Annotated in this window: 50 protein-coding genes, 1 tRNA gene and 3 pseudogenes (2 of these 54 only partly in view); 31 read left to right on the top strand and 23 right to left on the bottom strand. The window is 63.1% G+C overall.

The features are described 5' to 3' along the window. Positions 1–706, bottom strand: the 5' end (the start) of a protein-coding gene (locus NKH43_RS01905) for a PAS domain S-box protein (RefSeq protein ID WP_352856297.1). The gene continues 3,101 nt to the left of window position 1, outside the view; 706 of the gene's 3,807 nt are visible here — the first part of the coding sequence; it begins with the start codon at positions 704–706; its stop codon lies off the left edge, out of view. A gap of 253 nt (positions 707–959) precedes the next feature. Here NKH43_RS01905 and NKH43_RS01900 point away from each other — a divergent pair, with 253 nt between their 5' ends. Together NKH43_RS01900 and NKH43_RS01895 are read left to right on the top strand one after the other, a co-directional pair. Beyond that, the gene (locus tag NKH43_RS01900; RefSeq protein ID WP_352482378.1) at positions 960–1,418 is read left to right on the top strand and encodes a phasin; all 459 of its coding nucleotides are present in this window, start codon (positions 960–962) and stop codon (positions 1,416–1,418) included. Between the two features lie 345 nt (positions 1,419–1,763). Further along, positions 1,764–1,840 (top strand) — tRNA-His (locus tag NKH43_RS01895). Positions 1,841–1,884: 44 nt separating this feature from the next. Here the strand turns inward: NKH43_RS01895 and NKH43_RS01890 are convergent. Further along, positions 1,885–2,808 carry a LysR family transcriptional regulator gene (locus NKH43_RS01890; RefSeq protein ID WP_352641486.1) on the bottom strand — a complete coding sequence of 308 codons (924 nt, stop codon included), beginning with the start codon at positions 2,806–2,808 and terminating at the stop codon, positions 1,885–1,887. A 186-nt stretch (positions 2,809–2,994) separates the two neighbouring features. On the opposite strand from NKH43_RS01890, the gene NKH43_RS01885 reads away from it, so the two are divergent. The 4 genes from NKH43_RS01885 to NKH43_RS01870 all read left to right on the top strand — a co-directional run bounded on the left by NKH43_RS01885 (position 2,995) and on the right by NKH43_RS01870 (position 5,618). Continuing rightward, positions 2,995–3,699, top strand: a complete 705-nt coding sequence (locus NKH43_RS01885) for an SDR family NAD(P)-dependent oxidoreductase (RefSeq protein ID WP_352856294.1) — start codon at positions 2,995–2,997, stop codon at positions 3,697–3,699. Between the two features lie 82 nt (positions 3,700–3,781). After that, the gene (locus NKH43_RS01880) at positions 3,782–4,510 is read left to right on the top strand and encodes an SDR family oxidoreductase (RefSeq protein WP_352856340.1); all 729 of its coding nucleotides are present in this window, start codon (positions 3,782–3,784) and stop codon (positions 4,508–4,510) included. A gap of 97 nt (positions 4,511–4,607) precedes the next feature. Beyond that, positions 4,608–4,853 (top strand): Atu4866 domain-containing protein, encoded by a 246-nt coding sequence (locus NKH43_RS01875; protein ID WP_023719385.1) that lies wholly within the window; start codon positions 4,608–4,610, stop codon positions 4,851–4,853. A gap of 510 nt (positions 4,854–5,363) precedes the next feature. Continuing rightward, positions 5,364–5,618 (top strand): DUF768 domain-containing protein, encoded by a 255-nt coding sequence (locus NKH43_RS01870; protein WP_023719384.1) that lies wholly within the window; start codon positions 5,364–5,366, stop codon positions 5,616–5,618. 61 nt (positions 5,619–5,679) lie between these two features. On the opposite strand, the pseudogene NKH43_RS01865 reads toward NKH43_RS01870, so the two are convergent. From NKH43_RS01865 to NKH43_RS01855, 3 genes and pseudogenes are all read right to left on the bottom strand, one after another. After that, positions 5,680–6,806 (bottom strand): annotated as a pseudogene (locus NKH43_RS01865) (DmpA family aminopeptidase). A gap of 7 nt (positions 6,807–6,813) precedes the next feature. Beyond that, complete coding sequence (gene xseA, locus NKH43_RS01860; RefSeq protein WP_352482369.1) at positions 6,814–8,379, bottom strand: exodeoxyribonuclease VII large subunit; 1,566 nt, start codon at positions 8,377–8,379, stop codon at positions 6,814–6,816. After that, the gene (locus NKH43_RS01855; RefSeq protein WP_352856292.1) at positions 8,376–9,674 is read right to left on the bottom strand and encodes a LysR substrate-binding domain-containing protein; all 1,299 of its coding nucleotides are present in this window, start codon (positions 9,672–9,674) and stop codon (positions 8,376–8,378) included. The genes xseA and NKH43_RS01855 overlap by 4 nt, the downstream gene beginning before the upstream one ends. Between NKH43_RS01855 and NKH43_RS01850 the strand changes: the two genes are divergently transcribed. Continuing rightward, entirely contained in the window at positions 9,558–10,916 is a 1,359-nt protein-coding gene (locus NKH43_RS01850) for an MFS transporter (RefSeq protein ID WP_502906446.1), read from the top strand. The genes NKH43_RS01855 and NKH43_RS01850 overlap by 117 nt on opposite strands. A gap of 61 nt (positions 10,917–10,977) precedes the next feature. Here NKH43_RS01850 and NKH43_RS01845 read toward each other — a convergent pair whose 3' ends face one another. Next, positions 10,978–11,934 carry a LysR substrate-binding domain-containing protein gene (locus NKH43_RS01845; RefSeq protein ID WP_023716458.1) on the bottom strand — a complete coding sequence of 319 codons (957 nt, stop codon included), beginning with the start codon at positions 11,932–11,934 and terminating at the stop codon, positions 10,978–10,980. A 178-nt stretch (positions 11,935–12,112) separates the two neighbouring features. Here NKH43_RS01845 and NKH43_RS01840 point away from each other — a divergent pair, with 178 nt between their 5' ends. Further along, positions 12,113–12,403 (top strand): DUF1127 domain-containing protein, encoded by a 291-nt coding sequence (locus NKH43_RS01840; RefSeq protein WP_352856289.1) that lies wholly within the window; start codon positions 12,113–12,115, stop codon positions 12,401–12,403. Between the two features lie 176 nt (positions 12,404–12,579). On the opposite strand, the gene NKH43_RS01835 is transcribed toward NKH43_RS01840, so the two are convergent. From NKH43_RS01835 to NKH43_RS01820, 4 genes are all read right to left on the bottom strand, one after another. Further along, positions 12,580–13,656: a DUF937 domain-containing protein gene (locus NKH43_RS01835; protein ID WP_352791183.1), complete on the bottom strand. Its 1,077-nt coding sequence runs from the start codon at positions 13,654–13,656 to the stop codon at positions 12,580–12,582. Between the two features lie 102 nt (positions 13,657–13,758). Further along, positions 13,759–15,132 (bottom strand): glutamate--cysteine ligase, encoded by a 1,374-nt coding sequence (locus NKH43_RS01830; RefSeq protein WP_352641499.1) that lies wholly within the window; start codon positions 15,130–15,132, stop codon positions 13,759–13,761. 204 nt (positions 15,133–15,336) lie between these two features. After that, positions 15,337–16,071 carry a 16S rRNA (uracil(1498)-N(3))-methyltransferase gene (locus tag NKH43_RS01825; RefSeq protein ID WP_352592621.1) on the bottom strand — a complete coding sequence of 245 codons (735 nt, stop codon included), beginning with the start codon at positions 16,069–16,071 and terminating at the stop codon, positions 15,337–15,339. A gap of 32 nt (positions 16,072–16,103) precedes the next feature. Further along, on the bottom strand, positions 16,104–16,766 hold the full coding sequence (locus tag NKH43_RS01820) for a hypothetical protein (protein ID WP_352482363.1): 663 nt from the start codon (positions 16,764–16,766) through the stop codon (positions 16,104–16,106). A 74-nt stretch (positions 16,767–16,840) separates the two neighbouring features. On the opposite strand from NKH43_RS01820, the gene NKH43_RS01815 reads away from it, so the two are divergent. Next, positions 16,841–17,539: a type 1 glutamine amidotransferase gene (locus tag NKH43_RS01815; protein WP_023716464.1), complete on the top strand. Its 699-nt coding sequence runs from the start codon at positions 16,841–16,843 to the stop codon at positions 17,537–17,539. A gap of 291 nt (positions 17,540–17,830) precedes the next feature. Next, a complete protein-coding gene (locus NKH43_RS01810) occupies positions 17,831–17,971 on the top strand; it encodes a hypothetical protein (protein ID WP_023716466.1) in 141 nt (46 codons plus the stop codon). A 28-nt stretch (positions 17,972–17,999) separates the two neighbouring features. Here the strand turns inward: NKH43_RS01810 and NKH43_RS01805 are convergent, their stop codons facing one another. Genes NKH43_RS01805 through NKH43_RS01795 form a run of 3 tightly spaced genes read right to left on the bottom strand, consistent with a single transcriptional unit; the run spans position 18,000 to position 20,804 of the window. After that, entirely contained in the window at positions 18,000–18,770 is a 771-nt protein-coding gene (locus tag NKH43_RS01805; RefSeq protein WP_023716467.1) for a metallophosphoesterase family protein, read from the bottom strand. 38 nt (positions 18,771–18,808) lie between these two features. Further along, positions 18,809–19,945, bottom strand: coding sequence for an alpha-hydroxy acid oxidase (locus tag NKH43_RS01800; protein ID WP_023716468.1), 1,137 nt, complete (start codon positions 19,943–19,945; stop codon positions 18,809–18,811). 55 nt (positions 19,946–20,000) lie between these two features. Beyond that, positions 20,001–20,804 (bottom strand): FadR/GntR family transcriptional regulator, encoded by an 804-nt coding sequence (locus NKH43_RS01795; protein ID WP_352482361.1) that lies wholly within the window; start codon positions 20,802–20,804, stop codon positions 20,001–20,003. Positions 20,805–21,168: 364 nt separating this feature from the next. Here NKH43_RS01795 and NKH43_RS01790 point away from each other — a divergent pair, with 364 nt between their 5' ends. The 5 genes and pseudogenes from NKH43_RS01790 (at position 21,169) to glcF (ending at position 27,346) form a co-directional block, all read left to right on the top strand. Then, positions 21,169–22,452, top strand: a complete 1,284-nt coding sequence (locus tag NKH43_RS01790) for a DUF3422 family protein (protein ID WP_352856339.1) — start codon at positions 21,169–21,171, stop codon at positions 22,450–22,452. Between the two features lie 138 nt (positions 22,453–22,590). Further along, positions 22,591–24,087, top strand: a complete 1,497-nt coding sequence (locus NKH43_RS01785) for an FAD-linked oxidase C-terminal domain-containing protein (protein ID WP_352856287.1) — start codon at positions 22,591–22,593, stop codon at positions 24,085–24,087. Between the two features lie 222 nt (positions 24,088–24,309). Next, complete coding sequence (locus NKH43_RS01780) at positions 24,310–25,566, top strand: FAD-binding protein (RefSeq protein WP_352856286.1); 1,257 nt, start codon at positions 24,310–24,312, stop codon at positions 25,564–25,566. Beyond that, entirely contained in the window at positions 25,563–25,946 is a 384-nt protein-coding gene (locus tag NKH43_RS01775) for a DUF4870 family protein (protein WP_352856284.1), read from the top strand. Before NKH43_RS01780 ends, NKH43_RS01775 begins: the two co-directional genes overlap by 4 nt. Before the next feature lie 68 nt (positions 25,947–26,014). Next, positions 26,015–27,346 (top strand): annotated as a pseudogene (gene glcF, locus NKH43_RS01770) (glycolate oxidase subunit GlcF). A gap of 12 nt (positions 27,347–27,358) precedes the next feature. Here the strand turns inward: glcF and NKH43_RS01765 are convergent. Together NKH43_RS01765 and NKH43_RS01760 are read right to left on the bottom strand one after the other, a co-directional pair. Continuing rightward, positions 27,359–28,279, bottom strand: coding sequence for a bifunctional 5,10-methylenetetrahydrofolate dehydrogenase/5,10-methenyltetrahydrofolate cyclohydrolase (locus NKH43_RS01765; RefSeq protein WP_352856283.1), 921 nt, complete (start codon positions 28,277–28,279; stop codon positions 27,359–27,361). A 274-nt stretch (positions 28,280–28,553) separates the two neighbouring features. Then, positions 28,554–29,288: a L,D-transpeptidase gene (locus NKH43_RS01760; RefSeq protein WP_352856282.1), complete on the bottom strand. Its 735-nt coding sequence runs from the start codon at positions 29,286–29,288 to the stop codon at positions 28,554–28,556. Between the two features lie 222 nt (positions 29,289–29,510). On the opposite strand from NKH43_RS01760, the gene NKH43_RS01755 reads away from it, so the two are divergent. Continuing rightward, entirely contained in the window at positions 29,511–30,146 is a 636-nt protein-coding gene (locus NKH43_RS01755) for a DNA-3-methyladenine glycosylase I (RefSeq protein ID WP_352856281.1), read from the top strand. Positions 30,147–30,150: 4 nt separating this feature from the next. On the opposite strand, the gene NKH43_RS01750 is transcribed toward NKH43_RS01755, so the two are convergent. Further along, the gene (locus NKH43_RS01750) at positions 30,151–30,405 is read right to left on the bottom strand and encodes a hypothetical protein (protein WP_352493854.1); all 255 of its coding nucleotides are present in this window, start codon (positions 30,403–30,405) and stop codon (positions 30,151–30,153) included. A 210-nt stretch (positions 30,406–30,615) separates the two neighbouring features. Here NKH43_RS01750 and hisS point away from each other — a divergent pair, with 210 nt between their 5' ends. From hisS to NKH43_RS01720, 6 genes are all read left to right on the top strand, one after another. Beyond that, a complete protein-coding gene (gene hisS / locus NKH43_RS01745) occupies positions 30,616–32,175 on the top strand; it encodes a histidine--tRNA ligase (protein WP_352856280.1) in 1,560 nt (519 codons plus the stop codon). A gap of 273 nt (positions 32,176–32,448) precedes the next feature. After that, positions 32,449–33,564, top strand: a complete 1,116-nt coding sequence (locus NKH43_RS01740; protein WP_352856278.1) for an ATP phosphoribosyltransferase regulatory subunit — start codon at positions 32,449–32,451, stop codon at positions 33,562–33,564. Further along, a complete protein-coding gene (gene hisG, locus NKH43_RS01735; RefSeq protein ID WP_352856276.1) occupies positions 33,561–34,262 on the top strand; it encodes an ATP phosphoribosyltransferase in 702 nt (233 codons plus the stop codon). Before NKH43_RS01740 ends, hisG begins: the two co-directional genes overlap by 4 nt. A 497-nt stretch (positions 34,263–34,759) precedes the next feature. Then, positions 34,760–36,526 carry an AMP-binding protein gene (locus tag NKH43_RS01730; RefSeq protein ID WP_352856275.1) on the top strand — a complete coding sequence of 589 codons (1,767 nt, stop codon included), beginning with the start codon at positions 34,760–34,762 and terminating at the stop codon, positions 36,524–36,526. Positions 36,527–36,733: 207 nt separating this feature from the next. After that, positions 36,734–37,594: a hypothetical protein gene (locus NKH43_RS01725; RefSeq protein ID WP_352856273.1), complete on the top strand. Its 861-nt coding sequence runs from the start codon at positions 36,734–36,736 to the stop codon at positions 37,592–37,594. An 85-nt stretch (positions 37,595–37,679) separates the two neighbouring features. Next, on the top strand, positions 37,680–38,783 hold the full coding sequence (locus NKH43_RS01720; protein WP_352856272.1) for a calcium:cation antiporter: 1,104 nt from the start codon (positions 37,680–37,682) through the stop codon (positions 38,781–38,783). 471 nt (positions 38,784–39,254) lie between these two features. Here the strand turns inward: NKH43_RS01720 and NKH43_RS01715 are convergent. Then, positions 39,255–39,723: pseudogene (locus NKH43_RS01715) on the bottom strand (methyltransferase family protein); the annotation flags it as partial. 21 nt (positions 39,724–39,744) lie between these two features. Beyond that, positions 39,745–40,638, bottom strand: a complete 894-nt coding sequence (locus tag NKH43_RS01710; protein WP_023716485.1) for an NAD(P)/FAD-dependent oxidoreductase — start codon at positions 40,636–40,638, stop codon at positions 39,745–39,747. 114 nt (positions 40,639–40,752) lie between these two features. On the opposite strand from NKH43_RS01710, the gene NKH43_RS01705 reads away from it, so the two are divergent. Both NKH43_RS01705 and NKH43_RS01700 read left to right on the top strand, forming a co-directional pair. Next, entirely contained in the window at positions 40,753–41,400 is a 648-nt protein-coding gene (locus tag NKH43_RS01705; protein WP_023716486.1) for a TetR/AcrR family transcriptional regulator, read from the top strand. Between the two features lie 321 nt (positions 41,401–41,721). Next, positions 41,722–42,324 carry a cupin gene (locus NKH43_RS01700; protein WP_352856271.1) on the top strand — a complete coding sequence of 201 codons (603 nt, stop codon included), beginning with the start codon at positions 41,722–41,724 and terminating at the stop codon, positions 42,322–42,324. A gap of 898 nt (positions 42,325–43,222) precedes the next feature. Here the strand turns inward: NKH43_RS01700 and NKH43_RS01690 are convergent. Then, positions 43,223–44,410 (bottom strand): coiled-coil domain-containing protein, encoded by a 1,188-nt coding sequence (locus NKH43_RS01690; RefSeq protein WP_352856269.1) that lies wholly within the window; start codon positions 44,408–44,410, stop codon positions 43,223–43,225. Between the two features lie 433 nt (positions 44,411–44,843). Then, positions 44,844–45,752: a hydrogen peroxide-inducible genes activator gene (locus NKH43_RS01685; RefSeq protein WP_352856267.1), complete on the bottom strand. Its 909-nt coding sequence runs from the start codon at positions 45,750–45,752 to the stop codon at positions 44,844–44,846. Between the two features lie 148 nt (positions 45,753–45,900). On the opposite strand from NKH43_RS01685, the gene katG reads away from it, so the two are divergent. Then, positions 45,901–48,099: a catalase/peroxidase HPI gene (gene katG / locus NKH43_RS01680; RefSeq protein WP_352856265.1), complete on the top strand. Its 2,199-nt coding sequence runs from the start codon at positions 45,901–45,903 to the stop codon at positions 48,097–48,099. 77 nt (positions 48,100–48,176) lie between these two features. Here katG and NKH43_RS01675 read toward each other — a convergent pair whose 3' ends face one another. Further along, positions 48,177–48,854, bottom strand: coding sequence for an MIP/aquaporin family protein (locus NKH43_RS01675; RefSeq protein ID WP_023677138.1), 678 nt, complete (start codon positions 48,852–48,854; stop codon positions 48,177–48,179). A gap of 348 nt (positions 48,855–49,202) precedes the next feature. On the opposite strand from NKH43_RS01675, the gene NKH43_RS01670 reads away from it, so the two are divergent. The 4 genes from NKH43_RS01670 to guaA all read left to right on the top strand — a co-directional run bounded on the left by NKH43_RS01670 (position 49,203) and on the right by guaA (position 53,423). Further along, complete coding sequence (locus NKH43_RS01670; protein WP_352493859.1) at positions 49,203–50,492, top strand: RsmB/NOP family class I SAM-dependent RNA methyltransferase; 1,290 nt, start codon at positions 49,203–49,205, stop codon at positions 50,490–50,492. 145 nt (positions 50,493–50,637) lie between these two features. Next, positions 50,638–51,096, top strand: coding sequence for a PaaI family thioesterase (locus tag NKH43_RS01665; protein ID WP_023716493.1), 459 nt, complete (start codon positions 50,638–50,640; stop codon positions 51,094–51,096). Between the two features lie 27 nt (positions 51,097–51,123). Then, on the top strand, positions 51,124–51,774 hold the full coding sequence (locus tag NKH43_RS01660; protein ID WP_023716494.1) for a 5'-methylthioadenosine/S-adenosylhomocysteine nucleosidase: 651 nt from the start codon (positions 51,124–51,126) through the stop codon (positions 51,772–51,774). 86 nt (positions 51,775–51,860) lie between these two features. After that, positions 51,861–53,423 carry a glutamine-hydrolyzing GMP synthase gene (gene guaA / locus NKH43_RS01655; RefSeq protein WP_352482341.1) on the top strand — a complete coding sequence of 521 codons (1,563 nt, stop codon included), beginning with the start codon at positions 51,861–51,863 and terminating at the stop codon, positions 53,421–53,423. A 262-nt stretch (positions 53,424–53,685) separates the two neighbouring features. Here guaA and NKH43_RS01650 read toward each other — a convergent pair whose 3' ends face one another. Next, on the bottom strand, positions 53,686–54,258 hold the full coding sequence (locus tag NKH43_RS01650; protein WP_352547813.1) for an NADPH-dependent F420 reductase: 573 nt from the start codon (positions 54,256–54,258) through the stop codon (positions 53,686–53,688). 407 nt (positions 54,259–54,665) lie between these two features. On the opposite strand from NKH43_RS01650, the gene NKH43_RS01645 reads away from it, so the two are divergent. Continuing rightward, entirely contained in the window at positions 54,666–54,899 is a 234-nt protein-coding gene (locus NKH43_RS01645; RefSeq protein ID WP_023716496.1) for a hypothetical protein, read from the top strand. A gap of 159 nt (positions 54,900–55,058) precedes the next feature. Here the strand turns inward: NKH43_RS01645 and NKH43_RS01640 are convergent, their stop codons facing one another. Continuing rightward, positions 55,059–56,189, bottom strand: coding sequence for an aminopeptidase (locus tag NKH43_RS01640; RefSeq protein ID WP_352856337.1), 1,131 nt, complete (start codon positions 56,187–56,189; stop codon positions 55,059–55,061). 264 nt (positions 56,190–56,453) lie between these two features. On the opposite strand from NKH43_RS01640, the gene NKH43_RS01635 reads away from it, so the two are divergent. After that, positions 56,454–56,786, top strand: the 5' portion of a protein-coding gene (locus tag NKH43_RS01635; RefSeq protein ID WP_352482339.1) for a L,D-transpeptidase. 327 nt of this gene lie beyond the right edge of the window; only the first 333 of its 660 coding nucleotides appear in the window; it begins with the start codon at positions 56,454–56,456; the stop codon falls past the right edge of the window.

The following is a 56,786-nucleotide window of genomic DNA, read 5'->3' as shown; positions in this document are numbered from 1 at the left end:
CGGGTCCCGCGACGGCGCGCTCGCCAACAGGGGCCCCGCCGTCAAGCCGGTCCTCGTCGATCACCACCAGCAGGTGCCGCTCGTCTGTCAGACGGGCAAGGCCTGCCGGATAGGAGCTGGATCCGCCCGGAACCAGGCGCTTGACGATGCGGTCGCTGTCGTTCGCCACGTCGGCGACAAGCGCGGCCAGCGTCTCAGGCCGGATGCCGAGCGACGAAAAGCCGTCCGACGCGGCGTCGATATTGCCCTTGGCATCGACAAAGGCGATGTAGTGGCCGTCTTCGGTAAAGCCGCTGATGGCGCGATCGGCGATCTCGGCCGCGCTGCGCGAGCCGGTCTGCGCCGCCGGCAACGCCAGCATGATTGCTTCCTCGCCATCGGGCATGGTCACCGCGCTGGCCCGGAAACCAACCGCGCGGCTGGTCAGCCCGGTAGCCAGGCGGACCGTGATGGCACGGTCGCGGCCGATCCGCGGAAAACCGCTGGTTGCCATGATCTGGCGCCTGGCGATCAGCGGCAATCCTGCCGAAGCGCCGATGATGGCTCCGATGTCCGGATAGCCGAATACCGCTGCGCCGGGGCCGTTGGCCCATATCACCTGCTCGAGATCTGCCGACAGAATGGCGATCGCGTCGCCGGCGGCGAACCGCAGGCGGACCGCGTCGAGCACGGCAACATCGAGGAAGGAGTAGTTTTCAGCCGGCATGCGCTTGGCGACCCTCACAGAGCGGGCAATTTGCGGTTAACGCTTTGTTAATAAAAGCCGACGGCGCGAAGGTCCACAAGTCATAGCGTGCAACCAGCGGAATCTCTAGGCGCGTGGTTAACGTCGCGAAACAAATAATCAATGGTGCGATGCAACAAACATGTTGCAATGCACAAAATTTGCCTTTATATTGCCACGATAGATGAACGAGACGGCTTTCTGTCAAAGCCGCTGCCGCTGAAAAGGATGGAAAATGTCCAGGACCAAGACCGCCGACACGATCGAAAACGTTGAATTCCCAAGCTTCGACGCTTCCAAGGCCACCGATCAGATCCGCGCCTTCGCCGAAAAGGGCGTCGAGCAGTCGAAAGAGGCCTATGCCAAGCTGAAGACCGGCGCCGAGGAGACCCAGAAGGCTCTGGAGTCGACCTACGAGACCGCCAAGACCGTTTCCAGCGACCTGTCGCTCAAGACCATCGCCGCCCTGCGCGCCAATGCCGAGGCCGGCTTCTCGCATTTCGAAGCCCTGATTGGCGCCAAGTCGCTGTCGGAAGTCGTCGAGCTGCAGACTGCGTTCCTGCGCAAGCGCGTCGAAATGACCGTTGAGCAGGCCAAGGACTTCCAGGCGGTTGCTGCCAAGGCGGCCGAGGACGTATCTAAGCCGATCAAGACCGCCTTCGAGAAGGCCGTGAAAGAAATTAAGATCGCCTAATATTTGCACACAGTTTGACGATGCATCAAAAGGTCGCATTTCGTCAGACAAATAGATGTGCGATATAGCGATTTAAGCGAATACCCGGCGGGTGGAACCTCCTCCCTCTGCTCACCGGGATAACCAGCCAGCACCTCCTCCCGCTGGCTCGTAACAGGAAAAGGCCGGCACCTCCTCCCGCCGGCCTTTTCTTTGTCCGGCGAAAAATGACGCGATGCCGGAGCGATCTTTTGCTTTGCCAAAAGCCTTGAATTAAACTCCGATAGCCCGTATGGACGCATCGCCGAACGACAGAGCGGGTCCCGGAGAATGAACGTTCCGTCTGGATATCGCTCGGGCAAGCGTGCCGTTGTAGCTCAGATGGTTAGAGCGCCGGATTGTGGATCCGGAGGTCGCTGGTTCGATCCCAGCCAACGGTACCATTCAGCTTTCAGCCAGGTTTCTGACCAATAGCGCCAAGCGATCTCTACGACCCTGGCGCGGTCACCTGCGATCCCGCCTGACGCGCACCGCGCAGGTGATCCACAAGGGCTCTCAGCTTCGGCGCGATATTCCGTCGGCTGGGAAAATAAAGATAGAAGCCCGCAAACGGCGGAAAATAGTCGTCGAGGATTGGCACAAGCTCGCCGCGGTCGATCCAGGGGCGGAATGTGTCCGCCATGCCGAACGTGATTCCGGCGCCTGCAACGGCCAGCCGGATCATCAGCCACATGTCGTTAGTGGTGATCTCGGGCGCAACCGCCACGTCGAACTCGCGCCCGTCCTCGCCAAACTCCCACCGATAGGGCGAAACTCCCGGCGCCGGCCGCCAGCCGATACAACGATGAGCCACAAGCTCGCGCGGATGGGCGGGTGCTCCGAACTTTTCGAGATAGCGCGGGGCGCAGACGGCCATCTGTCGCTGATCGCCCGATACCGGCACGGCAATCATGTCCTGCTCGATCACTTCGCCGAGCCTCACGCCCGCATCATAACCTTCGGCAACGATGTCGAATTCCTCGTCGGTGACCACGATATCCAGATGCACCTCGGGAAATCTTTCTGCAAAGGACGCCAGCAACGGCCCTGACAGAAACGTCTCCGCGATCGACGAAACCGCGATCCGCAGCCGGCCGCGTGGGCGGTCCAGAAACTCCGTGGTGGCTTCGATTGCCGCGTTCACGTCGGCGATCGCTGGTGCGACGCTCGCCAGCAGGCGCTCGCCCGCCTCGGTCAGATTTACGCTGCGTGTCGTGCGCTGCAGCAATGCGATCCCCAGGCGCTGTTCAAGCCTGAGGATGCTCTGGCTGACCGCCGAGCGCGTCACGCCCAGGCGGTCTGCCGCAGCGCGGAAATTGCGTTCCTCGGCCACTGTGGCGAAGACGGCAATTGCATTGAGATCGATGTCCATTGGTTAGTTAAACTTACCATCGAGGTTAACAGCGGGCGGGTTGTCGCGACAATGCCATGGCTCTATCTCTGTCGCAATGGCAAGAAAGGCTTGATCCTCCCGATCCAAGCCGATGCCGGATGACCAAGGAGATAACCCATGACATCACTGCCTTCCTCCTGGAACCTGGATGGAAAAGTCGCCCTCGTGACGGGCGCGGCACGCGGCATCGGCCGCTGCACGGCGGAGCTGCTGCGTGCCAGGGGTGCCCGGATCGTGGCAAGCGATCTCAGCGACACTGCACGTGAATTGGAAGCCGAGGATGTGGCAACCCTGGTCGGTGATGTCGCTGACGAGGCTCTGGCCAGACGCTCGGTCGAACTCGCGGCGAAGCGCTTCGGACGACTGGACATCGTCGTGAACAATGCCGGTCGTACGCTCAACAAACGTCTGACGGAGACCTCGGTCGACGACTATGACCGCATCCTGCAGATCAATGCGCGCGGCAGTTTTGTCACCGCCCGGGCTGCGGTGGAGTTGATGGCCGCCGGCGGTGGTGGCGCGATCGTCAACGTCTCATCGATCTCGGCGGTTGCGGCCTTCGAGACGCAGGCGGCCTATGCATCCTCCAAAGCCGCTGTCGCACAGCTGACCAAGGTGATCGCGATCGAATACGGGCGCATGGGCATTCGCTGCAACGCCGTTGCCCCTGGCGTGATCGAAACCGACATCATGGAAGGTGTGGTGGAGAATGGCCGGGAGATGCTGCGCAGCTTTGGCAACGCGCATCCGATCGGCCGGATCGGCCAGCCGCAAGAAGTTGCCGAGGCCATCGCCTTCCTAGCCTCGCCGGCGTCCAGCTTCATCACCGGGGCCCTGCTTCTGGTTGATGGCGGCTACACCGCCCAGTGACCCAAATAAGGCTGGCGCCCCGCGGGAGCTCACCCGCACGCCATCCCTTCACATCGTGAAAAGAACCAAAAGGATCATCTCGATGACCATGAACAAAGTTGTTCTGATCACCGGTGCCTCCAGCGGCATCGGTGCTGGCATCGCCCGCGAACTTGGCGCGGCAGGTGCAAAGCTGATGCTTGGCGCACGGCGCACCGACCGCCTTGAAGTCCTCGCAGCAGAAATCGAGGCAGCTGGTGGAATCGTTCGCGTACGAGCGCTCGACGTCACCAAAAGGGCGGATGTCGCAGCATTCGCCGATGCTGCGCGGGCCGAATGGGGCCAGGTCGACGTCATCGTCAACAATGCGGGCGTCATGCCGCTCTCGGCCATGGCAGCCATGAAGGTCGACGAGTGGGAGCTGATGGTGGACGTCAACATCAAAGGTGTTCTGTACGGCGTCGCGGCGGTGCTGCCGGAGATGACGGCACGCGGCTCCGGGCATATCATCAATATCGGTTCCATCGGCGCACTGGCCGTCTCGCCCACGGCTGCCGTTTATTGCGCAACGAAATACGCTGTCCGCGCGATTTCCGATGGGCTCCGCCAGGAGAGTGACGATATCCGCGTAACCTGCATTCATCCCGGTGTGGTGGAAAGCGAGCTGGCCAACACGATCACGGACGAAGCCGCTGCCGCCGCCATGAAAACCTGGCGTGCTATTGCCCTGCAACCCGATGCCATCGCCAGGGCAGTGCGCTACGCAATCGAACAGCCCGACGATGTCGATGTCAACGAGATCGTCGTGCGTCCGACGAAGGCGGCGCATTGATGCGATCCACTTTGGCCGCAATGCTTACGGGTATTGCCGTTGCTGTAGCCCCAACCGGCCTGACCCTTCCTTCAACTCCAATCCTTGCGGAGAATCAATGACGCGCCAAGATCACCCCTATGTCGGAATGTGGGTCACCGAGGATCGCCATATCAGGCACGAACTCCTGCCGAACGGCCGTTATGACGAAGCGCGCGGTGACCGCGAGAGCGCCTATCGGGGACGCTATGAAGTGCAGGGCAACCACATAGAATACTGGGACGATACGGGCTTCACCGCGGACGGTGAGTTCGTCGAAGGCGTTCTCTATCATGCCGGCATGATCCTTTATCGCCAGCGGTAGAGAGCCACCCTGAGACAAGCAATTCAGGGTTCCACAAGACGCTATTGCATGCCTTGCATGAGGCGCTCGGCAGTTTGCACCACAAGGCCGCCACACCACATATCTCCCAGCAAGCGCGGCGGAAAGAAGCAGGATCGCGGGCAGAGTCGACATTGCAAATGGTTGTCACTATATAGCGGCGGCTTTGACGGCTCGCCTTTTACGTGATGCCGGCGAGTGCGCGGTAAATGTGCTTAGCTATTGTGTTATCTATTGTGATCTAAAACGGCTTGAAAACCGAAAAAAAGCAAATAGAAACAATAGCGCGGGTCAAACGAGTTTCGTCGAGAGAATCAGTCCTCAAGAACCAGAACGTGCTCCTTGAACCCACCATTCCCTTCAGCTCTGTGGACCTCGGACAAGTTCGGCTTGCCGGGCGAAGCCGACTCGGCTCGAATGGCAGCACGCATCTTTTCGAAGATGCCGACGTTTATGATTACCAATCGGCATAGCCGCTAGGGAAACAGCAGTATGAGTGAACACGCGATCGAGTTCTTGCGCGGGTGGATTGGCGAAAAAGTCCATTGCCAGCCCTCGCCAGCCAGAATCGAGAAGCAGGCCGAGACCCTCGCGAGGGAATGTGCGGCCAAAGCTGCCGAAGCCGGCATACCCCTGGAGGATATCCAGGAAGAGGTCGGCGACATTCAGGAGCTCATTGCTTCGAGGCTCGAAGAGGCGGCCGAGGCCGATCAGGACGAGCAGAATTCCAACAAGCCTGCCGGCTGACGGATCGCCCCCGGCAAAACCTGCCGGGCGATTATTGCCTGTCTGATGCAGTTGCGCGGTCTTATCGCCGCGCAGCCTTGCCAAATCTCTCCTCGAGCCATGCTTTCGGCAACGCCGGCACGAAATTGCCGTCGCGCCCGGTCATGTCATCATTGGCGACCAGCGCGTTGAGGATGGCTTCCTCCACGCTCTGAACGACGGCGTCGAAGAACGGGTTGATGTCGGCATCCGGTATGTAGCCGGCGCTGACCAGCTTGCCGGCGGCGCCGCGCGCCGCATCGGCATTGGCCGTGCTGACGGCGAGAAAAATATCGCCGGATGAATTGTATCCATAGCCGCCGGTCAGCGCGACGCCGAGCGGCACGCGTTTCGCCAGTCTTTTCAACTGATGCGGCATGAATGGCGCATCGGTGGCGACGATCGCGATGATCGAGCTCTTTTCCGCTCGCGGCGTGTTGTCCCGGATCGCCGTTCGGCGAGTTCCGCTCCGGCCCTGACGCCACGCACGACAAGGTTCCGCCGCGCACCGAAATTCGACTGGACGAAGCAGCCGATCGTGAAACGCTCTCCGTTCCAGTCGACGCTGCGCGAGGATGTGCCCGATCCCGCCTTGAAGCCAAAGGTGATCATGCCGGTGCCGCCGCCGACGCTGCCCTCTTCGATCGGCCCGCTTTCAGCCATCTCGAGCGCCGAAAATACATGCTCGAAGCTCACATGGTGGCCGTTGATGTCGTTTAGAAAGCCGTCATAAGTCTCGCCCGCTACCGGCAGTGCCCAGGCGCTGTCGAGCGATTGCGGCAGCACCTTCTGCATCCAGCGCAGCGTTGCGTCGCGGCTGACGCCGCAGGAATGCGTGTTGGTGATGGTGATGGGAAGATTGAACGCTCCGAGTTCCTCTATCAGATGCGAGCCGGTCAGTTCGCCATTGCCATTGGCGCTGAACACGCCGGCGAACGCCGGTACGGCCAGTTCGCCCCTGGGCCGTGGCAGGATCGCGGTCACGCCGGTGCGTACTGGACCCTTGCCGACAACGGGCGGCCCGTCCCCTGAGATCAGCGTGGTATAGCCGACCGTCACGCCAGGCACATCGGTGATGGCGTTGAAGCGGCCCGGCGTGCCATCGAATGGGATCGCGAAGGCGCGGGCGCGCGGTTTGCCCGAGGGCGTCGCAAGATGAGGGTCGGTCATTTCTTCCTCAGAAAAGCGAACCTTGGCCGCCCGGCGCCTTGAGCTTGGCCGCGGGCTTGGCAACCGTCTTCGGCCGCGCCGTGCCACTGATGGCGACTGCATCCGCGGTGCCGTCGGCGAACTCCAGCGAAAGCGCCATTCCCGACACCACGTCCGTCGCATGCTTGACCACCGCGCCGTCCACATCCTTGACCAGTGCGAAGCCCCGCGCCAGCACGGCCTTGTGCGAGAGCGTCGCCAGCAACCGATCGGCCTGCGTCAGTTTTCCACGCAGACGGTCCAGTCGTCTCGAAATCGCGTGGTCCTGCCGCCGCGTCAGGGCCAGCAGGGCATCGCCTTGCAGTTTCTGCCGCCTCGCGATCGGCGCCGGTGACAGTCTGGCCGCCGTGCGCGAAAACCGCGCCCGACGCTCGCGCACGATGGCAAGGAACGCCGCTTGCGCACGGGCGAGGTCGCGGCGGGTCAGCGTGCGGGCTTCGTTCATGCGCCGCGACAAGGTGGCCGGCGTCAGCCGCTGCCCCAGAAGCCTGGCCCGCTTGCGCTCGACGCTGACCGACAGCGCCCGGCCAAGCCGGCTCGTCGCCTCGTCGAAGCGCCGCCGCGGCAGCGCCAGCAACTGGTCGGGCGAGGGCAGCGCACGGGCGGCCGCGCGCGCCGCTTGCCGCTTGCGTTCGAAATTGCGCGACACCGCGGTGTTCAACCGTGCGCTGAGACCGGCAAGCGTCGCTTCGAGGTCGACCTTGACCGGCACGGCGATTTCGGCGGCGCCCGTCGGCGTCGGCGCCCGCACATCCGCGGCCAGATCGACCAGCGTCCAGTCGGTCTCGTGGCCGACCGCGGAAATCAACGGAATGGCCGAAGCGGCGACGGCCCGGGCGAGCGCTTCGTCGTTGAAGCCCCACAGATCCTCCAGGCTGCCGCCGCCGCGTGCCACGATCAACAGGTCGGGCCGCGGGATGGCGCCGTCCCATGGCAGTGCGTTGAAGCCGTTGACAGCAGCGGTCACCTCCGCTCCCGCCATTTCGCCCTGCACCCGCACCGGCCAGACGAGCACATGCAGCGGAAAGCGGTCCTTGATGCGGTGGATGATGTCGCGGATGACGGCGCCTGTCGGCGAGGTGACGACGCCGATGACGCGCGGCATGAAGGGCAGCAGGCGCTTGCGGCCGGCGTCGAACAGGCCTTCGGCCTGCAGCCGGCGCTTGCGCTCTTCCAGCAGCGCCATCAGCGCGCCGGCACCGGCCGGCTCAAGATTGTCGATGACGATCTGGTAGTTGGACTTTCCGGGATAGGTGGTCAGCCTGCCGGTGGCGATCACCTCCATGCCTTCCTCTGGACGGAATTTCAGCCGGCTCATCGTGGTCTTCCACACCACGGCGTCGAGCCGCGCGCGATCGTCCTTCAGGCAGAAATAGGCATGGCCGGAGGAATGCGGCCCGCGATAGCCGGAAATCTCGCCGCGCACCCGTACATTGCCGAAGACGTCCTCGACCGTGCGCTTCAGCGCGCCGGAAATCTCGCTCACCGTATACTCGGTGGCGTTGGTGCGTGATTCGGATGCTGTGTCGCTCATCGGCCGATTGGGGGACGGTTGTTGGCCGCCGTCAAGGCGCCTGTATCCGGCCGCGTGTCATAACGCGATCCCATCATCTCGCTACGGCCAAAAAATTCGGCAGCCAGATAATCGCTGAACGCTCGAACTGCCGGCAACAGGCTGCGCCCCGAAGGCGACAGCAAAGTGATCCCAGCTTCTCCCGCCGTCCATTGCGGCAGGATGCGTTGCAATATGCCATTGCCTGTTTCGGCCTGGCAGAAATAGGCCGGCAGCGCCACGATCCCCAGGCCCGCGATGGCAGCCTGTTTCAGTGTTCCCAGATCGTCGCTGCGCAAGCGCGCCGTGAACGGCATCAGCACAGTCTCGCCGCCGGTGTTGCGCAGATTCCAGACCGCCCCGCCGGTCGGCCCGTTCAATGCCAGGCCGCCATGGCCGGCAAGGTCCTGTGGGCTTGTCAGTATGCCTGCGCCGGCAAGATAGATGGGTGCGGCGAAAAGGTGCCAGGGCGTCGGCGCGAACCGACGCTGGATCAGGCTGGAATCGGGCAGCGGCTCGACATGGCCGCGAAGTGCAAGGTCAAACCCCTCGTCGACAAGATCCACATACCTGTTGGTCGCGTGCTGGATGATGTTTACCTTGGGAAACTTTAAAAGGAACCGGGGTAGCAATTCCGCCAGGAACGACTGCGCCATGCCGATCGAGCAGGTGAAGCGGACCGTACCGCTGGGCTCGGCCAGTCGTCGCGCCGCGGCGCCTTCGGCCGATTCCGCCTCGACCAGCATTCCCACAGCAAACTGATAGACCTCCTGGCCGATATCAGTGACGGCGAAGCTGCGGGAGGTTCGCTGGATAAGACAGACGCCCAGCTGTTTCTCGAGCTCGATGATGCGCCGGCTGATGTTGGACTTTGATCGTCCAAGCGCGTGGCTTGCGGCAGTGAAGCTCTGTTTCTCGACCACCTTCGCAAAATAATAAAGATCGTTCAGATCCAGCACAGTCGCACATCGTTGCCAATAGAGGACGATACTTCCAGTTCTATGCCATTTTGGCTGTTTCGTCCAGATACTACCTTGCCAATTGCCGCGCTGATCAGCGGGTGCTGGGCTCCATTTGGAAAAGGAATAGGCATGACCGACCAGTTGAATATGAGCCACCACTCGAGCGTGGCTGACGTATCGGCCCGACCACGGTTTAGTCTGGTTTTGACATTGCTGGCTTTTGCCCAGCTTATTATTTCGATCGACTACAATATCGTTTTTGTCGCTTTGCCCGAAATCGGCCTGGGCCTCGGCTTCTCGGCGCAGACCCTGCAATGGGTCGTGAGTGCGTATGCGGTTGCGTTTGGCGGCTTCCTCTTGCTTGGAGGCAGGGCATCCGACCTGCTTGGGCGTCGGCGAATGTTCGTTTTCGGGCTTGTCCTCTACGCAGTGTCTTCGCTGGTCGGCGGTTTCGCCACGACGCCTCAGATCCTGATTGCCGCGCGCGCCGTGCAGGGCTTGGGCGGCGCTTTTCTTTTCCCGGCCACCCTGTCGCTGGTCAACACCACCTTCAGCGAAGGTCGCGAACGCAATATCGCTTTGTCCGTATGGGCCGGCTCTGGTGCCGGGGGCATGGTTCTGGGCTCGTTGCTTGGCGGCGTGCTGACCCAGGCATTCGGCTGGGAGGCGGTGTTCTTCGTCAACGTGCCTTTGGCCGGCATCGCGATCGTGGCGGCCTTTCCGGTGATTCTAGGAGACAGCGGGTACCAGTCAGGCGGCAAGTTCGATCTGCCGGGCGCATTGACGGCGACGGTCGGTACCACCCTGCTCGTTTTCACGCTCGTCCAGGGTCCAGAGTACGGCTGGGCCTCACAGGGTATTCTGGTCAGCGCTGCCGTTGGGATCCTGTTGCTGGCGCTCTTCGTGGCCATAGAGGCGCATAGCCGCGACCCGTTGCTGCCGCTGCGGCTGCTGGCCAACCGCAACCTCAGCACCGGCGTCGTCACCACATTCCTGTTCACCGCCACGTTCGGTTCTTTGCTCTATTTCCTGTCTTTCTACTTCCAGACAGTGCAGGGCTTCGGCGTTCTGCAGACTGGTTTCGCCTTCATGGTCCCGATGTTGGCCGTCTTGTCGGGCAATGCGCTGAGCGGTCGGATGGCGACCCGTCTGGGTACACGAAACACGCTCGTCATCAGCCTTGCGATCGGCGCGATTGGTACGGCGGCCCTGGGCATGGCCATGTCGGCGGACAGCACTTATGCCGACCTGGTCCCCGGACTGATTGTCTTCAGCCTCGGCGGCGGCATCACCTTTCCAACAATGTTCGCAGCCGCAGCCAAGGGCGTTGCCGCGCATGAGCAAGGCATCGCCTCAGGCATTGCATCCACGGGTCAGCAGGTCGGTAGCGCGGTGGGGCTGGCTATCCTGGTAGCCGTTGCAAACGCCGGCACCGGCGGTTTGACAGGAGAAGCGCTGCGCGTCGCTACCGCGGAAGGTGTGCGGATGGCCGTCTATCTCGCCGCTGCCGGTACTGCGGCGATGATCCTCGTCGCACTGAATTTCCGTCGTCATTGAGGCCGAACTTGCTTCAGCTCCGCGGTGGCGGGGCCCCCATGGCGCTATGAGACACGAAACCCTACCAGCCCGGCAGGATCTGGTTTGGCTTGGTCCGCTTCATCTTCGCGAAGGCGAGGGCGGCGAAATCGAACGTGCCGGTCTCCTCGCCGAGCGGCACGGAAATATTGTCGAGGCTTTCCGAAATATGGCGGGCGAGCGCGTCGACGATCTCCGGCCGCGAGGTCTGGCCGCGCATGATGCCGATGCGGCAATCGGGCAGGGCGCCGAAACCGTCGGCCTCGCCCAGCACCCGCATGCCGGGCCGCAGCGCGCATTCCGGCAGCACCGAGATCGCCAGGCCGGAAAGCACCGCCGCGGCGATAACGGTGGCCGAGAAGCTGGTGAACAGGATGCGGTAGTCGCGGTTCTGCTGGTCGAGCACGTCGGCGGCGGCCCGCCGCCAGATGCAGTTCGGCCGGCCGAAGGCCATCGGCAGGATCGGCTGCTCATGCGTCGCATGATTGGCCGAGGTAACCCACAGCAGCGGTTCGCGCCGCACCACTTCCGATTGGCCGCGCGCGTCATTGTGCGTCACCAGCGCCAGGTCGAGATTGCCGCGCTTGATGTGTTCGACCAGTCCCGGCGTCGGTTCGCAGATAACGGTCAGTTCGACATGCGGGTTGGAACGGGCAAACCGCGCCATGATCTCGGGCAGGAAGCGATCGGCATAGTCGTCCGGCGTGCCGATGCGGATGGTGCCTTCGAGCCGGCGGTCGTCGAAGGCGGCCAGTGTTTCCTTGTTGAGATAGAGCAGCCGCCTTGCGTAGGAGAGCAGTCTGTCGCCTTCCTCGGTCAGCCGGTTGGTGCGGCCGTCTTTTTCGAACAGCGGCTTGCCGATCCGCTCTTCGAGCCGCCGCATCTGCATCGACACTGCAGACTGGGTGCGATGCACGGCTTCCGCCGCGCGGGTAAAGCTGCCGGTGTCGACAATCGAGATGAAGGTCTGCAACTGATCGAGATCGAGCGGCGCTTTCATCGGTCTAATCCATCATTGATGTTGATGCTAAAGATTAGAAACATTCGTTGGATTAATCAATCGCGCCGTGGCAAATTCCGACTGTCCACATGAAGGCATGTGAATCGAAGCCGGAACGGCCGCTGTCGCCAGCGCCCGATCGACTGGTTTCGCTTGTTCGAATGTGAAGGAGACCGACATGGCTACGTTTGATTTCGCTACCGAGACCTCGCGCATCACCTCGCGTCCGGCCGTTGCGACGCGCGTGGCCAATGCCGCTGCCAATGTTTACCGCGCCTGGAAAAACCGTCGCGCCTTTTGTCGCCTCGGCGAGATGTCGGATGCCGAGCTCGCCGACATCGGCCTGACCCGCGCCGACCTGCACGTCGCTGTCGGTGTGCCCTTTGGCCGCGATCCGACCGAGAGGCTTCGCGTCATCGCGGTCGAGCGCGCCGAAACGATCGAGGATATTGCCCGCAAGGTGGCCTGATCGCACAAATTCGCGATTTTGGTCGCATTGAACCTTTTTGAGGCACGAAGCCACCAAGTTACGCAGGCTCCCCACTCCCTGCCGGATCCCCCCGGCCAGCCTGCGCGCTGCCCGGTCCTCCCAGGACCGGGCTTTCTTTTTTGGGCGGCACTGATGATTGGATGCCGGTGTCTAGTCTACCGCCGGCCCATACCCTGCTTGAACTGGTCGAAGATCGACTCCATGCCTTTCTGGTAGTCGTCGCGCTGCTGGGCACCCGTCTCGAACATCTTGCCGAACAGGTCGTCGAACGGATTTCTCGGCCTGCCGCTCGGATTGGCCTGCGGCTGCGGCGCCTGGGGCTGCTGGGGCGCCTGACGCGCCTGCGGCTGCGGTTGTTGCGCACCACCGCCGAACATGTCCTGCAGTACTTTGCCGAGCGGATTGTCACCATAAGGGTTCTGTGTCTGCTGGGGCTGGTTCTGCGGCTGCTGCGGCTGTTGCGCGCCGCCGCCGAACATGTCCTGCAGCACCTTGCCGAGTGGATTGTCGCCATAAGGGTTCTGTGTCTGCTGCGGCTGGGTTTGCGGCTGCTGCCCGCCGCCGAACATGTCCTGCAACAGCTTGCCGAGCGGGTTGTCGCCGTAAGGGCTCTGCGTCTGTTGCGGCTGCTGTGCGCCGCCGAACATATCCTGCAGGACCTTGCCGAGCGGATTGTCCGCCGGGCCTGCAGGCTGAGGGGCCGGCGCCTGGCTGCCGCCGCCCGCCTGCCACATCATCTGCTCGATGAGCTCGCCGAGCGGATTGCCGCCGCCGGGCCCACCCCCTGCCGCATGCATCTGCCCGCCTAACTGGTTGGTGGTCTGCTTGAACAGCCCGCCCATCATCATCGAGGCAATTGCCGGCAGCATCTGCTGCAACACCCGCTGGCTGACACCGCTCGCCTGCGCGGCCTGGCTGGCGACGGCGCGTGACAGATCCTTCGAGCCGAACAAATGCCCCAGAATTCCGTTGCCTTCATCGAGGCCCTGCGGCGAGAAGGCCCGGCTTGCATCCTCGAAATATTTGGCGTGCTGGCCGCTGGCCATCGCCGTCATGAAGGAGCCGAGTCCATAAGGGTCCGCTGTGTTGCGCTTCAGCCCCTGCGAAAAGGCCGGCAGCAGCGCCGCGACCGCCGCCTGCGTCTGCTGCTGCGAAAGCCCGAACTGCTGGGCCAGCGCCTGCATGCCATTGCCGTTCTGGGCCTGTGCCAGAATATCGAACAAGGAAGGCATTGTTTTCTCCTCCGGCAAATCCTCGTTTGGAGAAGCCTAGTTCGTTTCCATCACTGATTGAAGCGAATTTGCCGGACCGTGGCTCATGCGGATAGCGAAGCGTTAATACGCGTATTCCATGAACACCGGCTCGATCGAGCCGCCCCAGCGTGTGTGGTAGGCCGACAGCATCTCTTCGGCGCTGGTCGTGCCGCGCGCGACGACCTCGTCGAGCGTGTTGAGGAACGAGGTCTCGTCATAGCCGTCGCGGTTCTTGCGGCCGCGGTTCTTCAGTCCCATGCGCGAGATGACGAGCACGTCGCGGGCGATCTCGCGCAACGTCGTGTTGCGGAAGGGCGCTGAAATGCCCTGTTCCGGCACTGCGTTGCGCATTGCCAGCACTTCGTCATAACTCCAGCTCGAAGTCAGCGCCTCGGCCGCGTCGAGCGCAGCCGCATCGTAGAGCAGCCCGACCCAGAAGGCCGGCAGCGCGCAGATGCGCCGCCACGGCCCGCCATCGGCGCCGCGCATTTCGAGAAAGCGCTTCAGCCGCACGTCCGGGAACAGCGTCGACAGATGGTTCGCCCAGTCGCCCATCGTCGGCAGCCCGTCCGGCAGTTCGTTATGGGCAGCACCTGCCATGAACTGGCGGAAGGTGATGTGCGTCATGTCATGGTACTGGCCGTCGCGGATGACGAAATACATCGGCACGTCGAGCGCCCATTCGACATAATCGGCAAAGCCGAAATCGGGCGAGAAGCAGAATTCGAGCAGGCCGGAGCGCTGGTTGTCGGTGTCGCGCCAGATCTCGCCGCGCCAGCTCTGCAGGCCGTTCGGCCGACTTTCGGTGAAGGGCGAGTTGGCAAACAGCGCCGTCGACAGTGGCTGCAATTTCAGCGACACCTGCATCTTGCGGCGCATGTCGGCTTCGCTCTCGAAGTCGAGGTTCACCTGGATGGTGCAGGTCCGGTACATCATGTCGAGGCCCTTGGTACCGACCTTGGGCATGTAGCGGGTCATGATCTCGTAGCGCGATTTCGGCATTTTCGGCGTCTCGGCCAGCGACCATTTCGGGCTGCCGCCAAGGCCGAGAAAACGAATGCCCATCGGTTCGGCGATCTCGCGTACCTGCGCCAGATGCGCATTGCCTTCGCGGCAGGTCTGGTGGATCGTCTCCAGCGGCGCGCCGGACAGCTCGAACTGGCCGCCGGGTTCCAGCGAGATCGCGCCCTGGCCGGTCGGCTCGACCAGGCCGATGATGCGGCCGGCATCCATGATCGGGTCCCAGCCGAGTTTGTCCTGCATGCCTTCGAGGATGGCGCGGATGCCGCGCTCGCCGCCATAGGGCACCGGCGCATTGCCGTCGATATAGAACGGGAATTTCTCGTGCTCGGTGCCGATCCGCCATTTGTCGCGCGGCTTGTTGCCTTCGGCCAGGTGCTCGACGAGTTCGTCGACGCTTTCTATCGGCCGGAAATCGGTAGTATCGCGCGCCATAATAGCCCTCCGCACATGACCCCGAAAATCGGCTTCGATTTTCGGAAAGGATCATGTGCCCAATCAATATGCTACAGCGTCCTTTGCGCGCCCGAAAGGACGCGCTGCGCTGCAGAGCGGCCGGACGACCGCCGGCGCTAGATGGACGAAATGTCAGTAGCCGATCAAGCGAAAAATCCTGAGCCAGAGGGTAACGGGAATTGATCACCAATCGCCGATTGTCGCCTGGATCAGCGCCAGTGCCGCCACCGCCGCCGTATCCGCTCGCAGGATGCGCGGCCCGAGCGGAATGGCGGTAACGAACGGCAGCGCTCTCAGCATCCTGCGTTCCTCGTCGGAAAAGCCGCCCTCCGGCCCGACCAGCAGCGCGAGCTTGTTCTCCCGCACCGCCTGCAATGCCGGCAGGGGATTGTTGGTGGCGGCATCCTCGTCGCAGAAGATCAACCGCCGCCCCTTGTCCCAGCCTGCCAGCAGACGCTCGAACCTTTCCGCTTCGCGCACCTCCGGCACCGCCAGTATGCCGCATTGTTCGGCCGCCTCGACGACATTGGCGCGCAGGCGCTCGATGCCGGGTCTTGCCACTTGCGTGTGCTGGGTGATGACCGGCTGCAGGATGCCGGCGCCCATCTCCACCACCTTCTGCACGAGGTAGTCGAGGCGTCCTTGCTTCAGCGGCGCGAAGCAATAGACGAGATCGGGCAGCGGCGGCTGCGGCCGCTGCAATTCCAGCACCTTCAGGCGCAACGCCTTCTTCGATTTCGCGGCGATCGCCGCCGACCATTCGCCGTCGCGGCCGTTGAACACCAGAATTTCGGCGCCTTCGCCGAGCCGCAGCACATGCGAGAGATAATGGCTCTGCTGCGGGCCGACGTCGAACTCGGTATCCGGTCCAAGCTCGTCCGGTACGAACAGCCGCTGCATCTTGTAATTGGCGCGCATCGCGGAGGAATGCGGCAACGTCACCCTCGGCGTCAAGCCTCGGCCGAAGGATGCCAGACAGGCTCGTAGCCTTGCTGCAGCACCGAAACAGTTGTCGCCGGCGTGAGCATGTGGATTGGACCGTCGGTAAAACCGCCGAACCCCACCGGTTCGCGATAGCCGCCGAAACTCCAGGACAGCGCGGCGCCGTCAAACAGGGCGTACGCCCTGTTTCCTGACGAGATCATCGTGCCGTCCGGCAAGTCCGCAAGCGCCTCCGGTTCCAGTCTCGGCGCCGGTCCGCCCGATGCCAGGCGCTCCTTGTGCAGGCGCTTGTCGAGTTGCGGCGCGCGCGGCTCGGCAATCCCGAAGGCGTCGCCGAAGCGCTGGACAAAATCCCTGGCTCGCTCGCGCCGGCAGAAAAAGCACGGCCGGTGCCCGGCCGCCAGCGCCGTCACCTCGTCGAGGAAAAACAGTTCGGTCCAGCCGGCCTTGCCGCCCAATTGGTCGTCGCTTTGCCGGTTGCGCCCCATCGGCTCGCGCCGCACATTGCGGAATTCGCAGACGCAGATGATCCAGGCTTGCAGCGCCCAGCGCTTCTTCAACAGCGTTCTCGTCTCGGCGTCGTGAATGATGCCGCGATTGCCCATGAACAGGCCGCGCTCCGGCACGGCATGGATGGCGCCGAACGGATCGACCCGGTTTTGCAGTGGCATAGGCGTTCCTTGTTGGCTGCGATGCTGGCGCCATGATATCGCTCGCTGCATCTATTTCATGTCAGCAGGTTTCGATGCGGGTCTTGGTCGTCCAGAACTTCGACAATGAGGGCCTTGGCCAGATCGGCGCGGCGCTTGTCGAGGCCGGCGCCGATATCGACCTGCGCCGGCCCTATCGCGGCGACGCGCTGCCGCAAGATAGCGGCGGGCATGACGCCATGGTGGTGCTCGGCGGCGCCCAGAATGCACTGGACGACGAGCTCTGTCCTTATTTTCCGGGCCTGCTCGACCTGACGCGCGATTTTGCCGAGAGGGATCGCGCGGTGCTCGGCATCTGCCTTGGCGGCCAGTTGGTCGCGCGCGCCTTTGGCGGCGAGAACCAGATCGGCGGTGCTTCGGAGTTCGGCTGGCACGAGGTCGCGCTCACCGCGGCCGCGAACGCCGATCCGGTGCTCGCCGCCTTGCCCGAAAAATTCCCGATCTTCGAATGGCACGACGACACCTTTGTCTTGCCTGAGAGGGCCGTGCGGCTGGCCGGCAACGCCGTCGCCGAGAACCAGGCGTTCCGCATCGGCCGCGCCGTCTATGGCTTCCAGTTCCATTTCGAGGCCGACCGGCCGATGGTTCGCGACTGGAGCACCTCCTTCGCACCGCTGATTGCCGAGCGGCATCCTGAATGGGCAGGTCGGCTCGACGATGAAATGGCCCGCAACGGACCGCAAGCCGATGCCGCCGGCCTGGCCATCGCCCGCGCCTGGGTGGCGACGATCTGACGACTCATACAGCCAACGTTGCCTATTTGGCGACGTTGCATATTTGGCACGCGGCGCCAAATCCGCCGGGGATAACGCGTTTCATCCTTGGCCTGTGTCAATCCGCTAGCCTAAAAGGCGCCGCTCTGCATCTTCCGTGCAACCGCGATGAACCTATCCTGTGACCCGCGCGACACACCGCCGATACAGAACATGCCTAGAAGCGCGAAACCGTCAGACATTTGCGACGAATTTTGCGTTTCAACGCATTGGTAACCCGCTCGTGCATAGATGCAGGAAGCTCAACAAGAGATGACGTCCGTGAAAGCAGCCTTTTTGTCCTTTGCCATGTTGTCGGCCATTGTCTTGTGCGGCCTCGGCATTTATTCCGCCGACGCAGCCAACAACCACAATGCCGTCGACGGCTACGGCGTCACCGCCGCGCTTCGCTAGACCCTCTGCTCATAACCCCACGCCTTCCCTAAGCCCGCTCACCCGTGACTGTCAGGATATGCTTGTCCGCGCCGTCCACGACGAGCGCGGTGAGGTTTCCCGACTGCCAGGCGAGGGTGTCGACATTGACGCGGTTGCCTGTGATCTCGGGCTTGGGCACCGGCGTATGGCCGTGCACCACGATCTTGGGATGAAGACCGGTGTGATCGTGGAAGACCTCGCGGATCCAGATCAGGTCCTGCGGGCTCTGGCTTTCCAGCGCAATGCCGGGCCGGATGCCGGCATGGCAGAAGAAGAAATCGCCGAACGTCACTGAAAAGGGCAGCGAGCGCAGGAATTCGACATGGTTCTGCGGCACCGCCTCGACCAGTGCGGCGTGCCCTTGCCGCAATGCCGCATCGGCGCGGCCAAACCAGGCGCTGCTCCCACCAAGTGACACACCATACGACAGCGCCGTCTGGATGCCGCCATAGCGCATGAACAGCCCGTCCTGATCGGGGACATCGAGAAAATCGAGAAAGCCGAGATCATGATTCCCGGCCAGCATCAGGTGACGCGGATCGCGTTTTTGCGCGTCGATCAGGAAATCGATGACGCCTTTGGAGTCCGGGCCGCGGTCGACATAGTCGCCGAGATGGATCACGCGCCAATCGGCCGACGGCCTTTGACCGAGCTCCGCCTCGATCCGCCGGTGCATGGCGGCCAGCAGGTCGAGCCGGCCGTGCACATCGCCGATCGCATAAAGGCGCATGCCTTGCGGTCCGCGCGCCTCGTAAAAATTGATGCCGGGCTCCGTCAATGCCTGCGTCGCCTCCGTGATCATGCTGTCACGGGACTTTAGCGCCGAAGCTGATCCTTGCCCATGTCGGTGACCAGACGCTTTCCGCACAGTGCCAGCGTTATGTCCATCTCCTTGCGGATGATTTCCAGCGCCTTGGTAACCCCTTCCTTGCCGAGTGCGCCGAGGCCGTACAGGAAAGGCCGGCCGATATAGGTGCCCTTGGCGCCGAGGCACAGTGCTTTGAGCACGTCCTGGCCGGAACGGATGCCGCCGTCCATATGCACCTCGATCGTGTCGCCGACGGCATCGGCGATCTCTTCGAGCGCCATGATCGATGACGAGGCGCCGTCGAGCTGGCGGCCGCCATGGTTGGAAACGATGATCGCATCGGCACCCGACCTGGCCGCCATCATCGCATCTTCCTTGTCGAGAATGCCTTTCAGGATCAGCTTGCCGCCCCAGCGCTCCTTGATCCAGGCGACGTCCTTCCACGACAGATGCGGATCGAACTGCTCCTTCGTCCACGACGAAAGCGAGGCGAGGTCGCCGACGCCCTTGGCATGGCCGACGATGTTGCGGAAGCTCCGGCGCTTGGTCCCGGCCATGCCGACGCACCAGCGCGGCCTTGTCGCCATCTGCCAGAGGTGCTTCGGCGTCATCCGCGGCGGCGCCGAAAGCCCGTTGCGGATATCCTTGTGGCGCTGGCCCAGGATCTGCAGGTCGAGCGTCAGCACCAGCGCCGAACATTTCGCCGCCTTTGCCCGGTCGATCAAATCGAAGACGAAATCCTTGTCGCGCAGCACATAGAGCTGGAACCAGAACGGCTTCCTGGTCACCGACGCGACATCCTCGATCGAGCAGATGCTCATCGTAGACAGCGTGAACGGCACGCCGAATTCTTCCGCCGCCTGCGCCGCCAGCATCTCGCCGTCCGGATGCTGCATGCCGGTCATGCCGGTCGGCGCCAGCGCCACCGGCATCGCCACCTTCTCGCCGATCATGGTCGATTCCAGCGAGCGGTTGTCCATGTCGACCAGCACGCGCTGGCGGAACTTGATCTTTTGGAAATCCTCTTCGTTGGCTCGGTAGGTGCTTTCGGTCCAGGCGCCGGAATCGGCGTAGTCGAAGAACATCTTCGGCACACGGCGGCGCGCCAGGTCCTTGAGGTCGGCGATGGTGAGGATGCTGCTCATGGATCTTTTTCCGCTGGTTCTTCGCTGGTTCGTCGTTGAATTTTCTGGCCGCGGCCTACGGCTGTTTTCTTGCCGGCTCGCCATCACCGGGCTCGGAGCGCTGCCTGAGCCTCAGCCGCGACACGCGCTGCCAGTCGCCGCTGCGCTCCGCCTCGGCCATCGACCGTTCGACATAGGAGATGTGGTCCATCGCAGCCTGCCGCGCCGCGGCCGGATCGCCGGCCTTGACCGCGGTGTAGATTGCCCGGTGCTGCGAAAGCAGCGCCTCGCGCGCACCCGGCACGCTGAACACCAGCCGCCGGTTCTGGAACACGCCTTCCGACAGCAGCCGGTAACAGGCGCGCAGCGTGTGCAGCAGGATGATGTTGTGCGCGCATTCGCAGATCGCGTGATGGAACTCAACGTCGATTTCCGCCTCGTCGTCGAAATTGCCGGTCCGGTGCGCCTCGTCCATCCGTGCCATGATGCGGTCGAGCAGCGCCAGATCGTCCGATGTGGCGCGCCGCGCCGCATATTCCGCCGCCACCGCCTCGATCTCGCGGCGGTACTCCAGATAGTCGGTCACCGCCTTGCGATGCATCGAGATCAGGTCGGCCACCGGCTTCGTGAACAGCTGGCCGATGACGTCGGCGACATGGGTGCCGCCGCCTGGCCGTGTCGTCAATAGCCCGCGCCCTTCCAAGGCTTTCAAGGCATCGCGCAGGATCGGCCGCGACACCTCGAACTGGCGCGCCAGCTCGCGCTCGCCCGGCAGCCGGTCGCCGGTGCGCAGCACGCCTTCGAGGATCAGGCTCTCGATCTGCTGCACCACCTCGTCGGCGGTGCGCGAATGCTCGATCCGGGAGAAAATGTCGCTCAAACGGGGTGCCTGGGGGTTGAACCGATGTCGCGCAAGATAAAGCCAGCGTCGCCAACTGGTCAAATTATTTATCCAATTCGCCCGGCCGGGTCGGTTTCACAGCCGCGGCTTCATATCACCTTCTGCTAAACTGGCTGTTTGCGTCCCCTGGCGATTGCCTCTAGAGCAATTCCAGGAAAAGTGTGAAACGGTTTTCCGTCCGGAATTGCGCAGAATCAAAGGGATAGAGCGGTTCGGCGTTTCCGTGAAACGATAAAACCGCTCTAGAGGGACATCATTGCCAAAGGGCTCAGAGAAGCCCGGGGGACCAGCCGTGCCAGACGCCGACCCGTCCAATCTCGAATTCCAGCTGCGCGCCAAAGCCATGGGCGGCAGCGTCATGGGCTTTCCGGCGCATGAAGGTCGGCCCGGCGCGCTCGGCGAGGTCCACGCCCGACCGCATCCGCTGGTCGAAAAGCCGCGCGTGCTGGTGCAGCTTTCCTTCATGACCGAAGGCGGCTCGAGCGTCGATCTGGCAGTGCTTTCGGAACTGTCGCAGCGCCTTGGTATTGCCGCGCCCGACCGCCATGCCCGCCATCACACGATGAAGTGGGGCAAGGGCTCGCTGCGCTGGGAACGGCACACGGAGTTCTCGACCTATCTCTGGGAAGGGCCGCTCGCCGAAAACGGCAGGGGGCAAGAAGATACCCCCTTCGGCAACGGGTTTTCGCCGCCGGGCACGGTGATTTCCGGCATCAGGCTCGAAATCCGCAAATGGACACCGGCGAACGAGCGGCTGATCGCCGGCTTCGACCCGACCAGCCTGTGCTATTCGCTGGTCGAGCGCGGCAACGCGGCCATCGTCACCGATTTTCGCCAGGATGGCGACGGCTTGACCCGCATGCTGGTGCTCGATCGCGGGCTGACACCGGCGCGCACCGGGGCGCTGTCGCAGCGGCTGATCGATATCGAGACCTACCGCACGCTGGCCATGCTTGGGCTGCCGCTGGCGCTGATGCTTTCGGGGCGTGCCCGCCGCATCGAGGACAGGCTGGCCCAGACCACGCTGGAAATGAAGGTCGCCGAAACCCGCGACAGCCAGACCTTGCTGGCCGACCTGACCGAACTTGCCGCCGAACTGGAGGCGGATGCCGCCTCCAGCCTCTACCGGTTCGGCGCCAGCCGTGCCTATGACGGCATCGTCGGCGAGCGGCTGGAGGCGCTCGAGGAAGAAGCCGTGCCCGGCTACGACACCTGGGGCGGGTTCCTGCAGCGGCGCGTCGCGCCGGCCATGCGCACCTGCCGTTCGGTCGAGGAGCGCCAGGCCAATCTGTCGCGCAAGCTGACCCGTGCCACCACGCTGCTGCGCACCTGGGTCGACGTCGAGGTCGAGAAGCAGAACCGCGATCTCTTGGCATCGATGAACAATCGCGCCCGCCTGCAATTGCGCCTGCAGCAGACGGTGGAAGGGCTGTCGGTCGCCGCCGTTTCCTACTATGTCGTCGGCCTCATCGGCTACGTCGCCAAGGGCGCCTCGATCTTCGGCCATGCCTTTGCGCCGGAAATGGTCACCGCCGCCTCGGTGCCGCTCGCCGTCCTGCTCGTCTGGTGGGGCGTGCGCCGTGTCCGCCGCATGCACTCCGAACCGGGCAAGCAGCCGGGCGAGTAGTGTGGGGCGCGCAGCGGCAGATTGCCGCTGCGAAAGGCTGTCCCGGCCATAGGCCCGCGATCCCGGCCAAAGCGGCATTTGCAACCGATAGCCGTCGCTGGTAAAAGATTTTTACCAGTCGGTCGAAGGAGGCTGTCGATGTCCGGTCTTGCGATGCCGAAACCAGACGACGCCACGCTGCGCCGGCGCGATGAGATCGTCGCCGATATGCGCATCATCGTGCCGGGCGAGGGCGTCGTCGACGCAGCCAATGCGATGCGCGCCTTCGAGAGCGATGGGCTCACCGCCTACCGGCAATTGCCGCTGGTCGTGGTGCTGCCGCAAACCGTGGCGCAGGTCTCGCGCGTGCTGAAATATTGCAGTGACCGCAATATCCGCGTCGTGCCGCGCGGCTCCGGCACCTCGCTCTCCGGCGGCGCGCTGCCGCTGGAAGACGCGGTGCTGCTGGTGATGAGCCGCTTCAACCGCATCCTCGAGATCGATTTCCAGAACCGCATCGTCGTCGCTCAGCCCGGCGTCACCAATCTCGGCATCACCACCGCCGTCGAGCAGGAGGGCTTCTATTACGCCCCCGATCCATCCTCCCAGATCGCCTGCTCGATCGGCGGCAATGTCGCGGAAAATTCCGGCGGCGTGCACTGCCTAAAATACGGTCTCACCGCCAATAATGTGCTTGGTATCGAGATGGTGCTGATGAATGGCGAGGTGGTGCGCCTCGGCGGCAGCCATCTCGACGCGGAAGGCTACGACCTGCTCGGCGTGATGACCGGCTCCGAAGGATTGCTCGGTGTCGTCACCGAGGTCACCGTCCGCATTTTGAAGAAGCCCGAGACGGCGCGTGCCCTGCTGATCGGCTTCCCGACCAGCGAGCAAGCCGGCCAATGTGTCGCCGACATCATCGGCGCCGGCATCATCCCGGGCGGCATGGAGATGATGGACCGCCCGGCCATCCACGCCGCCGAGGAATTCGTCCAGGCCCGCTATCCCCTGGATGTCGAGGCGCTGCTGATCGTCGAGCTGGACGGGCCGGGTGTCGAGGTCGACCATCTGATCGGCCTGGTCGAAGCCATTGCCTATAGGAACGGCTCGACCACATGCCGCATTTCGCAATCGGAGCAGGAGCGGCTGAGTTTCTGGGCCGGCCGCAAGGCAGCCTTCCCGGCGGTCGGCCGCATCTCGCCCGACTATTACTGCATGGACGGCACCATCCCGCGCAAGGAATTGCCGCGCGTCCTCGCCGGCATGCGCGAACTGTCGGAGAAATACGGGCTCGGCGTCGCAAATGTCTTCCACGCCGGCGACGGCAATCTGCATCCGCTGATCCTCTACGACGCCAACGTGCCCGGCGAGCTCGACAAGGCGGAGAGTTTCGGCGCCGACATATTGCGGCTCTGCGTCAAGGTCGGCGGCGTGCTGACCGGTGAGCACGGGGTCGGCGTCGAGAAGCGCGACCTGATGCCGGAAATGTTCAACCAGATCGATCTCGACCAGCAGATGCGCGTCAAATGCGCCTTCGACCCCAATCACCTGCTCAACCCGGGCAAGGTATTTCCGCAGCTGAGGCGATGCGCGGAGCTCGGGCGGATGCACGTGCATCGCGGGCAGCTGGCATTTCCGGACATTCCGAGGTTTTGAGGGTATGTTGGCGCTTGGACACCCCCCTCTGTCCTGCCGGACATCTCCCCCGCAAGGGGGGAGATTGGCTGCTTCAACGTCCTGCTCGCCTTCAAGCGTTGATGGTTGGCGAAAGCCTAAGCGACATCCGATCTCCCCCCTTGCGGGGGAGATGTCCGGCAGGACAGAGGGGGGTGGGAAGGATCGCGGCTTCTCGTCATTTACGACTGGTGGTTCTGCCGCATGACCACCTTCACCCCGACCACATCAGCGGAAACCCTCTCCACCATCGCCTGGGCCGCAGCGGAAGACTCGCCGCTCGAGATCCTCGGCCATGGTTCCAAGCGCGGCATCGGCCGGCCGCAGCAGAGCGAGCATACGCTCGACCTGTCGAACCTGTCCGGCGTCACGCTCTATGAGCCGGCCGAACTGGTGCTGTCGGCGAAAGCCGGCACGCCGCTGGCCGCGATCGAAAGCCTGCTTGCCGAAAACGGCCAGCAACTGGCCTTCGAGCCGATGGACTACGGCCCGCTGCTCGGCGGTGAACCAGGACGAGGCACGATCGGCGGCGTGCTGGCCGCGAACCTTTCCGGCCCGCGGCGGCTGAAGGCCGGGGCTGCGCGCGATCACATCCTTGGCATCGCGGCCGTTTCCGGCCGTGGCGAGGCCTTCAAGTCGGGCGGCCGTGTGGTCAAGAATGTCACCGGCTATGATCTGTCCAAGCTGATGGCCAACAGCTGGGGCACGCTGGCGGTGTTCACCGACGTCACCTTCAAGGTGCTTCCCGCTGCCGAGACCGAAGTCACGCTCGCCATCCGTGGCCTGCTCGACGATCATGCCACCGCCGCCATGGCGCTGGGGCTGGGTTCCAGCGCCGAAGTGTCGAGCGCTGCCCATCTTCCCGAACGCGTCGCCGCGCGGGTCGCCGGCGGCAGCCTCGGCAGCGACGCCGCGACGCTGCTGCGCATCGAGGGTTTCGGCCCGTCGGTCGCCTACCGCATCGCGGCGCTGAAAGACCTGCTGAAAAACGCCGGTCCGCTGCAGGAGATTTCCGGTTCGGTCTCGTATTCTGTCTGGCGTGACATCCGCGATTGCGCGCCGTTCGCCGATGGCAGCGAAAGGCCGGTGTGGCGCGTCTCGATGGCGCCGGCGCAGGGCCACCTTATGGTGCTGGCGCTGCGCATGCAGGCCGCGGTCGATGCCTTCTACGATTGGCAGGGCGGGCTGATCTGGCTGCGCATGCAGCAGGACGATCCAGAGGCCGGCCTGTTGCGCGGGCTGATCAGAAAGCATGGCGGCGGCCATGCCACGCTGGCTCGTGCAACCCCTGCGCATCGCGCGGCGATACCCGTGTTCGAACCGCAAGCGCCGCCTGTTGCAGCACTGTCGGCGCGGCTGAAGGCCGAATTCGACCCGAAGAATATCCTCAATCCCGGGCGTATGGCGCCGGGCGCAGGCTCTGCTACTCTCGCGCCAGCAACCGAGGGAGGAGCGCAATGAGCGATGCAGGCCAAAACGGTACGTCACGCCAGACCGACCGCTGGCTGGAGCCCGGTCCGACCAACGCGCTGGTCATCTATATCCTCTATCTCGCCGGCCTCGTTATCGGCGTCAGCGGCATTGTCGGCATCGTCCTGGCCTATATCAACCGCGGCAAGGCCGGCGGCTTCGTCGAAAGCCATTACGCATTGCTGATCCGCACCTTCTGGATCGGCCTGCTCTATGCACTGATCTCGGCGCTGCTGATGGTCGTGGTCGTCGGCGTCGTGCTGATGGTCGCTGTCGCCGTCTGGTTCATTGCCCGCTGCATTCTCGGCCTGCAGGCGCTGCAGCGCGGCGAGGCGGTCAAGAACCCGGAAAGCTGGTTCCTCGGACTATGAGCATGATCCCAAAAAGCGGATACCGGTTTTGGGAAAAGATCATGCTCAAACGGTAAGGATTCGTTTACGTGCAGACCTCCTTCTCGCTTGCCCAGCTTGCCGATCCGCATGTCGCGGAATCGGAAAAGATCCTGCGCAAATGCGTGCATTGCGGCTTCTGCACCGCCACCTGCCCGACTTATGTGACGCTCGGCAACGAACTGGATTCGCCGCGCGGCCGGATTTACCTGATCAAGGACATGCTGGAGAACGGCCGTCCCGCAGACAAGGAGATCGTCACCCATATCGACCGCTGCCTGTCCTGCCTCGCCTGCATGACCACCTGCCCGTCGGGCGTCAACTATATGCATCTGGTCGACCATGCCCGCGCCCATATCGAGCAGACCTACAAGCGTCCGCTGGCCGATCGCCTGACACGCGCCATGCTGGCGTTCGTGCTGCCTTATCCCTCGCGCTTTCGCGCGGCGCTCAAGCTGGCGAAGCTCGGCCAGCCATTCGCCGGCCTGTTCGAGAAAATCTAGGCCTTGAGGCCGCTGGGCGCCATGCTCGGGCTCGCACCGGCGTCGGTCCCGGCAGTCTCGCCGATGGCCTCGCCGGGCGTCCATGCGGGGCAGGGCGGCAAGAAAAATGGCCGCGTCGCCATCCTCACCGGCTGCGCGCAATCCGTGCTCGATCCCGGCATCAACGACACGGCGATTTCGCTGCTGACCCGGCTTGGTGTCGAGGTCGTCGTCCCGCAGGGCGAGGGCTGCTGCGGCGCATTGGTGCATCACATGGGACGCGAGGACGCTGCCTTGGCGTCGGCCCGACGGAACGTCGACGCCTGGACGCGCGCCATCGAGCAGGGCGGACTCGACGCCATCGTCATCACCGCATCCGGCTGCGGCACCACCATCAAGGATTATGGCTTCATGCTGCGCCTCGATCCTGCCTACGCCGACAAGGCGGCGCGCGTGTCGGCGCTGGCCAAGGACATCACCGAATATCTCGGGAGTCTCGACCTGCCGGAACCGGTGCGTAGACCGGGCACTATCGTCGCCTATCACTCGGCCTGCTCGATGCAGCATGGCCAGAAGATCACCCGCCAGCCGAAGGAGCTTCTGGTCCGGGCCGGGTTCGTCGTGCGCGAGCCGCGCGAAGGGCATCTCTGCTGCGGTTCTGCCGGCACCTACAACATCCTGCAGCCCGGGATTTCGGCGACGCTGCGCGACCGCAAGGTCAGGAATATCGAGGCGACCGGCGCTGAAATCGTCGCCACAGGCAACATCGGCTGCATCACCCAGATCGCCTCCGCCGCGACGCTGCCGGTGGTGCATACGATAAAGCTGCTCGACTGGGCCTATGGCGGGCCGAAGCCCGAAGGCGTTCGCGAAGACAGGGTGGTTGTCGCGGCCGAGTGATCCGCCAGTCGCCTACTCCGCCGCCAGTCTGTCCGCCGTGCCGTAGGTTGCCTGGTAGCGGGCGCGCTGGCGGCTGAGCGCCACCATCGTGTTGCGCGGCAGGATCGCCACGGTGATCGGGCCGACGCCGCCCGGCACCGGCGTGATCCACGACGCGACGTGCTTGACGCTCTCGGCATCGACGTCGCCGACGATGCGGCTTTCGCCGTCCGGTCCGATTTCCGAATTGATGCCGATATCAATCACGGCGGCGCCCGGCTTGACCATGTCGGCCTTGATCAGCCGCGGCTTGCCGACGGCCACGAACAGCGCGTCGGCGCGGCGTGCGTGTGCCGCCACCGAGCGTGTCATGTGATGGCAGACGGTTACCGTCGCGCCTTCGCTCATCAAAAGGAAGGCGATCGGCTTGCCGACGATCTCGGAGTGGCCGACGACCACCACTTCGAGCCCCTTGAGGTCGAGGCCGGTTTCCCTGAGCAGTTCGACCGAGGCAGCGGCAGTGCAGGGCGCCAGGTCGAGCTGGTTGTAGACGATGTTGCCGATCGACGCCGGATGCATGCCCTCGACGTCCTTGAGTGGATGCACCGCCGCCTGCAGCGTCTTGATCGGGATATGCACCGGCACCGGCCGCTGGATGATGATGCCGGTGACGCGCGGGTCGGCGTTGAGGCCGTGGATCGCAGCTTCGAGTTCGCCGGCGGTGATGTCGGCGCGAAAGCGCCTCTCCTCGAAGCCGATTCCGGCCAGCCCCGCCTTGGCGCGCTGGTTGCGGACATAGACGTCGACCGCCGCTGTGTCGCCGACGGTGATCGACACCAGCTTGGGCGGAAAGCCTTCGGCGGTGGCGATCGCCGCGTCCTCGCGCACGCTGGCGATGATGCGTTGGGCAACCGGGCCGCCCTTGAGATAGCGGCTGTCATCGGAGAGGGACATCGAGATAGGGCCTTTGTCTGGAATTTTGGCTGCCACATAGCAAAGGGACGGCGAAAAGGCAGCGCGAAAAGCGAACCGCTATGCCTGTCGCGCGACGTGCCGGCGAAATCTTCGTCAATTCTCGCTGGCGGAAACAAAAAGGGCAGCACGGCTTGCCGCGCTGCCCTTTCGTGACTGGCCGCATCCCCACACGGCCCGTCCCCCGTTGTTTATTCATCTGGCCTCAGAAAGCCAAAGCTAATGTCTTTCTAGACCAGATGATTCGTCGCGGCAACTATATCACCACCACCGTTGTTCCGATATTCACGCGTTCGTAAAGATCGACCACATCCTCGTTGCGCATGCGGATGCAGCCCGACGACACCGCGCCGCCGATGGTCCAGGGCTGGTTGGTGCCGTGGATGCGGTATTCGGTCGAGCCGAGATAGAGCGCGCGTGCGCCGAGCGGGTTTTCCATGCCGCCGGCGAGATAGGTTGGCAGATAACGGCCCTTTGCGGCTTCGCGGGCGATCATCACCGCCGGCGGCCGCCAGTCCGGCCAGACGCGCTTGTTGGTGATCTTGTGAGTGCCGGACCATTCGAAGCCCGGCTTGCCGGTGCCGACGCCGTAGCGCCGCGCCTTGCTGTTCTTCTCGACCAGATAGAGGAAATTCTCTCTCGTATCGATGACGATCGTGCCCGGCTTCTGCGGGCCGTCATAGGCGACTTCCTGCGGCAAATAGACGGGATCGATCTGCGGCCGCATCACCATGCGTTTGGCCGGCGCCTGCACCGCTGCGGTGCGCAACTGATCGGGTTCAGCTTGCCGCCGGTAGCGCCGTAGCAGCTGCGCTTCCTGCCGGCTCTGCCGCACGATGCCCGGCGCATGGCCGAGCTGCAGCACCCAGGGCGCCGAAAGGTCGGGGCTGACCACCACCGGCGGCCTCTCGGCATAGCGGTCGTTGGCGTTGGCGGCACCGGCCGCAAGCACGGCCGCGGCGCCGAACAGTGGGAACAAGAATATCTTCATCGGATCGCACCTTGATCGTCGAACATGCCGGGGCGCAAAGCCTCCCCGATTTCCGCGACATTGGGCGCGAAGCGGCAACCGAAACATGAATCGGAATGCGTAAAATGCCGATCTGTCAGTAAAGCTTTTGGTGTGGTTACCGCCCGGTTCAGGAATCTGGTAAAGCCGCGGTAAAGACCGCGCCAAAACGCGTTAACGCCAAGACACGAACGGAATTCCGCCATGGGTGAAAAGACAGGTCTGCTTGCCGGTCCCGACGGCATCGCCCGCTGCTTCTGGCACGGCAACCTGCCGGATTACCTGCACTACCACGACCACGAATGGGGCCGGCCGGTCGCCGACGATCGCCGGCTGTTCGAAAAGATCTGCCTCGAAGGCTTTCAGTCGGGCCTGTCATGGCTGACCATATTGCGCAAGCGCGACAATTTCCGCGAGGCGTTCGCCGGCTTCGACGTCGACAAGATCGCCGCCTTCACTGACGCCGATGTCGAGCGCCTGCTTGGCAATGCCGGCATCATCCGCCACCGCGGCAAGATCGTTTCGACCATCAACAACGCCAAGCGCGCCCGCGAACTGATCGACGAGGCCGGCTCGCTGGCCGCCTGGTTCTGGAAGTTCGAGCCCGGCCCGGACGAGCGGCCCGAGATCGTCGACCTCGCCCATCTGCGCGCCAATCCGACGACGGCCGTTTCGGTCCGCATTTCGAAGGAGCTGAAGAAGCGCGGCTGGAGCTTTGTCGGCCCGACCACCGTCTACGCCTTCATGCAGGCAATGGGGCTGGTCAACGACCATCTCGAGGGCTGCGTCTGCCGCGAGCCGGTCGAGGCGGAGCGGAAAGCGTTCAGGCGGCCGAAATAGCGGCTCAGGCGCCGCCGGCGCCGGCCAGGAAAAACCCGGCCAGGATGGCCGCCAGCGCGGCGAACACCGGATAGATCACCAGCAGGCCGGTCATCAGCACGTCGCGCATGGTCGGCCCGCTGCGCTGTTGCGCCGCGATCTCGAACGGTCCCGCGATTTGCTTCGTCGTTTTTGACCCATAACCATCGGCCGGCGGTAGCCGGATCGAGGCGTCGCGTGCGCCGCTATCGATGATGTCGAACTTCTGTAGCGTGGCCATGGCCCCGAACCCCTTGTTTCGGCGCGCTTATCGGCCCGGATTGTGTCGGCACGATGCCGCGCGCATGGCGCAATTGTTTCAGCTTCTTTTTCTTGCCTTCTCGCGCAGGGGGAGCAAGGAGAAGCGCAAACCCTTGCCTTCTCCGGGCTGCATCGGTAGGACACGCCGACCCGAAATAAGTCACCAATTGCTTAGCAAAGTACCCATCCCATGGCCGACAAATCCGAAAAGATGAAAGCGCGGCTGCCGCGCGGCTTTGTCGACCGCGGCGCCGACGATCTGCGCGCCGTCGAGAAGATGATGGCGACGATCCGCTCGGTCTTTGAGCTTTACGGTTTCGAGCCGGTCGACCAGCCGCTGATCGAATACACCGATGCGCTCGGCAAATTTTTGCCCGACCAGGACCGACCGAACGAGGGCGTGTTCTCGTTCCAGGACGATGACGACCAGTGGCTGTCGCTGCGCTACGACCTGACCGCGCCAATGGCGCGCTTTGTCGCCGAAAATTTCGAGCGCCTGCCGAAGCCCTATCGCAGCTATCGCTCCGGCTGGGTGTTCCGCAACGAGAAGCCCGGTCCCGGCCGTTTTCGCCAGTTCATGCAGTTCGATGCCGACACGGTCGGCACGCCGGGCGTCGCCGCCGACGCCGAGATGGCTATGATGATGGCCGACGTGATGGAAGCGCTGGGGATCAAGCGCGGCGACTACGTCATCCGCGTCAACAACCGCAAGGTGCTCGACGGCGTGCTCGAGGCGATCGGCCTCGGCGGCGAGGAGAACGCCGGCCGCCGGCTGCAGGTGCTGCGCGCGATCGACAAGCTGGACAAGTTGGGCGTCGAGGGCGTGCGCCTGCTTTTGGGTGCAGGGCGCAAGGACGAGAGCGGTGATTTCACCAAAGGTGCCGGGCTGGATAACGCACAAATCGACGTTGTGATCAGCTATTTCACAGTCATGGCGCAGCACGATCCCGAAAAAATTGTCCAGACACTGGGATCCATCAACCCCGGACTCAGCAATCTTGTCGAGGAAAGGAAACTCGAACATCTGGGCATAACGAATGCGCCGTTTGTCGAGGGCCTTGCAGAGCTGGAGCAGATAAGAACCATGGTCGCACAAAGCGGCTACGGTGAAGACCGCATCCGCATCGACCCCTCCGTCGTGCGTGGCCTCGAATATTACACCGGCCCGGTCTACGAGGCTGAGCTGCTGGCCGAGATCCCCAATGAGGACGGCCAGATCGTCCGCTTCGGTTCGGTCAGTGGCGGTGGCCGCTATGACGGGCTGATCTCGCGTTTCCGTGGCGAGCCGGTGCCGGCAACCGGCTTTTCGATCGGCGTCTCCCGCCTGATGACGGCGCTGAAGAACCTCGGCAAGCTCGATACCTCGGATGTCATCGCGCCGGTCGTGGTGCTGACCATGGACAAGGATACGGAAAGCCTCGGCCGCTACCAGAAGATGGTCGCCGAGCTGCGCGCCGCCGGCATCCGCTCCGAAATGTATCTCGGCGGCGCCGGCATGAAGGCGCAGCTGAAATATGCCGACCGCCGCGGCAGCCCGGTCGCCATCATTCAGGGCGGCGACGAGCGCGCCAAGGGCGAGCTGCAGATCAAGGACCTGATCGAAGGCGCCAAGATGTCGGCCGAGATCGCCGACAACGCCGAATGGCGCGCCGCACGGCCGGCGCAGGTGACCGTGGCGGAAGGCGATCTGGTCGCCGAGGTGAAGAAGATACTGGCGGCGCAGGCCGAGGAGCGGGCGCGTGGCAAGTAGAGGTCGCGCTTCGTCGCGCCCCCCTCTGTCCTGCCGGACATCTCCCCCACGAGGGGGGAGATCGGCTGCTTCGTCGATCTCGCTTTTCTTGCCACGTCGGCGATTGGCGAAAGCCGGCGTGACGTCCAATCTCCCCCCAAGTGGGGGAGATGTCCGGCAGGACAGAGGGGGGCGCCGTAGAGCGCCTGCGTTCGCACTCTGTCCAGCCATCCGTCTTGGCGCGTCGCGCCAATCCAGCTTCTCGCACAGGGGGAGAAGGGGAGGTGGCGTTTTATGACCTCCCCCGCCATCGCATCCGATATCGCGACGCTCTTCGCCGCGCGCAACACCCATGCGGTCGAGGTCGCTGTGCTGCAGCCGGCCGACCCGTTCCTCGACATGGCCGGCGAGGATTTGCGGCGCCGCATCTTTCTCACCGAGAGCGAGACCGGACAGACGCTTTGCCTGCGGCCGGAATTCACCATTCCGGTCTGCCTCGACCACATTGCCAGCCAGGCCGGCACGCCGCGCCGCTATTCCTATCTCGGCGAGGTGTTTCGCCAGCGCCGCGAGGGCGGCAACGAATTCTTCCAGGCCGGCATCGAGGACCTCGGCGACCGCGACACGGCCGCCGCCGACGCGCGTTCGCTGGCCGACGCGCATGCGCTGCTTTCGCTGGTGCTGCCCGGCCGGGAGCTGGCGGTGACGCTTGGCGACCAGACCATTTTCGAGGCGGTGCTGGCAGCGCTTGGCCTGCCGCGCGGCTGGCGCATGCGGCTGGCCCGCGCCTTCGGCTCGGCGCCAATGCTGGAAGCGGCGCTTGCCGACCTCGCCAATCCGCCGCGCAACAGCCAGATCGCCGGCGCGGTGGCAGCGCTTGTCCTCGACGGCGATCTGGAGGCTCTTTCGGCGCATATCGGCGGCGGCATGGAAGAGGCCGGCCTGTCGGCAACGGCCGGGCGTTCGCCGTCCGAGATTGCGCGGCGGCTGATCGAGAAAGCCGAACTGCGCAGCGTCCGGCTGTCGAACGAGGCATTTGCGGCTTTGAAGGGTTTCCTGGCGATCGACGTGCCGCTAGATAGCGCCGCCGGGGCGCTCGCAAGTTTTGCCGCCGATGCCGGTCTTTCGCTGGGAGCTGCGCTGGAGAATTTTTCAGCCCGCGCTGCGGCCATCGAAAGCCTCGGCCTGCCGATGTCTGAAATCCGCTACGACGCCGCCTTCGGCCGCCCGCTCGATTACTATACCGGCCTGGTCTTCGAGATCGCGGCGCAAGGCGGCGAGCGGCCGCTGGCCGGTGGTGGCCGCTATGACCGGCTGCTGACACTGCTCGGTGCCAAGACGCCGATCCCCGGCGTCGGCTTTTCCGTCTGGCTCGACCGCATCGAGGCACTGCGGGAGACGGCGCCATGATCACACTGGCGCTGCCGTCGAAGGGCCGGCTCAAGGAGCAGGCGCTGGAGGTGCTGGCCAAGGCCGGGCTTGCCGTCAGCCTGCCCGGCGACGAGCGCAAATACCGCGCCCGCATCGATGGCCTGGACGGCGTCGAGATAGCCTTCCTGTCGGCCTCCGAGATTGCCGGCGAGATCGGCCAGGGCTCGGTCGATCTCGGCATCACCGGCGAGGATCTGCTGCGCGAAAACCTCGCCGACTGCGAGGCGCGCGCCGAAATCATCGCCCGCCTCGGTTTCGGCAATGCCGATGTCGTCGTCGCCGTACCCGACATCTGGCTCGACGTCGACACCATGGCCGACCTCGACGACGTCGCCGCCGATTTTCGCCAGCGCCATGGCCGGCGGCTCAGGATCGCCACCAAATACTGGCGCCTGACCCAGCAGTTCTTTTCGCAAAAGCACGGCATCCAGGTCTACCGCATCGTCGAAAGCCTCGGCGCCACCGAAGGCGCGCCGGCGGCCGGATTGGCCGACATCGTCGTCGACATCACCACGTCAGGCGCGACGCTGCGCGCCAACCATCTCAAGGTGCTCGCCGACGGCGTGATCCTGCGCTCGCAGGCCTGTCTCGTGGCGTCGCGGAAGATGCGCGCTCCGGCCGACGAGGCGATGTTGCGCGATATTGCGGCCAGGATGGCGTTGGTGAACTCGAGTTGACGATTGCGGAGCAGGCGCCGTCGGCCAAGCTGCCAATCTCCCTCCTTGCGGGGGAGATGGCCGGCAGGCCAGAGGGGGGTGCTGTCCCGCCGACCTGTCAGCCAATCGGAGCCTCATCCGTTCCCGGTTGGGGGTGCTGAAGTCGAACTTGGCGATCCTTCGCCCCCCTCTGCCCTGCCGGGCATCTCACCCGCAAGGGGGGAGATCGGATATCGCCTCGGCCTTTGCCAACCACTAACGTTGGATCCAGCGGTCTAGCCGCGGCACCGACCCGAAGCGATTTTCCTGATGTACAGCAATTTTGTTCTTGCTTTGTGCCGGCAGCTATGCTATTAATCTCGCTATGGTGCCAATTGGCCCCGAACACCCGCCCGCCGTGGCGGGTTTTTTTGTTTTCGGCCCTGACAGGGCGAGTTCCAACCCCAGCCCTACCATCGACGGGATTTCCACCACCCCGCCGGGCTGATAGGCTCGTTCTGTCTGCGGAGGACACGGCGATGCCGATCAATCTCGATGAGTTGAAGAATGCAACCAACCTGCGCGGCAAGCGCGATGGCGGTTCGTTCATTGCGCCGGTTGACGGCACGGCGCATGTCTCCGGTGACCGCAGCGTGCCGTTGCTCAACCTGACCATCCCGGCGCTGTTTGCCGATACGGTCGGCAGATACGGCACGCTCGATGCCGCCGTCTTCGTCGAGCAGGACAAGCGCTTTACCTGGGAGGAACTGTCGGACACCGTCGATGCGCTCGCCGCCGGCTTCCTGGTGCTCGGCCTCGAGAAAGGCGACCGCGTCGGCATCTGGTCGCCGAACCGCTGGGAATGGCTGGTGACGCAATTCGCCACCGCCCGCATCGGCCTGATCCTGGTCAACATCAACCCGGCCTACCGGCTGGTCGAGCTGGAATATGCCTTGAACAAGGTCGGCTGCCGAGCGCTGGTCACCGCCGCCAAGTTCAGGAGTTCCGACTATCTCGGCATGATCGAGACGCTGGCGCCGGAGATCGCCAAGGCCACCCCCGGCAAGCTCGACGCCAACAGACTGCCGGCGCTAAAGACCGTCATCCGCATGGACGAGGAGAATTCGCCGGGCATGTTCAATTTCGCCGACGTGCTGGCAATGGCCGGGCGCGACGAGCATGACAAGCTGGACCGCATCTCCGACGGGCTGAAACCGGACGACGCCATCAACATCCAGTTCACCAGCGGCACCACCGGTGCGCCGAAGGGCGCGACGCTGACTCACAACAACATCGTCAACAACGGCAATTTCGTCACCGCGGCGATCCGGCTCACCGTCGACGACCTGCTGTGCATCCCGGTGCCGCTCTACCACTGCTTCGGCATGTCGATGGGCACGATGGGCTGCGTCACCAAGGGCGCGACCATGGTTTTCCCCAGCGAGGGTTTCGATGCCGGCGCCACGCTGAAGGCGGTGGCAACGGAACGCTGCACCGCGCTCTACGGCGTGCCGACCATGTTCGTCGGCCTGCTCGACCATCCGGAGTTCGCCTCCTTCGATCTCACCAGCCTGCGCACCGGCATCATGGCCGGCTCGCCATGCCCGATCGAGGTGATGAAGAAGGTGGTGTCGCTGATGCATATGGCTGAGGTGACCATCGCCTACGGCATGACCGAGACCAGCCCGGTCTCGTTCCAGAGCAGCGTCGACGACCCCCTGGAAAAGCGCGTCTCGACCGTCGGCCGCGTCCATCCGCATGTCGAGGTCAAGGCCATCGACGCCGAAGGTGCCACCGTCGCTGTCGGCGCGCCGGGCGAGCTCTGCACGCGCGGTTATTCCGTCATGAAGGGCTATTGGGACGACGAGCAGAAGACCCGCGAGGCCATCGACGCCGACGGCTGGATGCACACCGGCGACCTCGCCACCATCGATGCCGAGGGCTATTGCAACATCGTCGGCCGGGTCAAGGACATGGTCCTCCGCGGCGGCGAGAACGTCTATCCGCGCGAGGTCGAGGAGTTTCTCTATCGCCACCCCAAGGTCAAGGAGGTGCAGGTGTTCGGCATTCCCGACCCGAAATACGGCGAGGAGCTGTGCGCCTGGATCGTGCTGAAGCCCGGCCAGATCACCACGGAGCAGGAGATCAAGGCCTTCTGCGCCGGCCAGATCGCCCATTTCAAGATCCCCCGCTACATCCGCTTCCGCACCGAATTGCCGATGACGGTGACCGGCAAGCCGCAGAAATTCCTGATGCGCCAGGCGATGGTCGACGAGCTGGGATTGGTGACGCAGAAGACGGCTTGAGGGAACATCTTACAAAGTTCCGAGTTTCTCTTTAGGTGCTAGAGTCGGTTAACTCTGTGTTTTGGGGATTTGTTTTTGAAAAGATCGGCGGCTTAATAGGTATGGCACCCAACAACTGGAATATATATTGGGTTACTTCAGATGGGTACGAGGATTGTTTTTATTGCCGCAAAAAATAGCCGGAGCGCGCGCTGTGTTGAATGTCGCGTGAACGATTTTGAGTTGAGCGAGGTGATTGCAGAACGGATTGTGTCTATCCCCAAAAAGGTTTTTAGAAGATATAAGAGGCAGGATCGCTACAAGGAAAACCCTTGGCCATGGTACGTTTATGGGAAAGAAATATTTCGAGACCTTGGTGCAGAATTCAGAAAAATTGAAAATAAGGAAGAAATGCTGTTATGTGATATCGTATTTAGTGTCCATGATTACAGACCCTGCAGTATAGAAAGAGAGAGATCGATTGGATCCAGGGCTGTAGACGAACTGAAAATGGATCCAGGACTTGCCGATCTGGTGAACAATTATGATGACGAGGACGTTTGGAATGGCCCCGTTATTCATATTGTAACCATGCTGGGTATGTGCTTAGTAAGATGTCAGCAAATAGAGAATTACATCGTGAACTCTTTTTTACTTGGGATCTCGAAAAAACAAAAGCTTAAATATAAGACACTAAACGATCTAAAAAACGGTTGGAAAAGGAAAACGCTCGGCAATATGATTGCCTCAATGGAAGAGGCTTGGGAAATTGATCCAATGGTAAAAGCCGGGTTTCAGCTTTTTTTGGAAATGAGAAACAGACTGATTCACGGATTAACGACAGACGATAGATTTGACATTCAAACCAGCTGGGGCCAGCGAGAGTTGTTGGCCTTTCTGTACTTTTTCGATATCCATTCCCGTATCGTCAAGAGGGCATTCAGGGCTAGTTTTTACGCAAGTATAGAATTTGCGATACATCAATGGGGGCTTCCTGACGGGGCTCCCAAGAGAATCTTAAATAAGAAGCAGAAAGAGGAATCAGGTCTATTCTTCCATTTCTTTACTATGAAAGAGGGTAGCATCTAATTTCGCGTAGGTCCACTAGTGTGTGCGATGATGCTCTCCAAATAGGCCTTCCACAAGGTTCGCAGAAATGCACAAGGCTTGAGGAATGAGTGGTTTCGCAAGATCGGCGGTTTCCTACGGCATGCCGTTGGCAGCGCTGGCGATGGCTGTCGCGGTCAGGGGTAGCGGGGTGTCCGTGGACGAAGGGTCGCTGGGCACCAGGATATTCATCGGCGCGCTGTCGAGCGCGATCATGTTCACCACCATTTTCGTGGTGCTCGACCACGCCGAGGCGGTGGCCAGGCGGGTGGGCGAGCCGTACGGCACGTTGGTGCTGACCATCGCCGTAACGGCAATCGAAGTCTCGATCATCGTTTCCATCATGCTGCATGGCGCCAACAACCCGACGCTTGCCCGCGAGTCCGTCTTCTCGACGGTGATGATTACGTCCACCGGCGTCGTCGGCATGTGTCTCACATTTGGCGGCTGGCGTCATCGCAAGCAGGCAATCGTCCGCCAAGGCACCAGCGCCTATCTGGCGGTGCTGGTCGCGCTAAGCGTCACGACGCTCATTCTGCCGACCTACACGAAAACCACCGATCCCGGCACGTTCTCGGCGGCGCAGCTTGGCTTCGTCAGCGTGCTTTCAGTGCTGCTCTATGCCGGTTTTCTGTTCGCGCAGACTGTCCGCCACCGCGACGATTTCATCGACGGACAAGCACATGGCGCTGCGGTGCCAGCCGACGCCCACGAAAGCATTGCCGCTAGCGCTGTGCTCCTGCTGATCGGGCTGATCGGCATCGTCATGCTGGCCGAGCAGGTCGCCGCAAGTGTCGAAGATGCGCTCGTCGCCTACGAGGTGCCGCAGGCCGACGCCATTGTCGGCGCAATGATCGCCGGGCTGGTCTTGATGCCGGAGGCGATTTCGGCGGTTCGCGCCGCACTCAGCAACGAGCTGCAGCGCGGCCTGAACGTCGCCATGGGTTCGGCCTGCGCCACAATCGGCCTGACAATACCGGGCATCGCCGCCGCCAGCCTGCTGACCGGAAGAGGCCTGACCCTGGGCCTGCCGGCGACCGACGTGGTGCTTTTGGTCCTGGCGCTCTTCATCTGCAATGTGAGCTTTAGCACCGAGAGGACGACGTTCCTGACCGGGCTGGTGCATCTGGTGGTGTTTTGCACGTATGTGTTTTTGATATTTGTGCCGTGAGGGTGGGGGGAGGTGGGCGGTCAGAGGCGGATAGGTTAGGAAAACTGCTTGAACGTCTCAATATGGGCCGGTGGCGGTCTGTCCGCTCTTGGTCACCGCTTCTCGACATCGGTGTGCGGTGCGTCGACGGCTCATTTGTGGCGGCAAGCCGTGCAAGACGAGCGTCGGTTGACCATCGGGATCACCACCCTGCAGCGCGTGAAAGGTGCAGTGTGGCAGGTCGAAGGTGACGTGTTCGAACTCCATGTGTGTCAGGCTTCTCCAAGAGCGGTCGGACGAGCGATCCTGATGCTGGCCTCGGTGTCTCTGGTTTTGGACATGTGCGTCTCCTCAGGCGCCGGGTGTACTGCGTCAGCCGGCAGTCGGTTTCCGTGACACCGGCCCGCAACCTTCAGAATATGATAGCTCGCGGCAAGGAAGCCGGTGCTGGTTTATCAGAAGGCCCCGCAGGCGGCAGCGGCGGAATAGCCAGAGCCAGCGGCGAACCTCGGCCTTGTAGCGGCGGCAGTCGTCGCCGAACTTCGCTTCGAGATAGCGCTCCTCGCGGGCGATCACCTGCGTCTGGATCGCGATCAGCACTAACGGGAGCAAGGCGAAGGCGATCGGCCCGTCGAAGCCGATCGCAAGGCCGGATAGATAAGCGCCATGCCGAGATACATGGGATTGCGGGTCCACCGATAAGGACCGGTCGTTGCGATGAGGGTCGTTGGCTGCGACGGCGGAACGTTGGTGCCCAGCCGCCGGAACAGCCCCGCCGCCGCAAGCATCATCGCCGCGCCGGCAACGAACAGCAGCGCGCCGTCGCGACCAGCAACCGCCAGTCGATGCCGAAAGAGCGCAGGGTGACGAACCGCTCCGCCGCCAGCCCCAACAGCAGCGCTCCTAGATAGACGAAGGGCGGAGGGAAGCGCACACCCGCGCTGTCCGGTTCGACGGCCATGCTCATCTCCAATCTGTGCTCTCAAACAAGCATCGACTGCTGGGCTGAGATACCCGCCGTCGCGCCCTGCGATATTGCTGTGGTGACCGAAGCCATGGCTGGGTTTGCAAGATCGCCGGCGGCGTACATGCCGGGTATGCTGGTTTCGCGGCGCTCGTCGGCCTTCAGGGCGATGCCGAGGGGCGTATTGACCGTGGCGAGTCCCAGTGATTCATGCAGGCTTGCGGACGGCTTGTTGCGCGGATGCGCGAACAAGATATCGACTGCGACATCGGGGGCGGTATCGAGCTTGACGGTGGCATTGTGGCCCCTGTGGCGGGCGATTTCGGTGATCCGGCCATCAACGACAGGTATGTTGCGGCGCGCCAGATCGGCCCGGATATCGGGTGCAATGTCGTGACCATCGGCGAAGACCGTCAACGTGTCGGTCCAGTCGTGGTACAGCCTGACATAATTGTGCGACGGCGGGCCGGACCAGACGAGGCCCCAATGCTGGCCGGCGACTTCAAAGCCATCGCAATAGGGGCAGGGTACGATGGACGTGCCCCAGCCTTCGGCAAAGCCCGGAACATCAGGCATCTGGTCGGCAACGCCATAGCTCAGGATCAGTCGCAGCGCCCCAAGGCTTTCGCCAGCGCCAGTGAGGACAGAGAAATCGTCGATGGCGCCGGAGACCCTGTCGGCCCGGGCATTGACCAGCCTGATCGTGGGATAGCGCGCCAGCTGCTGCCGCGCTTCGGCCAGGATGTCCAGCGGTGGCTTGTGATCGTGGCCGAGCAGACCATGCGAGTGGCCGGCGAAGCGGTTGCGCGGCAGGCCGGTATCGAGAACGGTGACCTTGCGGCGGGCACGGCCGAGCTGCAGGGCGGCGGCGAGACCGGCAAAGCTGCCGCCGATGATGATGACGTCATCCATGGTGATGGGCTCCGTATGTGGATGAGGGGTTGGCTTGGGCCTGGCTTGCACATTTTTGACACTGCGTGGTATCGTAATTCAAGAATTATGATACTGTCAAGGACTGGAATTGTCGTGACCGAAAACAGCCAGGGCCGGCGCGGCCGGCCCGCCAATGAGGCGCTTGGCCAAACGATAGTCGACGCCGCGTGCGAACTCTTTGAGGAATTGGGTTTTCATGCGACGACATTGGACAAGGTCGCCCAGCGAGCGAAGATATCCAAGCTCAGCATCTATCGGCACTTCGAGAACAAGGAGGCGCTGTTCAGCGCGGCCATCGCGGCCCGCTGCCATCAGTTTGCACCACAGGCCCTTTTTGAAGGCGTCGACGGTTCGGCCGAAGATCAGCTCATGGCGGTGGGATCATCCCTGCTTCGCACGCTGTTGAACCCGGACGTCCGCAGTGTCGAAGCCATGATCATGGCCGACAAGACGAATCAAAAGTCATTAAGCAAGCTCCATTACGAAGCCGGCCCCGCCCATGTCATCGCCCAAATCGAGGCCCTGTTGCGTCAGTTGCACGCGAAGGCGGTTCTGAACGTGACCGACCCTCTCCGGTCCGCCCGCTTGTTTGCCGCGCTTATCAAAGGATCCGATCTCCTGATTATCGCACGCTTCGATGAGGCGAGAGCAGAGGACGACAACGAAATCGAATCCTATTGCCGGTCGGCCGTCGCCATGTTCATCGCCGCGCACGGTGGCAACGACCACCCGGGCGGATAGACTAGGAGTACTTGCATGATATTTGGGATGCTCGCATTGACATCAACGCGACTATTATCGTTGGGCAGCGGGCTGACCGGCGGAGTAACCGCTACCACCCCATTCGAGGCCTTAGTGCCGGCTTAGCAGACCGTCAGCTTTCGGGAAGCTGCAATGGTGGTCTGAACGGCAAAAATGCGGCGCAAAGCAGCCATTCAGGATTTGCCGGACCTTGTTGCGGAGCCGCCATGGTGCAGATCGCGGAACTCTAACCCTAGCGGAACCAACCGCCACGCAGCCGATTAACCGGCATGGAGCTCCAAACCACCCAAGGGCCACCCCATGAGCATTCTGCAAACCACGAAGAAGGCCGTCGAGCAGGTCACCGGCATCGCCAGGCCAGACAGGCGAGAGGTCGCCGACCTCCTGAGGCCGCGCAAAGCGAATGCATTTCGGTTCAGGGATGACGGGCTGGTGCCCAACCATCCGTTCTGGCCGCTGGTCGTCTATCGCGGCGCCGTGACGCTGCCCGAAGACTTCGATCCGGCGGCTGTCATGGAGGCGCTTTTTGAAGCCAATGGCTGGGGCGATAGCTGGCGCAACGGCATCTACAACTACGTTCACTACCATTCGCGCATACATGAGGTGCTGGGCGTCGCGCGCGGCACGGCCAAGGTTCGCTTTGGCGGCAAGATGGGACGAACGCTGTCGCTGAAGGCCGGCGACGTCGCGGTGCTTCCGGCCGGCACCGGGCACCAGCGTCTTTCCGCATCCGACGATTTTCTAGTCGTCGGCGCCTATCCTGAATCCGGCACCTATGACCTGTGCACGACTGCCGCCTACCATGCCAAGGCGGTCGTAACGATCCCCAAGGTTGGCCGGCCGCGCAAGGACCCTGTCTATGGAAGCAAAGGCCCGTTGCTCGCGGCCTGGGACAGGGACTGAAGCCGTTCTTTTCGAAGGGGCTTGCGGGTTGGCTTCGTGGCTCAAACCGAACCTTTGACCAACACCTACGGCGCCACCGACGAAGAAGGCCGCCTTGTAGATGGCGAAGAGGATCGTGCCGCTGTCGGCGTGCGGCAGCTCTGGCAATCAGGCTTGGTGCTATGTTATCGCAGTGACCCTGCCCGACGCATCGAGGCGACAACTGACTTGCGCCTGTCGGACTTCGATGCCACCCTTTCTTGCGTAGTCTATTCGCACCTCGATCGGCGCCGTGCGTGCACCCCGAAGTTGACGCAATGCGCCTGCGCTTACCGCGTGGACACGGACGGCGCCAAGCGGCGTCGCAGCGGCCATGATCGCCGCGCGGCAGGCTTGCACGACCGCAACCGGCGTACCGGGTCTCGCTGTCAGTGGTCCCAGAGATCCAAAGGGATACCCCTTGGTGGAGTCACTCCCACCGGCTTTGGAAGGCCTGAGGACGGGTGGCAGGACGATGGATTGCCTGGCGGTCTTGGCAGGGGAAGGGGCCGTCACTGCAGTCGAACTGTCGGGTGCGGTAGCCGCTTCGTTTTCGGCGGACGGATCGTCGCCCACACTGGCACTTGTGCTTGTGTCACCAACGTTGCCGCTGGCACTAACGCCTGCGTCGACTGATCCGTCTTCTGCACCGACCGAAGCTCCAACATTTGCTCCGCCTACGCCGTCGACGCTCGTGCCCGCCCCGACAGATACGCCTTGCGAACCGGCGCTCACTCCAGCACTGACCCCGACACCGCCGGCCCTACCGCCCACACCTGCTTCAAGAGCCGAGGCAGGCCCAATTGTGATCCCGATCGTCAACGCGGCTGCGACATACTTGTTCATTGTCATCTCCCCTGCGGCTTTCGCTCCCTAGTCTTCACTGGCGCGGCTCGCCGCTTTTGGATGGCCGTGTTGGAAGCAATGCTGCGGGAAGAGGTATGGTTGCCAGCAGAGCAGTTTGCGGCGACTTTTGGACCTTCACTTTCTGTTTTTTCGGCAAGTCCGGTTTACGGGCTGGTTGGGCGCCCGAATGCGATACCCTATTTGCAAGTGCACTCGCGGGGGTACGTGCTTTCGGCGCGCGCTCCACAGCCGCAGTGCGACGCTTACCCTTGACAATATCAATTGCCTCACGCGCGGCACTGAGGCTGCGGGCTAGACCGATAGCCCTTTCACGCTCTTGGTCCAGCGCGGCACTCAAATCTACCGAGCTCTGCTTTAAAGCATCGCGTTCCTGGCGAACAATATCGAGGTCACGTACAGCTGAATCTGCTCGTTCGCGTCCCCGTTCGAGTGTTTCTCGAGCCTGCTTTAGCGCGGCCTCGGCCACCTGTCGGTCCCTTATGGCGTTGGCCTGCTCGACGGCTGCCAGATTTGCGCCTTTCTTAAGAGCATCGATAGTTTGGCGAGCCGTGGTAAGTTCTTGTTCCAAGAGCTCAACCTTGTGCCGCTCCTCATCAAGCGTTCGCTTCGCAGCAAGCTGGGATGCGTCCATAGAGGGGTGCGCTCCAAGCGCGGCAGCCTTCTCGCTGTTCCAGAGACTGGCTTCGGCCCTGTAGCTTTCGATAACGCGCTGCGCCGCCTCCAGATCGAGCGCGAGCGCTTCGTCTGTTCGCTGCTGCTCATTTAGGGCTTGTGCTTGCTGAGCCACCGTGTCTGCCAGTACGTGTGCCTGGGCGCTTAGCTCACGTGCGCCGCGCTGCATAACCTCTAGCTCCACTCGTGCCGCGGCCAATTCGCGGCGTAAAGCCTCCTCATGCTCGCCGAGCGGCGTTTGCGCGCCCTCCTTGAGTGCCCGTGTTTTGAGTGCCTGTGTTCCGCTGACCACCAGCTCTCTAGATATAGGGGATCCGAGCGCGCTCGGTTGTGGCTTGCCGGGTTCTTTGCCGACCTCGGTGTGTTCGGAAACCACGACCGACGAGCTGTCGTTAGCTGTGGCAACCGCTGACGCTTCGGGCGCCAACTGACCATTTGCCGGAGATGCCAACAGCAGAACGAGGCATAACGGAATGAGGGATGGTATGGCGTTGCACCCCATGCCGCGTATCTCGTGAAGTAAAATCAAGGGCCGTCGTTTAATAAGGGTGAAGTCACAGCGGAGACATTTTGACCTGGTACTCTGCGCATGATTCATCACTGAACCTCACCGATCGCGGCCCTCACCGCTATTGTATTCTCCACTTACTGCACGCCGCGGATGCCGCACCAAAAAGATCAATGCTAGTGAAGCACCCTCGGCAACGCCAAAGCACGGAATTGCGCGCAAAGGCTGTTTCCTATTTCCTTAGTTGTCATCATTCGAACAAACGGAACTTTCGGCTTTCGGGATGACCATCTTCCCTACCCAACGGCTGTGATGCGGCGCAAAGCAGCCATTCAGGTCTGCGAAGGTCGACTTCGAGTCAACACCAGACTAAAAAGGTTGAAGTCGTTCCTTTAGAAGGGGCTTGCGGTCCGCTTCGGCCTAAACCAGACCATTGACCGACACCCCCCGCCGCTCAAGCCGCAAGCACCGCCGCATCCAGCCCGCGGATGATCTTGGCCAGTTCGACGCATTCGTCGTGGCGGACCTTGTTGCGCCGCCAGGCGAGGCAGATCGTGCGTTGCGGCATTGGTTCCTGGAACGGCACGATCTTCAGATCGGGGATAGTGCTGGCCGGTCCCGCCGCCATTTCCGGGATGAGCGTCACGCCGAGCCCGTGCGCCACCATCTGTAAGAGCGTCGTCAGGCTGGTCGCGCCATAGCTTGCCATTGCCACCGGCCGCACGCTGCCGCAGACGGCGAGCGCCTGTTCGCGCAGGCAATGGCCTTCCTCCAGCAGCATCAGCCGCTCCAGTGCCGGGCTTTCCGGCGGCACCGGCGGCGAGGCGAAGGCGGGGTCGCCGGCCGGGACGGCCAGGAAGAACCGGTCGGAGAACAGCGCCTCGGTGACCAGGCCTGGGTAATCGAGGGGTAGTGCCGCGACGAAGGCGTCGAGCTTTCCCGAAGCCGTGTCCTCGACCAGCGAAGCGGTCACCGCCTCGCGCAATTCGAGTTGCAATGCCGGGAAATGCCGTTTCAGCTTCGGCAGCACATGCGGCAAGAGATAGGGCGCCACCGTCGGGATGATGCCGAGCCGGAAGCGGCCCTCTAGCGCCGGGCGGCCGCGCCGGGCCGTCGCCTCGACGTCGCGGACGTCGGCAAGAATGCGCTCGATGCGCGGCAGTAGGGCCTGCGCCTCGTCGGTCATCCGCACCGCCTTGCCGCCGCGCTCGAACAACCGGCAATTGAGCCGCAGCTCCATCTCGGCGATCTGCGAAGAAAGCGCCGGCTGGCTGACGCCGGCGAGTTTTGCCGCACGGCCGAAATGCAGCGTTTGCGCCAGCGCTTCGAAATAATGCATCTGCCGGACGGTCAAGCCAATCATAAGGAAAACCTATCAGAATAAACAGCAAAGGCAATTTGTCTTTATCGGCTGGGCAGGCTAGTCTGGAACCATTCCAGAATGGCGCGGCTGCTGGCCCTGCCCGGAAAATCAACAAAATCCCGGAAAATCAACAAAATCGGAGGCAAAGATGGACGCGAAAACCGACGACAACAGCGCCGGCAAATGCCCGGTCCCACATGGACCGGCCAGGAGGAGCAATCGTGACTGGTGGCCGAACCAGCTTGACCTTGGCGTCCTCCATCAGCAGTCCAGCCTGTCGGACCCGATGGACGAGGACTTCGACTACGCCAAGGAATTCAAGAGCCTCGATCTCGATGCGGTGATCAGGGATCTGCACCAGGTGATGACCGATTCGCAGGATTGGTGGCCGGCCGATTTCGGCCATTACGGCCCGCTCTTCATCCGCATGGCCTGGCACAGCGCCGGTACCTATCGCATGGGCGACGGCCGTGGCGGCGCCGGCGCCGGCCAGCAGCGTTTCGCGCCGCTCAACAGCTGGCCGGACAACGCCAATCTCGACAAGGCGCGCCGGCTGCTGTGGCCAGTCAAGCAGAAATACGGCAGGAAAATCTCCTGGGCCGACCTGTTGATCCTCACCGGCAACGTCGCGCTGGAATCGATGGGCTTCAAGACCTTCGGCTTCGCCGGCGGCCGCGCCGATGTCTGGGAGCCGGAGCAGGACGTCGACTGGGGATCGGAAACCAAGTGGCTCGCCGACGAGCGCTATTCCGGCGACCGCGAACTTCAGGGCCATCTCGGCGCCGTGCAAATGGGGCTGATCTACGTCAACCCGGAAGGGCCGAACGGCACGCCCGATCCATTGGCCGCGGCGCGCGACATCCGCGAGACCTTCGCTCGCATGGCCATGAACGATGAGGAAACCGTGGCGCTCATCGCCGGCGGCCATACCTTCGGCAAGACCCATGGCGCCGGCGATGCATCGCTCGTCGGCCCGGAGCCGGAAGACGCCGGCATCGAGGCGCAGGGCCTCGGCTGGTCGAGCAAGCATGCCACCGGCATTGCCGGCGACGCCATCACCTCGGGCCTCGAGGTGACCTGGACCACGACGCCGACCAAATGGAGCAACAACTTCTTCGACAATCTGTTCAACTACGAATGGGAGCTGACCAAGAGCCCGGCCGGCGCCCATCAGTGGACGCCGAAGGGCGGCGCCGGTGCAGGCACCGTGCCGGACGCGCACGATCCCTCGAAGCGCCGCGCGCCGGCGATGCTGACCACCGACCTCGCGCTACGCGTCGACCCGGCCTACGAGAGGATCTCGCGGCGCTTCCATCAGAATCCTGATCAGTTCGCCGATGCCTTCGCCCGCGCCTGGTTCAAGCTGACGCATCGCGACATGGGTCCGGCCGTCCGCTATCTCGGCCCGCTCGTGCCGAAGGAAGAGCTGATCTGGCAGGACCCGATACCGGCAGTCGACCACGAGCTGGTCAGCGAGCAGGACATCGCCTCGCTGAAGGCGAAGATCCTGGCCTCCGGCCTGTCCGTTTCAGAACTGGTTTCGACCGCCTGGGCGTCGGCCTCGACTTTCCGCGGCTCCGACAAGCGCGGCGGCGCCAACGGCGCCCGCATCCGCCTGGCGCCGCAGAAGGATTGGGAGGTCAACCAGCCGGCGCAGCTGGCCAACGTGCTCGAAAAGCTCGAAGGCATCCAGAGCGAGTTTAACGCCGGGCAGTCCGGCGACAAGAAAGTCTCGCTTGCCGACCTCATCGTTCTCGGCGGCGTCGCCGCGGTCGAGAAGGCGGCGAAAGACGGCGGCCATGCCGTCAAGGTGCCGTTCACGCCAGGCCGCATGGACGCCTCGCAGGAACAGACCGATGTCCAGTCCTTCGCCGCGCTCGAGCCGAAAGTCGATGGCTTCCGCAACTACGTCAGGGGCAAGCCGCCGATGTCGGTCGAAGCGATGCTGGTCGACCGGGCGCAGCTGCTGACCTTGACGGCGCCGGAGATGACTGTGCTCGTCGGCGGCTTGCGGGTGCTCGGCGCCAACACCAGCCAGTCGAAGCACGGGGTGTTCACCGACAGGCCGGGCACGTTGACCAACGATTTCTTCGTCAACCTGCTCAGCATGAATACGGTCTGGGATCCGGCCGCCGGCTCCGTTGAAGTCTACCAAGCGCGCGACCGCAAGACCAAGGCGGTCAAGTGGACCGGCACCCGCGCCGACCTGATCTTCGGCTCGCACGCGCAGTTGCGTGCACTTGCCGAGGTTTACGGCTCGGCCGACGCCGGGCAGAAGTTCGTCAGGGATTTCGCCGCGGCCTGGACCAAGGTGATGAACGCCGACCGTTTTGACCTCGCGGCCTGATCCAGCACACGAAGTTCTCGACGCAACAAAAAAGGCGCGGGCCTCGACCCGCGCCTTTTCGTTGGGCCTCCGAAAAGTCAGTCCTTCTCGAAAATGCCGGCCTTGGCAACCACGCCGGCAATGGCGCCGCCGATCAGCGGCGCGACGATGAACAGCCACAGCTGGCCGATCGCCGCAGTTCCCGAAAACAGCGCCGGTCCGATCGAACGGGCCGGGTTGAGCGATGTGCCGGTCACCGGGATGATGGCGAAATGCAGGCCGGCCAGCGTCAGGCCGATTACGAGGCCGGCGAAGGCCGTGGTGTGCTTGGCGTTGGTGACGCCGAGGATCACCGTGACGAAGGTGAAGGTTCCGATCAGCTCCCACAGGAAGGCCGAGCTGACGCCCCATTTCGTCACGTCCCAGCCATTGGCGCCGAAGCCGCCGGTGTGGCCGCCGACCTGTCCGGAGACGATGATCCACAGTGCCAGCGATGCGATGATGGCGCCGATGACCTGCGCGATCCAGTAGGGAATGACGTCCCTGGCCGGCATCCGCCCGGCGAGGAACACACCGAGCGTCACCGCCGGATTGAGGTGCGCGCCGGAAATCGGGCCGATCGCATAGGCCGCCGCAATCAGGCCGATGCCGAATGCCAGACCGATACCTTCCTGGCCAAGCGGCAGCGCGCCGCCGAAGCCGCCCGTCACCACCGAAGCCGTGCCGATGAACACCAATAGAAACGTGCCTAGAACTTCCGCCAGATAAGTTTTCATTGCCCTCTCCTCGTATCGACCCGCGGCTCCGCCTTTTTCTGCGACGCGAATCACCGCGCAAAGAGTATTCGCAACCGCAAAAGTTGCAAAGCAGAGCAGTTGCACCAGCCGGCGTGCTTGCGCCCGCCAGACAAGAACATTAGAAGCTTGTAATATATTGATCGAATTATTTGGTTCCGCATGCCGACGCCCGCTTGGTGGCGGCGGCTCGCGATGCACGAACCCACATTCGTCACCCGCCTTGCATGGATTGTCTCGCCGTCGGGGAAACAGAACTGTTTCAATCAGGACACGAAAAGCTCTAAGAGCAGGGCCGGATTTTATTTTGCTGAGTAATGGAAGACGACAATGAGACTGGGCGGGCGGCTGGCGGCAGCCATCGAAGTGCTTGACGACATTGGCCGGCGCCACCGGCCGGTGGCCGATGCGCTGAAGGACTGGGGCCTGTCGCACCGCTTCGCCGGTGGCGGCGACCGCGCCGCGATCGGCAACATCGTCTATGACGCGCTGCGCCGCAAGCGCTCGGCCGGCTGGCTGTTGGGCGAAGACACGCCGCGCGCCATCGGCTTCGGCGCGCTGCTGCTCGAGTGGGGCCAGACGGCGCAGTCGCTGAACGAGGCGCTCGAGGGCGACAAGTTCGCGCCGCCGCTGCTGAACGCCGACGAATTGAAAACCCTCGCCGCTCGCCGGCTCACCGACGCGCCGCCGGCTGTCAGGGCAGACATCCCTGACTGGTGCATGCCGCTGTTCGAGCGGGCGTTCGGCACGGCCTGGGTGGAAGAGGGTGCCGCGCTTGGCACTCGCCCGCCGCTCGACCTCAGGGTCAACACGCTCAAGGCCGATCGTGGCAAGGTGCTGGCGGAATTGGCGGAGACCGGCGCCAAGCCTGCGCGGATCGCGCCGCACGGCATCCGCATCCCGCCGATCGACGGCGACGGCAGGCACCCGAACGTGCAGGCCGAACCGGCCTTCCAGAAAGGCTGGTTCGAGGTTCAGGACGAAGGTTCGCAGATTGCAGCCGAACTGGCCGGCGCCGAGCCTGGCATGCAGGTGCTCGACTTTTGTGCCGGCGCCGGCGGCAAGACGCTGGCGCTGTCCGCGGCGATGGACAATCGCGGCCAGATCTTCGCCCACGATGCCGAGAAGGCAAGGCTGGCGCCGATATTCGACCGCATCCGCCGCTCGGAAAACCGCAATGTGCAGATCGTCACCAAGCCGGCCGAGCTTGCGCCGCTCGGCAAGCACATGGATATCGTCCTGATCGATGCGCCCTGTACCGGCAGCGGCACGTGGCGGCGCCGGCCGGATGCCAAATGGCGGCTGACGCAAAGGCAGCTCGACGCCCGCAAGGGCGAGCAGGAGACGATACTCGATGCCGCCAAGGACTTCGTCAAACCCGGCGGCCTGCTGGTCTACATCACCTGTTCGGTGTTCGACGAGGAGAATGGCGACCAGGTTTCGGCCTTCCGGGACCGCCATCCCGGCTTTGTCCCGGTCGATCACCGCCAGCTTTGGGACAGCCGTTTTGCGGGCCACGAAGCGGCAGTGCGTATTGGCGCCGCGGGCGGCATTTCGCTGTCGCCGTTGCTGAGCGGCACCGACGGCTTTTATTTCTGCGCGCTGCGGCGGGCTGGCTGAACGGTTGCCGGATGTCGCCGATCTCGCTTCTTATCAGCAGGTTTAGCCAATTGCTGCAGTGCAGCATTTGCGATTGCCTGCCGCCCACCCCTCTGCGATAAATGCCTCTGCAATAAGATTTGTCGAGAAACGAAGGGCGACGGCCATGGCAGCAAAGATCGTTCCTGCTCCCGATTATGAGGACCGCGTCAGGACGTCCTTCGCGCGCCAGAACGCGATGATGACGATTGGCGCCGAGCTGACGCTGGTGACGCCCGGTATCATCGAGATCGAAATGCCCTATTCGTCGGCACTGACCCAGCAGCACGGCTTTCTTCATGCCGGCGTCATTTCGACGGCTCTCGATTCGGCCTGTGGCTATGCGGCATTCTCGCTGATGCCGGAAAATTCCGGCGTGCTGACCATCGAGTTCAAGGTCAATCTGCTGGCGCCCGGCCGGGGCGAGCGCTTCCTGTTCCGCGGCTCGGTGACCAAGCCCGGTCGCACCATTATCGTCGCCGATGGCCAGGCCTATGCGTTCGCCACCGACGGCGAGGCCAAGTTGATCGCCACGATGACCGGAACGATGATGACGGTGCTCGGCCGCGACGATATCGAGGGCTGAGGAACGGGCAGGGGAGGACAGACGATCATGGCCGGCAAGACACCTGGTGAGCTCACCCTGATTTCCGGCAAGTCCGTTCTCTTCGTCATGGCGGCCGAAGCCGAATACGGCCCACACTTGCAGCGGCTGTTCACGCCGCTGATGACCGGCGTCGGGCCGGTCGAGGCCGGCGTCGGGCTCAGCGCCGAACTGTCCCGGCTGCACGCCGGGAAGGCGCTGCCGGATCTGGTGGTGTCGCTCGGTTCGGCGGGCAGCCGGATGCTGGAGCAGACGGAAATCTACCAGGCCGTTTCGGTCGCCTACCGCGACATGGACGCTTCGCCCTTGGGTTTCGAGAAGGGCGCCACGCCGTTTCTCGACCTGCCTGTCGGTGTGCCGCTACCGTTCAGGATACCGGGCATCAGGCCGGCGACGCTGTCCACCGGCGCGGCAATCGTCTCCGGCGCCGCCTACGACGCGGTCGCCGCTGATATGGTCGACATGGAGACCTTCGCCTGCCTGCGCGCCTGTCAGCTGTTCGACGTGCCGCTTATCGGCCTGCGCGGCATTTCCGACGGGGCGGCCGATCTGAGACACGTCGGCGACTGGACGGAATACCTGCATGTCATCGACGAGAAGCTGGCCGGGGCGGTGCAACTGCTGGAACAGGCGATCGCGTCTGACACGCTGCAGTTTTGACCTGTCCCATTAAGATGCGGATTCGGAGTGAGAGAGACGCCCCGCAACCCATTGCGCCGACTCGTTTCTTTCTTTAAACGCTCGCCATGAAAACAGCCAATCATCCCGACACCGTCCTGATTGTCGATTTCGGCAGCCAGTTCACTCAGCTGATTGCCCGCCGCATTCGCGAGGCCGGCGTCTTTTCCGAGATCGTGCCCTTCCAGTCGGCTGAGGCGGCGTTCAAGCGCATCAATCCAAAGGCGGTGATCCTGTCCGGCGGTCCGGCCTCGACCAGCGACATCGGCAGTCCGCGCGCGCCACAGATCGTCTTCGACGCCGGCGTGCCGGTGCTCGGCATCTGCTATGGCCAGATGGCGATGTGCGTGCAGATGGGCGGCGTCGCCGAAAGCTCCGACCATCGCGAGTTCGGCCGCGCCTTCGTCGAGATCGCCAAGGACAGCCCGTTGTTCGAGGGCCTGTGGGCGCCCGGCCAGCGCCACCAGGTGTGGATGAGCCATGGCGACCGTGTCATCTCCCTGCCGAAGGGATTCGAGGTGCTCGGAAAATCGGAGGGCTCGCCCTTCGCCATCTTCGGCAATGTCGAGCGCAAGATGTACGGCCTCATGTTCCACCCCGAAGTGGTGCACACGCCGGACGGCGCCAGGCTGCTCCAAAACTTCGTCCACAACATCGCCGGCATCGAAGGCGACTGGACGATGCGGGCCTACCGTGAGCACGCGGTCGAGACGATCCGCAAGCAGGTTGGCAAGGGCAAGGTGATCTGCGCGCTTTCGGGCGGCGTCGATTCCTCGGTCGCGGCCCTGCTGATCCACGAGGCGGTCGGCGATCAGCTGACCTGCATCCTCGTCGACCACGGGCTGATGCGCAAGGACGAGGCGGCCGGCGTGGTGGAGATGTTTCGCCAGCACTACAATCTGCCGCTGATCCTGGTCGATGCTTCGGACCGTTTTATCGGCGCGCTCGAGGGCGAGTCGGATCCGGAGAAGAAGCGCAAGACCATCGGCCGGCTGTTCATTGAAGTGTTCGAGGAGGAGGCCGAGAAGCTCGGCGGCGCCGATTTCCTGGCGCAAGGCACGCTCTATCCCGACGTCATCGAAAGCGTCTCTTTCACCGGCGGACCGTCGGTGACGATCAAGTCGCACCACAATGTCGGAGGCCTACCCGCGCGCATGAACATGCAGCTGGTCGAGCCGCTGCGCGAATTGTTCAAGGACGAGGTGAGGGCGCTCGGCAAGGAGCTCGGCCTGCCCGACAGCTTCATCGGCCGGCATCCGTTCCCCGGCCCCGGTCTCGCCATCCGCTGCCCGGGCGGCATCACCCGCGAAAAGCTGGAGATCCTGCGTGAGGCCGATGCCATCTATCTGGATGAGATCCGCAAGGCCGGCCTCTACGACGCCATCTGGCAGGCCTTCGCCGTGCTGCTGCCGGTGCAGACCGTCGGCGTGATGGGTGACGGCCGCACCTACGAATTCGTCTGCGCGCTGCGCGCCGTCACCTCGGTAGATGGCATGACTGCGGATTTCTACCACTACGACATGGCATTCCTGGGCGCCGCCGCCACCCGCATCATCAACGAGGTGCGCGGCATTAACCGCGTCGTCTACGACGTGACGAGCAAACCGCCAGGCACGATCGAGTGGGAGTGAGGAGGGAGTGCGGTGGAGTAGTATCGGATAGCAGAGGACACTCGAGCGAATCCTAGGCCATCGATAGCAGCCGATAGGTTCTAGGCGACCGGCAGATCTGCCGCTGTGTCGGGCGTCTCCCCGCTCTTCGAACGGCGCCCATACCCCGTCGGGCCCACCCCAACCTTCGCGACTTTGTGGCCTTCAAATATTCGGTCGCGCGCTGCTCGAAGAAGTTAGCGCGCGACCAGTTCTCGGCGTCGACCACACGGTCGTAGATCGATTACTGCTCCTTCTTGAACAGGTCCTGGAAGATGAGCTGGCCCCACGTGCGGCCGCGTGCGTGAACCAGCGCGCCACCCTCGCTGAGCTTTCCCAGCTTGACGGGTGCGAACCCGAGTTGTTTGGCCAAGGCCGCCACCGGAGCGGTCGCGTCCTCGTCGTCGCTCGACAGAAAGACGACCCGGTGGCCGCCCTCGACGACCAGGTGATTGAACCCTTTCACGAGCTTGGCGCCGGTGAACGCCTTCGCGACGAAGGCGGAGGACGGGAGACCGTCCAGCTCTTCAGGGACTGGAAACGCGTTCATCGCGTCGATGACCGTCTTGCCTTTCCAACTCGGCAGGACCTTCGCAACCTCGCGATGCTCCCCGAACGGGACCGCCAAGATGATTGTGTCGGCCTCGAGTGCATCCCGCAGCGACTTGGCGACGACCGTGGGTCCAATCGCCCGAGCCTGCGGCGCCAGCGCCTCGGGCGGCCGGCGGCTCGCGACGGTCACGTCGATGTTTTTACGGGCGAAGGCGTGGGCGAGGGCCTGGCCTACCGCACCGAATCCTACAATCGCATAGCTCATAATACTTCTCCGATCCGTGTTGGTCTTGATTCCCCGGCCCTCAACGGCGCTGGGTTATCCGTTTCGCTGCATGGCGACCTTCGCGAGATCTTCGGACTGCCACCCCAAGCGATGCGCGTCATCGGTTCGAATTCCTGAATTGACGCGTAGACGTCCTGCCGTGAACGACTTCCGCGCGGCCGGACGGTCAGCCGCGCGGCAGGCAAGCCCGGATACTCGAACGTGTGCGTCCAATCCTCCTCACTCGTTCATGTCGACATGGCTTGCGATCTCCGACTCCGGCGGAACCTATGACTCACAACCGACCCCAAGGAACACTGTTGCCGCCCATCTAGCCGTCTTATCGGTATCGGCGAAGCCGCTGATCTGTGCTAAGCCGCCGCCCGAATAGCCAAAGGAGTACACCCGTGAGCGAGCCGACCGTGGCCGAGGCGACCGACAGCATCTATGCATCGCTCCGGGCGAACAATGCCGACATCGACGCACATATCGCGGCGCTCAAAGCAGCGCTGACGCGAGAGGGGATAGAACAGGCGGTGTTTGATCCGGCAAGGCTGGCACAGAACAACCGTTCGGGCCGCAAGCTGATGCAGGCTTATTTTCGGCAGCGCGGCGTGAGCGTGAGGTTTTCGGCCTCGTAGGGGCGCACACTGAGGCGCCACAGCCCGCCGGCAATCATTGTGGTCCAGGACCCCTCGGGGAGTTCAGGCAAGTCCGCTTTTGGCTTCTGTAGGCCGACATGCGTCTTCTGGCCCCGCCGACGTCAAAGTACCTAGGAAATCGGCCGACAAATGGTCAATTCAATCACCTGCGCTGGCTGCCGAGTATATCAGCGACCGATTCGCCGCTTCTGGCCTTCGGATTTGACCGGCCCAATTGCATGTATCTGCCGCCTCGAGCGCTTCGGCGCGGTCAGATTTGTCTAACGCTCCTATCCGTCGAACCGACGCGAAGAACCGTGGATAGTCGCCCGAACACAAATCGAATAAGCGGAGAAACGCAGTCACCCGATCGCTGTAGACGGAAGTCGCGGCGAGCTTTGCGTTGTTGATCGGAGCATCGAACCAGGCGTCATATCCACGGTATCCACCCCAGCGCCTGTCGCGCATCTGTCGGTATCGCGTCCTCAGCCGTTCGATCGCGGCCTTCTTCGCGGCCCACTTCTGCTCAGAAGTAACATCGTCGTCATAGACATGCCTTAGCTCGTCCCGGGTCTGCGACACCAGCACAAGAAATTCAGCTCTGCGCCTCCGGTCGGCTTCGTAACGGCGCAATCCGGCAGTATCGCCGGTCGCGCGCAGCCATTTTCTCACACCCGTTGTTTCGACAGCGACAGCGAACGCTTCGTTGAACGAGGAATCGTCATGCACGTAGACGCGCTGGTGAGCGAGTTCGTGGAATACCAGCCCTGCAAGATACGTTTCATCTTGGCTGAGCATGGTGCTTAGCAGCGGGTCACTTGACCAGCCGAGCGTGGAATATGCAGTGATGCCCGTCACATAGATGTCCAGGCCCTGTCTCTGAAGTTCGACAGCGGTTTCAATCGCAGACCTTTTGGAGAAGTACCCTCGGTACGGTACGCATCCGAACACCGGAAAGCACCATGTTCGTGGCGTCAGCGAGAATTCCGGCGCTGCAAAGATGGCCCATGTCACCGCGTCTCGACCAACGTCAACATAGCTGCGGTAGCTGTTGTTGTCCGGCAGCGCTAGTTCATCTATCGCAAACTGTCGGATGGCGCTCGCCGATGCCATTCGAGCGCGCAATGTCCCAGGGGTCGAAGGATTGTCGATCAGCTCTCCGACATCCTGGCGCGCCGCCATGATCTCCACGTGACCCTTCAAGGATTGTGCGTAGTAGGAAATGCTGGTGCAACCTGCCACGCCGGACATCACGATCATCGCAGCAACCGAACGAAAAGCATGCATCATGCCCACGGCATCGCTCACACTTCCGGATAGGGCAAATGTCGCAACTACGCCCGGTCCCAAACAGTCGCGCCAATTTGGTAAGGTCCTAGAGGGGGTTTAGGTTAGACGTTCGTCCTCGGCAAGATAGTCACAATTCGGTCACTCGCCGCCAAATTGCCGAATGTCCGGACACGGCCGACTTAAGCAACGCAGCATTTTCCACTTTGAGGCGAAATAATTCTCAACTATGGTCCGCCAGGCTTTAGGCATGGGGGAATATTGCCGATGGTTTTATCACGCAGGGGTGTCGTGCTCGGCGGCCTGGCGCTGGTCGCGGTAGGTGCAACCAGCAATATTGCTCAAGCCGCGGCGGCAAAATCCTTTTTCGCCGGTACCGCCAGCGACAACAATTTTGTCTATCGCAAGACCAACTTCGCCAAGATCGACAAGAGATGGCATCGCCAGATCGTCAAGTATTTCAGCAGCGAGCCGGTCGGCACCGTCGTGGTCGATACCCGCCACCACTTCCTCTACGTCATCATGGAAAACAAGACCGCCATCCGCTACGGCGTCGGCGTCGGCAAGGACGGCTTCAAATGGTACGGCCGCGCGACGATC

Origin of the sequence: Mesorhizobium sp. M1163, assembly GCF_040318415.1 — a bacterium.
Lineage (GTDB): Bacteria > Pseudomonadota > Alphaproteobacteria > Rhizobiales > Rhizobiaceae > Mesorhizobium.
This window is presented reverse-complemented; position numbering and strand designations above follow the sequence as displayed.

What these genes read in the sequence shown, in the direction of transcription:
- NKH43_RS01780 (WP_352856286.1), top strand. Translation starts at nt 24,310, where the DNA reads ATGACCACCTTCACCCCGACCACATCAGCGGAAACCCTCTCCACCATC.
- NKH43_RS01800 (WP_023716468.1), bottom strand. Translation starts at nt 19,945, where the DNA reads ATGAGCAGCATCCTCACCATCGCCGACCTCAAGGACCTGGCGCGCCGC.
- NKH43_RS01760 (WP_352856282.1), bottom strand. Translation starts at nt 29,288, where the DNA reads ATGAAGATATTCTTGTTCCCACTGTTCGGCGCCGCGGCCGTGCTTGCG.
- xseA (WP_352482369.1), bottom strand. Translation starts at nt 8,379, where the DNA reads ATGAGCGACACAGCATCCGAATCACGCACCAACGCCACCGAGTATACG.
- NKH43_RS01875 (WP_023719385.1), top strand. Translation starts at nt 4,608, where the DNA reads ATGACGCGCCAAGATCACCCCTATGTCGGAATGTGGGTCACCGAGGAT.
- NKH43_RS01640 (WP_352856337.1), bottom strand. Translation starts at nt 56,189, where the DNA reads ATGATGCATGCTTTTCGTTCGGTTGCTGCGATGATCGTGATGTCCGGC.
- NKH43_RS01840 (WP_352856289.1), top strand. Translation starts at nt 12,113, where the DNA reads ATGGCTACGTTTGATTTCGCTACCGAGACCTCGCGCATCACCTCGCGT.
- NKH43_RS01720 (WP_352856272.1), top strand. Translation starts at nt 37,680, where the DNA reads ATGAGTGGTTTCGCAAGATCGGCGGTTTCCTACGGCATGCCGTTGGCA.
- NKH43_RS01750 (WP_352493854.1), bottom strand. Translation starts at nt 30,405, where the DNA reads ATGGCCACGCTACAGAAGTTCGACATCATCGATAGCGGCGCACGCGAC.
- NKH43_RS01845 (WP_023716458.1), bottom strand. Translation starts at nt 11,934, where the DNA reads ATGAAAGCGCCGCTCGATCTCGATCAGTTGCAGACCTTCATCTCGATT.
- NKH43_RS01880 (WP_352856340.1), top strand. Translation starts at nt 3,782, where the DNA reads ATGACCATGAACAAAGTTGTTCTGATCACCGGTGCCTCCAGCGGCATC.
- NKH43_RS01835 (WP_352791183.1), bottom strand. Translation starts at nt 13,656, where the DNA reads ATGCCTTCCTTGTTCGATATTCTGGCACAGGCCCAGAACGGCAATGGC.
- NKH43_RS01660 (WP_023716494.1), top strand. Translation starts at nt 51,124, where the DNA reads ATGGCCGGCAAGACACCTGGTGAGCTCACCCTGATTTCCGGCAAGTCC.
- NKH43_RS01825 (WP_352592621.1), bottom strand. Translation starts at nt 16,071, where the DNA reads ATGCGCGCCAATTACAAGATGCAGCGGCTGTTCGTACCGGACGAGCTT.
- NKH43_RS01870 (WP_023719384.1), top strand. Translation starts at nt 5,364, where the DNA reads ATGAGTGAACACGCGATCGAGTTCTTGCGCGGGTGGATTGGCGAAAAA.
- NKH43_RS01830 (WP_352641499.1), bottom strand. Translation starts at nt 15,132, where the DNA reads ATGGCGCGCGATACTACCGATTTCCGGCCGATAGAAAGCGTCGACGAA.
- NKH43_RS01810 (WP_023716466.1), top strand. Translation starts at nt 17,831, where the DNA reads ATGACGTCCGTGAAAGCAGCCTTTTTGTCCTTTGCCATGTTGTCGGCC.
- NKH43_RS01700 (WP_352856271.1), top strand. Translation starts at nt 41,722, where the DNA reads ATGAGCATTCTGCAAACCACGAAGAAGGCCGTCGAGCAGGTCACCGGC.
- NKH43_RS01670 (WP_352493859.1), top strand. Translation starts at nt 49,203, where the DNA reads ATGAGACTGGGCGGGCGGCTGGCGGCAGCCATCGAAGTGCTTGACGAC.
- hisG (WP_352856276.1), top strand. Translation starts at nt 33,561, where the DNA reads ATGATCACACTGGCGCTGCCGTCGAAGGGCCGGCTCAAGGAGCAGGCG.
- NKH43_RS01785 (WP_352856287.1), top strand. Translation starts at nt 22,591, where the DNA reads ATGTCCGGTCTTGCGATGCCGAAACCAGACGACGCCACGCTGCGCCGG.
- NKH43_RS01820 (WP_352482363.1), bottom strand. Translation starts at nt 16,766, where the DNA reads ATGCCACTGCAAAACCGGGTCGATCCGTTCGGCGCCATCCATGCCGTG.
- NKH43_RS01765 (WP_352856283.1), bottom strand. Translation starts at nt 28,279, where the DNA reads ATGTCCCTCTCCGATGACAGCCGCTATCTCAAGGGCGGCCCGGTTGCC.
- NKH43_RS01685 (WP_352856267.1), bottom strand. Translation starts at nt 45,752, where the DNA reads ATGATTGGCTTGACCGTCCGGCAGATGCATTATTTCGAAGCGCTGGCG.
- NKH43_RS01665 (WP_023716493.1), top strand. Translation starts at nt 50,638, where the DNA reads ATGGCAGCAAAGATCGTTCCTGCTCCCGATTATGAGGACCGCGTCAGG.
- NKH43_RS01815 (WP_023716464.1), top strand. Translation starts at nt 16,841, where the DNA reads ATGCGGGTCTTGGTCGTCCAGAACTTCGACAATGAGGGCCTTGGCCAG.
- NKH43_RS01790 (WP_352856339.1), top strand. Translation starts at nt 21,169, where the DNA reads ATGGGCGGCAGCGTCATGGGCTTTCCGGCGCATGAAGGTCGGCCCGGC.
- katG (WP_352856265.1), top strand. Translation starts at nt 45,901, where the DNA reads ATGGACGCGAAAACCGACGACAACAGCGCCGGCAAATGCCCGGTCCCA.
- NKH43_RS01740 (WP_352856278.1), top strand. Translation starts at nt 32,449, where the DNA reads ATGACCTCCCCCGCCATCGCATCCGATATCGCGACGCTCTTCGCCGCG.
- NKH43_RS01730 (WP_352856275.1), top strand. Translation starts at nt 34,760, where the DNA reads ATGCCGATCAATCTCGATGAGTTGAAGAATGCAACCAACCTGCGCGGC.
- NKH43_RS01755 (WP_352856281.1), top strand. Translation starts at nt 29,511, where the DNA reads ATGGGTGAAAAGACAGGTCTGCTTGCCGGTCCCGACGGCATCGCCCGC.
- NKH43_RS01900 (WP_352482378.1), top strand. Translation starts at nt 960, where the DNA reads ATGTCCAGGACCAAGACCGCCGACACGATCGAAAACGTTGAATTCCCA.
- NKH43_RS01775 (WP_352856284.1), top strand. Translation starts at nt 25,563, where the DNA reads ATGAGCGATGCAGGCCAAAACGGTACGTCACGCCAGACCGACCGCTGG.
- NKH43_RS01890 (WP_352641486.1), bottom strand. Translation starts at nt 2,808, where the DNA reads ATGGACATCGATCTCAATGCAATTGCCGTCTTCGCCACAGTGGCCGAG.
- hisS (WP_352856280.1), top strand. Translation starts at nt 30,616, where the DNA reads ATGGCCGACAAATCCGAAAAGATGAAAGCGCGGCTGCCGCGCGGCTTT.
- NKH43_RS01650 (WP_352547813.1), bottom strand. Translation starts at nt 54,258, where the DNA reads ATGAGCTATGCGATTGTAGGATTCGGTGCGGTAGGCCAGGCCCTCGCC.
- NKH43_RS01710 (WP_023716485.1), bottom strand. Translation starts at nt 40,638, where the DNA reads ATGGATGACGTCATCATCATCGGCGGCAGCTTTGCCGGTCTCGCCGCC.
- guaA (WP_352482341.1), top strand. Translation starts at nt 51,861, where the DNA reads ATGAAAACAGCCAATCATCCCGACACCGTCCTGATTGTCGATTTCGGC.
- NKH43_RS01675 (WP_023677138.1), bottom strand. Translation starts at nt 48,854, where the DNA reads ATGAAAACTTATCTGGCGGAAGTTCTAGGCACGTTTCTATTGGTGTTC.